The following is a 57,671-nucleotide window of genomic DNA, read 5'->3' as shown; positions in this document are numbered from 1 at the left end:
GATCCGCAACGTCGACGGGCATGACGCCGACGAGATCAAGACCGCCATCGACACCGCCCGCAAGAGCGACGCGCCGACCCTGATCTGCTGCAAGACCATCATCGGCTTCGGTTCGCCCAACAAGCAGGGCAAGGAAGAAAGCCATGGCGCCGCCCTGGGCGTTGACGAAGTGGCCGCCACCCGCGCCGCACTGGGCTGGAACCACGGCCCGTTCGAAATCCCGGCGGACATCTACGCCGAGTGGAGCGCCAAGGACAGGGGCGCCACCCGCGAAGCCGAGTGGAACAAGCGCTTCGCTGCCTACCAGGCCGCGCACCCGGAACTGGCCGCCGAGTTCGAGCGCCGTGTGGCCGGTGAGCTGCCCGCCGACTTCGCCGAGAAGGCTGCTGCCTACGTCGCCGACGTCGCCCTGAAGGGTGAGACCATCGCCAGCCGCAAGGCCAGCCAGAACGCCCTGAACGCCTTCGGCCCGCTGCTGCCGGAACTGCTGGGCGGCTCCGCCGACCTCGCCGGTTCCAACCTGACCCTGTGGAAGGGCTGCAAGGGTGTGAGCGCCGACGATGCCAACGGCAACTACCTGTTCTACGGCGTGCGCGAGTTCGGCATGAGCGCCATCATGAACGGCGTGGCCCTGCACGGCGGCTTCATCCCCTACGGCGCAACCTTCCTGATCTTCATGGAATACGCCCGCAACGCGGTGCGCATGTCCGCCCTGATGAAGCAGCGCGTGCTGTACGTGTTCACCCACGACTCCATCGGTCTGGGCGAAGACGGCCCGACCCACCAGCCGATCGAGCAACTGGCCAGCCTGCGCCTGACCCCGAACCTGGACACCTGGCGCCCGGCCGATGCCGTGGAATCCGCGGTGGCCTGGAAGTACGCCATCGAGCGCGCTGACGGCCCGTCCGCACTGATCTTCAGCCGCCAGAACCTGCCGCACCAGCCGCGCGACGCCGCCCAACTGGCCGATGTGGCCCGTGGCGCCTACGTGCTGAAAGACTGCGACGGCGAGCCGGAACTGATCCTGATCGCCACCGGCTCCGAAGTCGGCCTGGCCGTGCAGGCGTTCGACAAGCTCAGCGCCGAAGGCCGCAAGGTGCGCGTGGTCTCCATGCCGTCCACCAGCGTCTTCGACCAGCAGGACGCCGGCTACAAGCAGGCCGTGCTGCCGGTACAGGTCGGTGCGCGCATTGCCATCGAAGCGGCCCACGCCGACTATTGGTACAAGTATGTGGGCCTGGAAGGCCGCGTGATCGGCATGACCACCTTCGGTGAGTCGGCCCCGGCCCCGGCGCTGTTCGAACACTTCGGCTTCACCGTCGAGAACGTGCTGGAAGTCGCCGCCGAGCTGCTCGAAGCCTGACGAGCGCCTGAGCCTGCCGGGGTGCGTTACGCCCCGGCAGCGATCACCAAGGGATAACAATGTCCAAGCGCCCTTACCGAGTTGCCCTCAACGGCTACGGCCGTATTGGCCGCTGCGTGTTCCGTGCCCTGCACGAACGCGGCGCCAAGGCCGGTTTCTCCATCGTCGCGCTGAACGACCTGGCGGACCTGGCCAGCCTGGAATACCTGACCCGCTTCGACTCCACCCACGGCCGCTTCCCCGGCGAGGTGAGCGTGGCCGACGGCTGCCTGCATGTGGGCGGCGACTGCGTGAAGGTGTTCCGCGAAGCCGAACCCGAGGCGATCGACTGGCGCGCCCTGGACATCGACCTGGTGCTGGAATGCTCCGGCGTCTACAACACCCGCGCCGATGGTGAGCGCTTCCTCACCGCGGGTGCGCCGCGGGTGCTGTTCTCGCAGCCGATGGCCAGCGAGGCGGATATCGACGCCACCGTGGTCTTCGGTATCAACCAGCAAGAGCTCTCCGGCGCCGAGACGCTGGTGTCCAACGCCTCCTGCACCACCAACTGCAGCGTGCCGCTGCTCAAGCTGCTGAACGAGGCCGTGGGCATCGAGTACGTCTCGATCACCACCATCCACTCGGCGATGAACGACCAGCCGGTGATCGACGCCTACCACCACGAAGACCTGCGCCGCACGCGTTCGGCCTTCCAGTCGGTGATCCCGGTGTCCACGGGGCTGGCGCGCGGCATTGAGCGCCTGCTGCCGGAACTCGCCGGGCGAATCCAGGCCAAAGCCATTCGGGTGCCGACGGTGAACGTCTCGGCCCTGGACATCACCCTGCAGGTCTCCCGCGATACGTCCGCCGAGGAGATCAACCGCGTGCTGCGCCAGGCTGCCGCCGAAGGCCCGCTGAAAGGCCTGCTGGCGTACACCGAGCTGCCCCACGCCAGCTGCGATTTCAATCATGACCCGCACTCGGCCATCGTCGATGGCAGCCAGACTCGCGTTTCCGGCCCTCGCCTGGTGAACGTGCTGGCCTGGTTCGACAACGAGTGGGGGTTCGCCAACCGCATGCTCGACACCGCAGGGCACTTCCTGCACGTCGCCGCTACTGAACGTTAATCAAACAGCCCCTACAGGACTGACTGTCATGACCGTGTTGAAGATGACCGACCTCGACCTCCAAGGTAAGCGCGTACTGATCCGCGAAGACCTCAACGTTCCGGTGAAGGACGGTGTGGTCAAGAGCGACGCGCGTATCCTGGCCTCGCTGCCGACCATCAAGCTGGCCCTGGAGAAGGGCGCGGCGGTAATGGTCTGCTCGCACCTGGGCCGCCCGACCGAAGGTGAATTCTCCGAAGAGAACAGCCTGCAGCCGGTCGCCGACTACCTGTCCAAGGCCCTGGGCCGCACCGTGCCGCTGGTCAGGGATTACCTGGGCGGCGTCGAGGTGAAGCCGGGTGAAGTCGTGCTGTTCGAGAACGTGCGCTTCAACAAGGGCGAGAAGAAGAACGCCGACGAGCTGGCCCAGCAATACGCCGCCCTGTGCGACGTGTTCGTCATGGACGCCTTCGGCACCGCCCACCGCGCCGAGGGTTCCACCCACGGTGTAGCCAAGTTCGCCAAGGTCGCTGCCGCTGGCCCGCTGCTGGCCGCCGAACTGGAAGCCCTGGGCAAGGCGCTGGGTAATCCAGCGCGCCCGATGGCGGCCATCGTCGCCGGCTCCAAGGTGTCGACCAAGCTCGACGTGCTGAACAGCCTGGCGCAGATATGTGACCAACTGATCGTCGGTGGCGGTATCGCCAACACCTTCCTTGCCGCGGCAGGCCACAAGGTCGGCAAGTCCCTGTACGAGGCCGACCTGGTCGATACCGCCAAGGCCATTGCCGCCAAGGTCAGCGTACCGCTGCCGGTGGACGTGGTGGTTGCCAAGGAATTCGCCGAGACTGCCGTTGCTACCGTCAAGGACATTGCTGACGTGGCCGACGATGACATGATCCTGGATATCGGTCCGAAGACGGCGGCCCAGTTCGCCGAGTTGCTGAAGACTTCCAGGACCATCCTCTGGAACGGTCCGGTCGGCGTGTTCGAGTTCGACCAGTTCGGCGAAGGCACCAAGACCCTGGCCAAGGCCATCGCCGAAGGTTCCGCCTTCAGCATCGCCGGCGGTGGCGACACCCTGGCTGCCATCGACAAGTACGGCATCGGCGAGCAGATTTCCTACATTTCCACCGGTGGTGGCGCCTTCCTCGAGTTCGTCGAGGGCAAGGTCCTGCCGGCCGTCGAAGTGCTGGAACAGCGCGCCAAGGCCTGACCTGGGGCGTTGCCGGGCGACAGTAAAGCAAACCTCCGCGGCATCCTCGGGTCACAAGCCTTGTATGGATGCCAAGGAGAACGGTCATGCGAGCTGTCACCCCTTTGTTGTCGTTTTGCCTCGTGCTGGTGGGTTGCGCCGGAGGCGGCGGGACGCCCAGTACCTGTGAAGTGATGAGCCCGCCCTCGGTCATGGTGCCTTCGGACCAGAACCGCGAGCGGGTGGAAAGCCAGAGCAGCGGCGATCCGACCCCTGACCAGAAGCCGGTGAACTGCCCCTGAGGCCTCGTCCGGCGGTCGGGTTCACGAACTGGCAGTGCCGCCCGCGCCCTGGCGTAGGCGGCACTGGCGTTCCTGCGGCGGGACGGGCAATCTGGCGCATTGGATATCCGGCGGCGCGTCCGCCCGAAGGAGAGTCGCCCGATGCTGCGTTATATCGTCCCGGCCCTGGCCCTATTGCTGGTGGCGGGCTGCTCGAGCCATTCGTCCGGCGGCAAGGCGGCTTCGGGTAGTGGCTGGAACCACTGGGTCTGCGACAGCAAGGCCGAGGTGCAGTGGCGCTACGTCGATCCCAGCAAGTCGGTGGTCGACCTGAAGCTGGGTGAGGACGACGTGGTCCATCACCTGGAAGAGGAACCCGGCGGTTCCGGCGCTTTCTATAGCGACGGGCTGATCGGCTTGAGCATCAAAGGCGACCAGGGCCTGGTCTACTGGGTCGAGAGCAACGACCTGATCGGCCGTGGTTGCAAGGCGCCCTGAGCGCCGATTGTCCGGCGTGCGCCGGAAGGCTTGAACACGGCCTGTCCCTGCGGCAGGCTTCCAAACATGTAGTTAAGGGGCTCGTGTAACCGAGCCTGACTTCTGGGAGAAGCGAAGACCATGGCACTCATCAGCATGCGCCAAATGCTGGACCACGCCGCCGAGTTCGGCTACGGCGTTCCGGCTTTCAACGTCAACAACCTGGAGCAGATGCGCGCCATCATGGAAGCGGCCGACAAGACCGATTCCCCGGTGATCGTGCAGGCCTCCGCCGGTGCCCGCAAATACGCCGGTGCGCCTTTCCTGCGCCACCTGATTCTCGCGGCCATTGAAGAATTCCCGCACATCCCGGTGTGCATGCACCAGGACCACGGCACCAGCCCCGACGTCTGCCAGCGCTCCATCCAGCTGGGCTTCAGCTCGGTGATGATGGACGGCTCGCTGAAGGAAGACGGCAAGACCCCGGCCGACTACGAGTACAACGTCCGCGTGACCCAGCAGACCGTTGCCTTCGCCCATGCCTGCGGTGTGTCCGTGGAAGGTGAGCTGGGCTGCCTGGGCTCCCTGGAAACCGGCATGGCCGGCGAAGAAGACGGCGTTGGCGCCGAAGGCGTGCTGGATCACAGCCAGTTGCTGACCGACCCGGAAGAGGCTGCGGACTTCGTCAAGAAGACCCAGGTCGACGCCCTGGCCATCGCCATCGGCACCAGCCACGGCGCCTACAAGTTCACCAAGCCGCCGACCGGCGACGTGCTTTCCATCGAGCGCATCAAGGAAATCCACAAGCGCATCCCCAACACCCACCTGGTGATGCACGGCTCGTCCTCGGTGCCGCAAGAGTGGCTGAAGGTGATCAACGAGTTCGGCGGCGACATCAAGGAAACCTACGGGGTGCCGGTCGAGGAAATCGTCGAAGGTATCAAGCACGGTGTGCGCAAGGTCAACATCGACACCGACCTGCGCCTGGCTTCCACCGGCGCCATCCGCCGCATGATGGCCGAGCAGCCGAGCGAGTTCGACCCGCGCAAGTTCTTCGCCAAGACCATCGTCGCCATGCGTGATATCTGCATTGCTCGCTACGAAGCCTTCGGCACCGCCGGCCATGCCTCGAAGATCAAGCCGATCTCCCTGGAAGGCATGTTCCAGCGTTACGCCAAGGGTGAGCTGGTGTCGAAGGTCAACTGATCTCGAACCCGGTTCCCGCTCTCGCTCTGTTTCTGAAGAGTTGAAGAGTTGAAGAGCCCCGCCCTGCGGGGCTCTTTCGTATTCGCCAGAAGGAAATCGCCGATGTTGCGCGCCTTGTTTTCCGTCTTGCTGCTGGCGCTTCTCGCGGGTTGTTCGCTGTCCCCGGCACAGTCCCCCGCGCCAGCGCCCAAGCCGCCCGTGGATCTGCCCGTGGATGCGCAGAACTGCCTGACGCACCAGGAGTGCACGCTGAAGACCTCGCGCACCCTGCTGTTCGTCTTCGACTATGCCGAAGCGGGCGCCGCGCTGGTGGAAAATGAAAACCGCGTGCTCAGTACCCCGGAAAAGGCGCCGAAGAAGGGCTGGCCGGCGATCCGCATCCAGTTGGCCGATCCGGATGGCGGTCGCTTCGAGTTCTCCAGCGAATGCCGGCAGAAGCGCTGCCTTATCAAGGAATCGCGCCTGCTCAGCTGCTACCGTAGTTATCTGGACGGAAAAGCCTGCCGGTTCCGCTGAGCGCTGGTGCTCCGGCCGGACGGGCTCTGGAGGCACGATGACGGATGTACACGGCAGTGCGCGGGAGGGGTTCTCCCGCGAAGCTAAGACCTACGCCCACGGGCGTCCGGATTATCCCGACGAGCTGCTGGGCTGGCTCGGCGAAGAGCTGGAGATCGGCGCGGGCAGGAGCGTTGTCGATCTTGGTGCAGGCACCGGGAAGTTCACCACGCTACTGCTGCGCACGGGGGCGCAGGTCACTGCCATCGAGCCTGTGGCAGCGATGCGGGAGCAGCTCAGTGCGGCGCTGCCTGCCGTGAAGGCGCTGAATGGCACGGCACAGGCGATACCTCTGGCGGCAGAGAGCATCGATGCACTGACTTGCGCACAGGCCTTCCACTGGTTCGCCGACGCGCGGGCGCTGGAGGAAATCCATCGCGTCCTGCGGCCGGGCGGCCATCTTGGCCTGGTCTGGAACGTGCGCGACGAGCGGGTCGACTGGGTGGCCCAGGTGACGCGGATTCTCGAGCGCTACGAAGGCAGCACGCCGCGCTTCCACACCGGGCAATGGCGCCGCGCCTTTGCCGGGGCGCGTTTCGAGGAACTGCGGTTGCGCGAGTTCAGCTACCAGCACCTCGGCCCGCCGGAGCAGGTCATAGTCGCACGCACCCTCTCGGTGAGCTTCATCGCGGCGCTGCCTGACGAGCAGAAGCAGCGTGTCGCCGATCAGCTGCACGAGCTGATCGCCACGCACCCGGCGCTGAAAGGGCGCAGCGAAATTGCCTTCCCATACCGCACCGAGGCCTACAGCACCCGCGCGTTGGCCTGAACGGCGAATGCGGTAGACTGGCGGACGTTTTCTCCGCCAGTCGTTTCCCATGCAGCCGCTTCGCTATCTCCAGGCCTATCCGCCACAGCTCCAGGACCAGGTGCGCCAGCTCATCGAGCAGGACCGCCTCGGCGAGTATCTGGAGCGCCGCTACCCCGGTCGCCACGACGTGCAGAGCGACAAGGCGCTGTACAGCTATGCCATGGACCTCAAGCAGCAGTACATGCGCACTGCGCCCGCGGTGGACAAGGTGCTCTACGACAACAAGCTGGACGTGGTGCAGCGGGCGCTTGGCCTGAATACGGCGATCTCGCGTGTGCAGGGCGGCAAGCTCAAGGCGAAGAAGGAGATCCGTGTTGCCTCGTTGTTCAAGGAGGCAGCTCCCGAGTTCCTGCAGATGATCGTCGTCCACGAGTTGGCGCACCTGAAGGAGCGCGATCACAGCAAGTCCTTCTACCAGCTCTGCGAGCACATGCTGCCCGGTTATCACCAGCTGGAGTTCGACCTGCGCGTCTACCTGACCTGGCGCGACTTGCCTCAGTAGTAGAGGCGCCCGAGGTAGAACAGCCCCAGGCACCACGGCAGCAGCAGGGTGAGGCCCAGGTAACGCAGCGCTTTGCGCGGGCCGTGTTCGCCCTGGTTCAGCCAATGGATGCCCGCCAATATCAGTGCATAGACCGTCAGACCCGCGAGCAGCCACTCGTAGTGCTCCGTTGTGGGCGACACCGGGCCGAGATGGGTGTGGGTCAGGTGCCACGCGCAAAGGATGATGGCCGGCACGAGCAGTAGCAGTGCCACCAGAACTCGCCCTGCGAGGCGCAGCAGGAAGGCGATGAACAACCCGGCCAGGCCCGCGCTGGCAATCAGCACGGTAAACATTTGGTCCAGGTAGACGAGGTCAGGCGCCGGCTCGAGTGAGCGTGGCTGTGCGAGCAGGCGCAACAGGGGCGCGCCGAGCACAAGGACGATCAGGCAGAACAGCCAGCCAGTCAGAGGGCGCGGCATTCGAATCTCCTGATGAAGTTGCTGCGGGAAGCCCCTGACGTGCCGGATGGGGTCGGTCGCCTGGGGTTGTTCACCGCCGCAAAGCCCAGATTAATCAATGCTTTGGCTAAATGCCATGATTTTGTCGGGAATGATTCCCGAAAATGAGAAGGCCCCTCCTGGGAGGGGCCTTTCTGTCAGAACAGGTCTATCGGTGCTTCTTCATCCGCCGGCATACCGCTTTGGGGGGCGCTCCCTCCCGGAGCCAGCTCTCTCGTTGATGGCGGGGTATCCTCGTTCTTGAATAGCTCGAAGTACGCTCCTGGTGTGCCCGGTGGTGCCGCGCGTCCGGTGTAAGGGTCGATGCGCAGGCTGACCATGCCGGGCGGCTCGGGCAGCAGATGCGAAGGCTTGTCCTTGAGCGCCGCGCCCATGTAGCGCATCCAGATCGGCAGGGCCACGTTACCGCCGTACTCGGCGCGGCCAAGGCTTTCCGGCTGATCGAAGCCCACCCACACGGTGGTCATGAAATCGGCGTTGAAGCCGGAGAACCAGGCATCCTTCGACTCGTTGGTGGTGCCGGTCTTGCCTGCCAGATCGTCGCGCTTGAGCGCCAGCGCGCGGCGGCCGGTGCCGCGCTTGATCACGTCCTGCAGCATGCTGGTCATGATGTACGCGGTACGGGCGTCGAGGACGCGTTCGGCTGCCGCCGGTTCGATCGTGGTCCTGGCTTGGCTCGGGTCGTCATTGCCGAAGGCGTCGGTAGCGGCCGGTTGCGGCTGTGCCTGTACCTGCTCCCCGTCGTGGGGAATGCTGGGTGGGTTGGCCTGGTAAAGCACCTGGCCGTCGCGGCTTTCGATGCGCTGGACGATATAGGGTGAAACCTTGAACCCGCCATTGGCGAAGACGGTCCAGGCGCTGGCGATCTCCATCGGGGTCAGGGTCGCGGTTCCCAGGGCCATGGACAGGTTGGGCGGCAGGTCATCCTTGTTCAGGCCGAACTTGCTGATGCATTCGCGCGCGCGATTGACGCCCAGGGCTTGGAGAATGCGGATCGAGACCATGTTGCGCGACTTGTAGAGCGCTTCACGCATGGGAATCGGGCCGAGGAAGGTATTGGTGTCGTTCTTCGGGCGCCAGACCTTGTCCAGATACTCGTCGTAGAACACCACCGGTGCATCGTTGATCAGCGAGGCGGCAGTGAAGCCGTTGTCCAGTGCGCAGCTATAGATGAACGGCTTGAAGCTAGAGCCGGGCTGGCGACGGGCCTGGGTGGCGCGGTTGTAGTTGCTCTGTTCGAAGGAGAAGCCACCGACCAGCGCCATGATCGCGCCGTCCTGCGGGTTCAGCGACACCAGGGCGCTCTGAGCGGCAGGCACCTGGGTCAGGCGCAGCGAGCCGTCGTCCTTGCGTTGCACGCGAATCACATCGCCGGCTTGCACCACATCGCTGGGCTGGCTGGGGATGCGGCCCATGCTGTTGTTGCTCAGGTACGGGCGGGCCCACTTCATGCCGTCCCAGCTCAGGGCCTCTTCCTTGCCGTCGCGGGTCATGACCATGGCACCGCTTTTCTCGACCTGGACGACGATGGCTGGTTCCAGGCCGCCCAGCGGGCGCTGCTGTGCGATAGCCTGGCGCCAGGCGTCGCGGGTCTTGCCAGGCAGGCGGGTTTCGGGGCCGCGGTAGCCGTGGCGCTGGTCGTAATCCTGCAGGCCTTCGCGCAGGGCGGTATTGGCGTCTTCCTGCAGATCGCTGCGTACGGTGGTGTAGACGCGATAGCCTTCGGTGTAGGCGTCGCCGCCAAAGCGACCGACCAGCTCGGCGCGGGCCATCTCGGCGATGTAGGGGGCAGCCAGTTCCGGAGTCTGGACGTGGTAGGAAGCGCCGACCGGTTCCTGGATGGCTGCCTGGTAGCGTTGCTGGTCGATGAAGCCGAGCTTGAGCATGCGCTCGAGGATCCAATTTCGACGTTCCAGGCTGCGCGCGGCATTCGCCAGTGGGTTGTAGCGCGAAGGCGCCTTGGGCAGGCCGGCGATCATCGCCATCTGGGCCAGGCTCAAGTCCTTGATGGACTTGCCGTAGTAGACCTGTGCCGCGGCCTCGACGCCGTAGGCGCGGTTGCCCAGGTAGATCTTGTTCACGTAGAGCTCGAGGATCTCGTCCTTGGTGAGCGAACGTTCGATCTGCAGGGCGAGCAATATCTCGTTGATCTTGCGGGAGAAGCTGCGCTCGTTGGTGAGGAAGTAGTTCTTCGCGACCTGCATGGTGATGGTGCTGCCGCCGGTCTGGATGTGCCCAGTCTTCAATAATTGCGCGGCAGCACGCATCAGGCTTTTGACGTCCACGCCATAATGGTTGGCGAAATTGTCATCTTCAGCCGATAACAGTGCGTGGGTGAAATCCGGGGGGATTTCAGCAAATCGAATCGGCGTTCGGCGCATCTCGCCAAACTCTGCTATCAATTTGTTATCAGCACTGTACACCCGCAGCGGCATCTGCAATCGCACGTTGCGCAAGGCCTCCACGGAAGGGAGGTTCGGGCTGAGGTACAGATAGGCGCCGCTGAAACTGAGCAGCACTCCACAAATAATGGTGACGCAAGTCCACCACAGAAACTTCAGCAGGCGCATCGGAAGGTCTTGGATTTCCAGAGAAAAGAAAGAGTTAAGCGGATGGTGCGGTAAAAAGGGAAAAGCTGATCACATTATAAGCAGTTTTTTTGCTGGCGAGCCATTTGCGAAGCTGTCAAGTCTGGTATCTAATGTGGAAAAACATAAATCGTCCGTAAGTCTCGGATGCTGATAGGAAATCAGTCGTGCTAGGGCTCTTCAATAAGAAAGCGAACACGCTGCTGGGGATAGACATCAGTTCGACTTCGGTCAAACTTCTCGAATTGAGCCGCTCTGGAGGCCGCTACAAGGTAGAGGCCTACGCTGTCGAGCCGCTCCCGCCCAATGCAGTGGTAGAAAAGAACATCGCTGAGCTGGAGGGTGTCGGCCAGGCGTTGTCACGTGTGGTCGCCAAGGCGCGGACCGCTGTGAAAACGTCTGCGGTCGCGGTTGCCGGCTCGGCGGTCATCACCAAAACCATCGAGATGGACGGCGGACTCTCGGACGACGAGCTGGAAAATCAGCTGAAGATCGAGGCCGACCAGTACATCCCCTATCCCCTCGAAGAGGTTGCCATCGACTTCGAGGTGCAAGGCACGTCCGCGCGCAACGCAGAGCGCGTCGATGTTCTTCTTGCCGCTTGCCGCAAGGAAAACGTCGAGGTGCGCGAAGCTGCGCTGGCGCTCGCGGGTCTGACAGCCAAGGTCGTCGACGTCGAAGCCTATGCGCTGGAGCGAGCATTCAGTCTGCTGGGAGACCAGTTGGGCGGCAATGCCGACGAGCTCACAGTTGCGGTGGTCGATATCGGCGCCACCATGACCACGCTGAGCGTCCTGCACCACGGACGCACCATCTATACGCGCGAACAGCTCTTCGGTGGGCGTCAGTTGACCGAGGAAATCCAGCGTCGCTATGGCCTGTCGGTCGAAGAAGCTGGCCTTGCCAAGAAGCAGGGCGGTCTTCCGGATGACTACGACAGCGAAGTGCTGCAACCGTTCAAGGATGCCGTGGTCCAGCAGGTGTCCCGTTCCTTGCAGTTCTTTTTCGCCGCCGGTCAGTTCAACGATGTGGATTACATCCTGCTGGCGGGTGGCACTGCGTCCATCCCTGACCTGGATCGCCTGATCCAGCAGAAGATCGGTACTCCGACCCTGGTGGCCAACCCGTTCGCCGACATGGTGCTGAGCGGCAAGGTCAACGCCGGTGCGCTGGCCAGCGATGCGCCGGCGCTGATGATTGCCTGCGGTCTGGCGATGAGGAGTTTCGACTGATGGCACGCATCAACTTATTGCCCTGGCGAGAGCAACTGCGCGAGGAACGCAAGCAACGCTTCCTGGTGATCCTCGGTGCTGTGCTGCTGGCCTCCGGGGCCCTGATTTTCCTGGGGGACCAGTACTTCAATTCGGCCATCGAGAACCAGAGTGCGCGCAACGACTTCCTGCGCAAGGAAATCGCCGTGCTGGATGCCCGGATCAAGGAGATCAGCGAGCTGAAGACCCGTCGCCAGCAGTTGCTGGAAAGGATGAAGATCATCCAGGACCTGCAGGGCAACCGTCCGATCATCGGCCGGGTCTTCGATCAGCTGGTTCGCACCTTGCCCGATGGCGTGTTCTTCACCGAGCTGAAGATGTCCGGGAAGTCGATTTCCATTGCGGGGGCGGCCGAATCCAACAATCGCGTCTCCAACCTGATGCGCAACCTGGATGCGTCGGAGTGGCTGACGTCGCCGAACCTCACCGAGGTGAAGGCCGTTACCCAGGGCGCACTGGATCAGGCGAACGTCTTCCAGCTGACCGTGCAGCAGACGCAGCCCGGCGGCGAGGAACAGAACAAGACCAGCGCCGCGCAAGGAGCCAAGAAATGAGTCTGGCCAGTTCTCTGGAGAGCTTGCGCAAGATCGACTTCAACGATCTTGACCTGAACAACCTCGGCTCCTGGCCGGCAGCGGTCAAGTTCATCGCCTGCGTACTGGTGATGGCTGTGGTACTGGTGCTCGGGTACAACTTCCACCTGAAGGATCTGCAGGATCAGCTGGACCGCAATCGCGACGAGGAGCAGACCCTCAAGCAGCAGTTCTCGACCAAGGCCTTCCAGGCGGCAAACCTGGACGCCTACAAGGTACAGATGAAGGAAATGGAAGAGTCCTTCGGTGCCTTGCTGCGTCAACTGCCGAGCGATACCGAGGTGCCTGGGCTGCTGGAAGACATCACCCGCACCGGTCTGGGCAGTGGCCTGGAGTTCGAAGAGATCAAGCTGCTGCCGGAAGTTACCCAGCAATTCTACATCGAGCTGCCGATCCAGATCAGCGTTGTAGGGGGGTATCACGACCTGGCTACCTTCGTCAGCGGTGTGGCCAGCCTGCCACGCATCGTGACGCTGCATGATTTCGACATCAAGCCGGCCAGCCCGGACAGCACCTCGAAGCTGCGCATGAGCATTCTGGCGAAGACCTATCGGTACAACGACAAGGGCGTGAAAGCTACTGTCCCGGCTGCAGGAGCGAAGAAGAAATGAGGGGGCGCCTGATCATTTGCAGTTTCCTGCTCCTGACCCTTAACGGCTGCGGCTCGGGAAGCGACTTTGCCGACTTGCAGAGTTTCATGGATGAAGTGCGTGCTCGCCCGAAAGGTGCCATCGAGCCGCTGCCGAAGTTCCAGGCATACGAGGCCTTCACCTACAGTGCTGCGTCCTTGCGCAGTCCTTTCCAGCCACCAGTGAAGATCGATCTGGCGGTCAAGCAGAAGGGCAACAAGGTCATCAAGCCTGACGAGACCCGGGTCAAGCAGTTCCTCGAGGGTTTCAATATCGAGACCTTCGAAATGGTCGGTACGCTGGGCAAGGACAGTCAGGTGTTTGCGCTCGTCAAAGGTGCAGGAGGGGTGCATCGAGTGCGGGTGGGTGACTACCTTGGGCGTAACGACGGCAAGATCGTTGCGATCAGCGAAGCCAAGATCGACGTGATTGAAATCGTTCCTGATGGTGAGGGTGGCTGGCTAGAGCGTCCGCGCAGCCTGACTCTCAAGGAACGCTCCTAAGGGCGGGGATGAACATGGATAACAAACAGCAGTCTGCACGACGGATTCAGACGATGAATAAAACGCTTTCCCGCTTGGGCATTTCCGTGCTCGCGGCCGTATTCGCACCGACCCTGCTGGCTGCAAATCTGCAGAGTGTCGACGTGGCGGCCCTGCCGGGCGACCGCGTGGAGCTCAAGCTCGGCTTCGACGAGCCGGTGGCCGCACCGCGTGGCTATACCATCGAACAGCCCGCGCGTATCGCACTGGATCTGCCGGGCGTGCAGAACAAGCTGGGCAGCAAGAACCGTGAGCTGGGCGTGGGCAACGCTCGCAGCCTGACTGTGGTCGAGGCCAAGGACCGTACGCGCCTCATCGTCAACCTGGCTACCCTGGTGCCTTACTCCACTCGTGCGGAAGGTTCGAATCTGTACGTTGTGGTGGGTGCTGGCGCCGCGCCGTCGAGTTCCTATGCCTCTGCTGCGCCAACTGCAGCCGCCAAGCCCGCCCAGCCCAAGCCTTACATTCCGGCAGGCAAGGCGATCCGCAACATCGATTTCCAGCGTGGCGAACAGGGCGAAGGTAATGTCGTGATCGATCTGTCCGATCCGACTGTCAGCCCCGACATTCAGGAGCAGGGTGGCAAGATCCGTCTCGACTTCCCGCGCACTCAGCTGCCGGACAACCTGCGCGTCCGCCTGGATGTGAAGGACTTCGCCACGCCGGTGCAGCTCGTCAACGCTTCCGCTGTCGGCGACAAGGCCAGCATCACTATCGAGCCGACCGGGCTGTACGACTACCTCGTCTACCAGACCGACAATCGCATGACCGTCAGCATCAAGCCGCTGACCCAGGACGATGCCGAGAAGCGCAAGAAGGACGCCTTCGCCTACACCGGTGAAAAGCTTTCGCTGAACTTCCAGGACATTGATGTGCGCTCGGTGCTGCAGCTGATCGCCGACTTCACCGACCTGAACCTGGTGGCCTCGGACACCGTGCAGGGCAACATCACCCTGCGCCTGCAGAACGTACCGTGGGATCAGGCGCTGGACCTGGTGCTCAAGACCAAGGGCCTGGACAAGCGCAAAGTGGGCAACGTGCTGCTGGTTGCGCCGGCTGATGAAATCGCCGCTCGCGAGCGTCAGGAGTTGGAGGCGCAGAAGCAGATTGCCGAGCTCGCCCCCCTGCGTCGTGAACTGATCCAGGTGAACTACGCCAAGGCGGCGGATATCGCCAAGCTGTTCAGCTCCGTCACTGGCGGCGCTGCTGCCCCGGGTGTCGCTGCCGCGGCTCAAGGTGAAAATCGCGGCTCGATCACCGTCGACGACCGTACCAACAGCATCATTGCCTACCAGACCCAGGATCGCCTGGACGAGCTGCGCCGTATCGTCGCACAGCTGGACATCCCGGTTCGCCAGGTGATGATCGAGGCGCGGATTGTCGAGGCCAACGTCGATTACACCAAGGAGCTGGGTGTGAACTGGAGCGGTTCGTTGTCCGGTCACGGCAACTTCGATGTTTCGGGCGGCACCAACAGCACAGGCAATACCTTCGTCGATCTGGGAACCTCGAATGTCACGCCGACCTCGGGTATCAGCATCGGCTTCACCACCAACAACACCATCCTGGATCTCCAGTTGAACGCCATGGAGAAAACCGGCAACGGTGAAGTGGTCTCGCAGCCGAAGGTTGTCACCTCTGACAAGGAAACGGCGAAGATCCTCAAGGGCTCGGAGATTCCTTACCAGGAAGCCAGCTCCAGCGGCGCGACCTCGGTGTCCTTCAAGGAGGCTGCGCTGTCCCTGGAAGTAACCCCGCAGATCACGCCGGACAACCGCATCATCATGGAAGTGAAGGTCAACAAGGACGAGCCGGACTACGCCAACGCCCTGAACGGCGTACCGCCGATCAAGAAGAACGAGGTGAACGCGAAGGTGCTGGTCAACGATGGCGAAACCATCGTGATCGGTGGTGTGTTCTCCAACACCCAGACCAAATCGACGGCTAAGGTACCGTTCCTGGGCGACGTGCCGATGATTGGCCGCCTGTTCAAGAACGATTACGTAACCGACAGCAAGAACGAGCTACTGGTTTTCCTTACCCCGCGGATCATGAATAATCAGGCCATTGCAGTCGGCCGTTGATCAATGTCGTGTCCAATTTGATTCTGGTAGGCCCGATGGGGGCTGGTAAAAGCACCATCGGGCGTCTTCTCGCCAAAGAGCTTCACCTCGTCTTCAAAGATTCGGATAAAGAGATCGAGCAGCGCTGCGGAGCCAACATCCCCTGGATATTCGATGTCGAGGGCGAGGCGGGCTTCCGTGAGCGTGAGCAGGCGATGCTGGCCGAGTTGTGCGATGAAGGGGGCATGGTCATTGCCACCGGTGGCGGCGCGGTGATGCGCGACGCCAATCGGCTCATCCTCAAGGCCGGCGGCAAGGTGATCTACCTGCACGCCTCGGTCGAGCAGCAGATTTCCCGCACGGCGCGCGACAAGAATCGCCCGCTGCTGCAGAAGCCCAATCCGGACCAGATCCTTCGTGATCTCATGCAGATGCGCGACCCGCTCTATCGCGAAATCGCCGACGTGATCATCGAAACCGACGAGCGGCCTCCACGCCTGGTCGTACTGGAGATTCTGGAGCGGTTGCGTGAGCTTGAGCGCCATTAACGGCGCTGCAATCTGCGGTATCCTAGTCCCCTTTCTTGCCTGGGGGTTTCATGCGCACACTCAACGTCGATCTGGCCGATCGCAGCTACCCGATCTACATCGGTGAAGGGCTGCTGGACGATCCGCGCTACTTCGAGCCGCATATTCGCGGCCGCCAGGTAGCCATCGTCACCAACGAAACCATCGCGCCGCTGTACCTGGATCGACTGCAGAAGACCCTGGCCGGCTACAAGGTCACCACGGTCGTGCTCCCCGACGGAGAGGCCTACAAGCAGTGGGAAACCCTGCAACTGATCTTCGATGGCCTGCTGACCGCGCGCCATGACCGCAAGACCACCCTGATTGCACTGGGCGGTGGCGTCATCGGCGACATGACCGGTTTCGCGGCGGCCTGTTACCAGCGTGGTGTCGACTTTATCCAGGTGCCGACCACCCTGCTGTCCCAGGTGGACTCCTCGGTCGGCGGCAAGACCGGCATCAACCACCCGCTGGGCAAGAACATGGTCGGGGCCTTCTACCAGCCCCAGGCCGTGGTCATCGATACCGCGACCCTGAAGACCCTGCCGCCGCGCGAGCTGTCGGCGGGCTTGGCGGAAGTGGTCAAGTACGGCTTCATCTGCGACGAGCCCTTCCTCACCTGGCTGGAAGCGCACATGGATGACCTCCTGGCGTTGGAGCCCACCGCGCTGACCGAGGCCATCGAGCGCTCCTGCGCCGCCAAGGCGCGAGTGGTCGGCGCCGACGAGAAGGAAACCGGCGTCCGCGCCACGCTCAATCTGGGCCACACCTTCGGCCACGCCATCGAGACCCACATGGGGTATGGCGTCTGGTTGCACGGTGAGGCGGTGGGGGCGGGAACCGTGATGGCACTTGAGATGTCGCATCGGCTGGGATGGCTGACAAAGGCCGAACTCGACCGCGGTATCCGCCTGCTTGCTGCGGCGAAACTGCCGGTGGTCCCGCCGCAGGAAATGAACGCCGAGCATTTTCTCGAGCACATGGCTGTCGACAAGAAAGTGCTCGATGGCCGTTTGCGTCTGGTATTGCTCCAAGGGCTGGGGGGCGCGGTCGTGACCGCCGAATTCCCCCGTGAGATTCTGGAAGAAACACTGCGCGCTGACTACCAGGCACTGGTCGGTCAGGCAGGAGAACACTGAGGTCCCATGTCCAGCTTGCATGCCGATGAGGCCTTCCTGGCCCACTACCAGTTCAGCCACGATCCGTTCGCACCGCGGGTCCCGGGCTTCAAGTTCTTCCCGGCGCAGCGCAAGCCCGTACTGGGCCAGCTGCACCACCTGGCGCGCTACAGCCACCTGCTGCTGGCCGTCACCGGCCCGCTGGGCAGCGGCAAGACGCTGCTGCGCCAGGCGCTGGTGGCCAGCACCAACAAGGACGCCGTCTCCAGTGTGGTGATTTCCGGTCGCTCAGTGACCGACGAAGCCACCCTGCTGCGACAGCTCGCGCAAGGCCTGGGTATCACCCAGACCAGCATCGAGGCGATCCTCGCCAAGGTCGCCCAGTTGGCGATCACCGGGCAGGACGTTTATCTGCTGGTGGACGACGCCGAGCAACTGCGCGACGACGCCCTCGAAGTCCTGCTGCTGCTGGCTGCCGGCAACTCCGAAGCGCGCCTGCACGTCTTCCTGTTCGGCGAGCCCGAGTTGCTGTCGCGCCTGGAAGTGCTGTCCGAAGGCGAGGAGCGCTTCCATGCCATCGAACTGCAACCCTACAGCGAGGAAGAGACCCGCGAGTACCTCGCGCAGCGCCTGGAAGGCGCGGGGCAGGGCATCGAGCTGATCTCCGCCGACCTGCTGGCCGACATTCACGAACAATCCGGTGGTTGGCCGGGCACTATCAACCAGACCGCCCGCGACGCGATGATCGAGGCGATGCTGGCGGATCGGAGCGGCGAGCGCAAAGCGGCCGGTGCCGGCTTCAAGCTGCCGAAGAAACATCTGGCCATCCTGGGCGTGGTCGCGATTGGCGTCATCGCTGCCTGGTTCATGCAGGGCAAGACCACCAAGCCGGAGACAGCGAGCAGCACCGCTGCGCAGACTTCGTCGCAACTGCCGCTGAATGGCGCTGCACCGCAGCCGAACACTCAGCCGCAGCCTGATGCCCAGGGTAATGGCCCGTCGGTGGAGTTCGCCGGTTCCAACCAGCCGCTGCCGCTGCCGCTGGTAGGCGAAAGCCAGCCGGTGATCCGCGAGCCGATGGCCCAGGCCGGCGGCCAGGAGGATGCCGACGAAGGCGCCATGCCGTCCGCGGCCATTCCGCCGACCGTGACCACGACCGCGCCGCCGGTGACTCCGCTGGCCAACAACGGCCCTAAACCGCTGAACCCGGTTCCGCCGGCCCCCGCCCAACAGCAGGCCGCTATCCAGCCCACGCCGACTCCGGCGGCTACGCCGCGCCCGGAGCCGGTCAAGCCGGCCGCTACCGCACCGGCCAAGCCTGTCCAGACTGCCAAGCCGGCAGCGTCCAAACCTGCCACCACCGTTGCCAGCGCCAAGCCGGCGACCGCCGCCAGCAAGCCCGTCGCAGCCGTCGGCAGTGCCGGCGGCAGCAGCTGGTATCAGTCCCAGGCCGGGTCGCGCTACTCCGTGCAGGTGCTGGGCACCGGTTCCGAAGCCAGTGCCAAGGCCTTCATCAGCCAGCAGGGCGGCGGCGAGTACCGCTACTTCCGCAAGAACCTGCAGGGCAAGCCGTTCTATGTGGTGACCTACGGCAACTTCGCTGACCGTAATGCCGCCCAGGCTGCGATCAAGAAGCTGCCGGCGAAGATCCAGGCCTCCAAGCCCTGGGCCCGACCCTTCTCCAGCATCCAGCAGGACATCGCCGGGGCGCGCTGAAAGGTCGCACTGTCGCAATACTGAAAAAGCCGAGCCCCATACCCTGGGTCTCGGCTTTTTTATTGGCTTGTTTCTTTTGTCGCATTCTTATAAAAATGCGACATCGGGTGTCAGTAGTGCGTCAAAAAAATTAAGTGACGTCGCTTTCCCCGTGTGTACAATGACCTCCCTTTGCCTATCGGAAACTCGCCGCTTGAGCGGGTAGACAGGCGAAGTGCTTGAAGAGGGTCTGCTGACGTTTCGTCATGGCCAGGGCCGGAACCGCCGCCGCGTTGGGTAAGACGCGGCAACTCGCGCGGAACGGTCATTCCAGGTGAACCAGGGGCTACAACGGCGCTGCACGATAGAGGCGGCCCGAGCCTTTTAGGGTGCGCGGGAAACGAGCCTGCACGGCGAAACAGGGCGATGGCGAAACGTCAGCAGACCCTGGAATTTATAAAAGTTTTGCCGGTGAGAGTTCCCTATGAAAGCAGGTCTGTACCATCCTGAGACGTTCAAGGATAACTGCGGATTCGGTCTGATCGCCCATATGACGGGCGAGGCAAGCCACGAACTTCTGCAAACCGCCATCGAAGCACTGACCTGCATGACCCACCGAGGTGGGATCAACGCGGACGGAAAAACCGGGGACGGTTGTGGGCTGCTGATCCAGAAGCCCGACCAGTTCCTGCGCGCCGTGGCCAAGGAATCCTTCAACGCCGAGCTGCCCGCCCAGTACGCCGTGGGCATGGTCTTCTTCAACCAGGACCCGGTGAAAGCCGAAGCCGCCCGCGCGAACATGAATCGCGAGATCGAGCGTGCGGGCCTTACGCTGGTCGGCTGGCGCAAGGTGCCGATCGACACCCGCGTGCTGGGTCGCCTGGCGCTGGAGCGCCTGCCGCAGATCGAGCAGGTGTTCATCGGCGGCGAAGGCCTGTCCGACCAGGAATTCGCGGTCAAGCTGTTCAGCTCCCGTCGCCGTTCCTCCGTGGCCAACGCCGAGGACGCCGACCACTACGTCTGCAGCTTCTCGCACAAGACCATCATCTATAAGGGCCTGATGATGCCGGCGGACCTCGCCGCCTTCTATCCGGACCTCTCCGACGAGCGCCTGAAGACCGCCATCTGCGTCTTCCACCAGCGCTTCTCCACCAACACCCTGCCGAAATGGCCGCTGGCCCAGCCGTTCCGCCTGCTGGCGCACAACGGCGAGATCAACACCATCACCGGCAACCGCAACTGGGCCCAGGCCCGTCGTGCCAAGTTCGCCAACGAGTGGATGCCGGACCTGGACGAGCTCGGCCCGCTGGTCAACCGCGTGGGTTCGGACTCCTCCAGCATGGACAACATGCTCGAGCTGATGGTCACCGGGGGCATGGACATGTTCCGTGGCCTGCGCATGATCATTCCGCCGGCCTGGCAGAACGTCGAGACCATGGACGCCGACCTGCGCGCGTTCTACGAATTCAACTCGCTGCACATGGAGCCGTGGGACGGTCCCGCCGGCGTCGTGCTGACCGACGGCCGCTACGCCGTCTGCCTGCTCGACCGCAACGGCCTGCGCCCCTCGCGCTGGGTCACCACCAAGAACGGCTACATCACCCTCGCCTCGGAAATCGGCGTGTGGGACTACAAGCCCGAGGATGTCATCGCCAAGGGCCGTGTCGGCCCGGGGCAGATCCTCGCGGTGGACACCGAGACTGGCCAGCTGCTGCAGACCGAGGACATCGACAACCGCCTGAAGTCGCGCCACCCGTACAAGCAGTGGCTGCGCCAGAGCGCGCTACGCATCCAGGCCACCCTGGACGACGACCAGGGCGTGGCAAGCTACGACGGCGACCAGCTCAAGCAGTACATGAAAATGTTCCAGGTCACCTTCGAGGAGCGTGACCAGGTGCTGCGCCCGCTCGCCGAGCAGGGTCAGGAAGCGGTCGGCTCGATGGGCGATGACACGCCGATGGCGGTGCTGTCCAAGCGTATCCGTTCGCCCTACGACTACTTCCGCCAGGTCTTCGCGCAGGTCACCAACCCGCCGATCGACCCGCTGCGCGAAGCGATCGTGATGTCCCTGGAGACCTGTCTGGGCATCGAGCAGAACATCTTCGAAGAGTCCCCGCACCACGCCAACCAGGCGATCCTGACCACCCCGGTGATTTCCCCGGCCAAGTGGCGGACCCTGATGAATCTGGAGCGCCCGGGCTTCGACCTGCACCACATCGACCTGAACTACGACGAGTCCGTCGGCCTCGAAGCGGCCGTGCGCAACATCGCCGACCAGGCCGAGGAAGCCGTACGCGCCGGCAAGGTGCTGCTGGTGCTGTCCGACCGTCAGATCGCCCCCGGCAAGCTGCCGGTGCACGCGGCCCTGGCCGTCGGCGCCGTGCACCACCGTCTGGTGCAGACCGGCCTGCGCTGCGACTCCAACATCCTGGTGGAAACCGCCACCGCCCGTGACCCGCACCACTTCGCGGTGCTGGTGGGCTTCGGTGCGTCCGCGGTCTACCCGTACCTCGCCTACGAAGTGCTGGCCGACCTGATCCGCACCGGCGAAGTGCTGGGCGACCTCTACGAGGTGTTCAAGTACTACCGCAAGGGCATCTCCAAGGGGATGCTGAAGATCCTCTCGAAGATGGGCATCTCCACCATCGCCTCCTACCGTGGCGCCCAGCTGTTCGAAGCCATCGGCCTGGCCGACGAAGTCACCGGCCTGTGCTTCCCGGGTACCCCGAGCCGTATCCAGGGCGCGCGCTTCCTCGACATCGAGAACGAGCAGAAGCTGCTGGCCAATGAAGCCTGGAACAACCGCAAGGCGATCCAGCAGGGCGGCCTGCTGAAGTTCGTCTACGGCGGCGAGTACCACGCCTACAACCCGGACGTGGTGAACACCCTGCAGGCCGCCGTGCAGCAGGGCGACTACGCCAAATTCAAGGAATACACCGCGCTGGTGGACAGCCGCCCGGTGTCCATGCTGCGCGACCTGCTCAAGGTGAAACCTGCCGAGCAGCCGCTGAGCCTGGACGAGATCGAGCCGCTGGAAGCCATCTTCAAGCGCTTCGACGCCGCCGGCATTTCCCTCGGCGCGCTGTCGCCGGAGGCCCACGAGGCACTGGCCGAGGCGATGAACCGCCTGGGCGGCCGCTCCAACTCCGGTGAAGGCGGCGAGGACCCGGCGCGCTACGGCACGCTGAAGAGCTCGAAGATCAAGCAGGTGGCCACCGGCCGCTTTGGCGTGACCCCGGAATACCTGGTCAATGCTGAAGTCCTGCAGATCAAGGTGGCCCAGGGCGCCAAACCCGGCGAAGGCGGCCAACTGCCGGGCGGCAAGGTCAACGGTCTGATCGCCCGCCTGCGCTACGCAGTTCCCGGCGTGACCCTGATCTCGCCGCCGCCGCACCACGACATCTACTCCATCGAAGACCTCGCCCAACTGATCTTCGACCTCAAGCAGGTCAACCCGCAGGCGCTGGTGTCGGTGAAGCTGGTGTCCGAACCGGGCGTGGGCACCATTGCCGCCGGCGTGGCCAAGGCCTACGCCGACCTGATCACCATCTCCGGCTACGACGGCGGTACCGGCGCTTCGCCGATCACCTCCATCAAGTACGCCGGCTCGCCGTGGGAGCTGGGCCTCGCCGAGGCGCACCAGACTCTGCGCGGCAATGATCTGCGCGGCAAGGTCCGGGTGCAGACCGACGGCGGCCTGAAGACCGGCCTGGACGTCATCAAGGCGGCGATCCTCGGCGCCGAGAGCTTCGGCTTCGGTACCGCGCCGATGATCGCCCTGGGCTGCAAGTATCTGCGCATCTGCCACCTGAACAACTGCGCCACCGGCGTCGCCACCCAGAACGACAAGCTGCGCAAGGACCACTTCATCGGTACCGTGGACATGGTGGTGAACTTCTTCACCTTCATCGCCAGCGAGACCCGCGAGTGGCTGGCCAAGCTCGGCGTGCGCAGCCTGGAAGAGCTGATCGGCCGCACCGACCTGCTGGAAATCCTCCCGGGCGAGACGCCCAAGCAGGGCAACCTCGACCTCACGCCGCTGCTGGGCAGCGACCTGATCCCGGCCGAGAAGCCGCAGTTCTGCATCGTGGAGAAGAACCCGCCGTTCGACCAGGGCCTGCTGGCCGAGAAGATGGTCGACCTGGCCCGCGGCGCCATCGAAGGTGCCAAGGGCGGCGAGTACGAACTGGATATCTGCAACTGCGACCGTTCCATCGGCGCGCGGATTTCCGGCGAGATCGCCAAGGTCCATGGCAACCAGGGCATGGCCAAGGCGCCGATCACCTTCCGCTTCAAGGGCACCGCCGGCCAGAGCTTCGGCGTGTGGAACGCCGGCGGCCTGCACCTGTACCTGGAAGGTGACGCCAACGACTACGTGGGCAAGGGCATGACCGGCGGCAAGCTGGTCGTCACCCCGCCCAAGGGCAGCCCGTTCAAGTCGCAGGAGTCGGCCATCGTCGGCAACACCTGCCTGTACGGCGCCACTGGCGGCAAGCTGTTCGCCGCCGGTACCGCGGGCGAGCGTTTCGGCGTGCGTAACTCCGGCGCCCATGCCGTCGTGGAAGGCACCGGTGACCACTGCTGCGAGTACATGACCGGCGGTTTCATCTGTGTTCTGGGCAAGACCGGCTACAACTTCGGCTCCGGTATGACCGGTGGCTTTGCTTATGTCCTCGACCTGGACAACACCTTCGTTGACCGCGTGAACCATGAGCTGGTGGAAATCCAGCGGATCAGCGGCGAGGCGATGGAAGCCCAGCGCAGCCACCTGCGCAAGGTGCTGGTCGAGTACGTGGCGGAAACCGCGAGCGAGTGGGGCGCGCATCTGCTGGAGAACCTCGACGACTACCTGCGTCGGTTCTGGCTGGTGAAACCGAAGGCCGCCAGCCTCGGTTCCCTGCTGACCAGCACCCGTGCCAACCCGCAATAAGCGCCTGAAGTTTGATGAGGTCTCTAAATGTCTGAACGTCTGAGTTCTGATCGCCTGAATAACGACTTCCAGTTCATCGAAGTCGGGCGCAAGGATCCGAAGAAGAAGCTTCTTCGCCAGCGCAAGCGCGAGTTCGTGGAAATCTACGACCTGTTCAAGCCGCAACAGGCGGCTGACCAGGCCCACCGTTGCCTGGGCTGCGGCAACCCCTACTGCGAGTGGAAGTGCCCGGTGCACAACTTCATCCCCAACTGGTTGAAGCTGGTCTCCGAAGGCAACATCCTCGCCGCCGCCGAACTGTCCCATCAGACCAACACCCTGCCGGAAGTCTGCGGCCGGGTGTGCCCGCAGGATCGCCTGTGCGAAGGCGCCTGCACCCTGAACGACGGCTTCGGCGCGGTCACTATCGGCTCGGTGGAGAAGTACATCACCGACACCGCCTTCGCCATGGGCTGGCGCCCGGACATGTCCAAGGTCAAGCCCACCGGCAAGCGCGTCGCCGTGATCGGTGCGGGCCCGGCCGGCCTGGGCTGCGCCGACGTGTTGGTGCGTAACGGCGTGACTCCGGTGGTGTTCGACAAGAACCCGGAAATCGGCGGCCTGCTGACCTTCGGCATCCCCGAGTTCAAGCTGGAGAAGCAGGTGCTCTCGCGCCGTCGCGAAGTCTTTACCGGCATGGGCATCGAGTTCCGCCTGAACACCGAGATCGGCAAGGACATCACCCTGTCGCAACTGCTCGATGAGTACGATGCCGTGTTCATGGGCATGGGCACCTACACCTACATGAAAGGCGGCTTCCCCGGCGAGGACCTGCCCGGCGTGCACGACGCGCTGGACTTCCTGATCGCCAACGTGAACCGCAACCTGGGCTTCGAGAAGTCGCCGGAAGACTTCGTCGACATGAAGGGCAAGCGCGTCGTGGTACTGGGCGGTGGCGACACCGCGATGGACTGCAACCGCACCTCGATCCGCCAGGGCGCGAAGAGCGTGACCTGCGCCTACCGTCGTGACGAAGAGAACATGCCCGGCTCGCGCAAAGAGGTGAAGAACGCCAAGGAAGAAGGCGTGAAGTTCCTCTTCAACCGCCAGCCCATCGCCATCGTCGGCGAGGACAAGGTGGAAGGCGTGAAGGTGGTCGAGACCCGTCTCGGCGAACCGGACGCCCGTGGTCGTCGCAGCCCCGAGCCGATCCCGGGCTCCGAGGAAATCATCCCGGCCGAAGCCGTGCTGATCGCCTTCGGCTTCCGCCCGAGCCCGGCGCCGTGGTTCGACCAGCACCAGGTGGAAATCGACAGCCAGGGCCGTGTCATCGCCCCGGCCGCCGCGCAGTTCAAGCACCAGACCAGCAACCCGAAGATCTTCGCCGGTGGCGACATGGTCCGTGGTTCCGACCTGGTGGTGACGGCGATATTCGAAGGCCGCACGGCAGCCGAAGGTATCCTCGACTACCTGGGCGTCTGAGTGCGTTCCCTGTAGGGCGAATAAGGCAGAATGCCTTATCCGCCGCGGCGGATAACGCCTGTGGCGTTATGCGCCCTACGAGAATGGCGCAGCGACAAACTGTCGCGATGGACGAAAGGCACGGCACCCGCCGTGCCTTTTCGTTTGGGCTTTGCGAAAATGCCCGCACTTTTTTTCCGGATGCCGTTATGACTGCCCTGAAGAACGATCGCTTCCTCCGCGCCCTGCTCAAGCAGCCCGTCGATGTCACTCCCGTCTGGATGATGCGCCAGGCCGGCCGCTACCTGCCGGAGTACCGCGCCACTCGCGCGAAGGCCGGTGACTTCATGAGCCTGTGCATGAACCCGCAGATGGCCTGCGAAGTGACCCTGCAGCCGCTGGATCGCTACCCGCAGCTGGACGCCGCGATCCTCTTCTCCGACATCCTCACCATTCCCGACGCCATGGGCCAGGGTTTGTACTTCGAGACCGGCGAAGGCCCGCGCTTCAAGAAAGTCGTCAGCACCCAGGCCGACATCGACGCCCTGCCGATCCCCGATCCGGAGAAGGACCTGGGCTACGTGATGGACGCCGTGCGCACCATCCGCCGCGAGCTGAATGGCCGCGTCCCGCTGATCGGCTTCTCCGGCAGCCCCTGGACCCTGGCCACCTACATGGTCGAAGGCGGCTCCAGTCGTGACTTCCGCAAGACCAAGGCGATGCTCTACGACAACCCGCAGGCCCTGCACGCGCTGTTGGACAAGCTGGCCCAGTCGGTCACCAGCTACCTCAACGGCCAGATCCTTGCCGGCGCACAGGCGGTGCAGATCTTCGATTCCTGGGGTGGTGCGCTGTCGGCGGCGGCCTATCAGGAGTTCTCCCTGGCCTACATGCAGAAGATCGTCGACGGTCTGATCCGCGAACACGAAGGGCGCCGTGTGCCGGTGATCCTCTTCACCAAGGGCGGCGGCCTCTGGCTGGAGTCCATGGCCAATACCGGCGCCGAAGCCCTGGGTCTGGACTGGACCTGCGATATCGGCAGCGCCCGCGCCCGCGTCGGCGACAAGGTTGCCCTGCAGGGCAACATGGACCCGGCAGTGCTTTACGCCAAGCCGGACGCCATTCGCACTGAAGTCGCACGCATCCTCGGTGCCTTTGGTAACGGCAATGGCCACGTGTTCAACCTCGGCCACGGCGTCACCCCGGAAGTCGACCCGGCCCATGCCGGTGCTTTCTTCGAGGCCGTGCACGAGCTGTCGGCACAGTACCACTGAGCCTGATGCCGAACTGAAAAGCCCCGCGGATGCGGGGCTTTTTCGTTTCTGGCTCCGGGGTTCGCGACCCGGCACCGGGCCTTCCGGCGTATCGCGAACCAACCTCGCACCGACAAAAGCCAATCCGCGCGTGGGAGCGGACTCCGTCCGTGATCGGCCCGAACAGCAGAGGCTTTCCCCGAAAACAAAAAAGCCCCGCTTCACAGCGGGGCTTTTCGTTCCCTCATGGAGCATCAGGCCCCATCAGAGCGCGTCACGCGGCATCGCCCACCAGGCCGGCGGCGCGCTGGGCCTTGCGGCGGTTGGACACCAGCAGGCCGGAGCAGACCACTACGACGGTCAGCAGGGTAGTGGCGACCACTTCCATGCGGTGATCCGGACGGATCAGCATGATCACCAGGGCGCCGACGATGAACAGAATCACCGCCCAGGTCAGCCAGGGGAACAGCCACATCTTCAGCTTCAGCTGGTGGCCCTGGGCGAGCAGCTTCTTGCGCATGCGCAGCTGCGACAGGGCGATCACCAGGTACACCAGCAGGGCGATGGCGCCGGAGCTGGCCAGCAGGAAGTTGAACACTTCGGCCGGGGCGAGGTAGTTGGCGAAGGTGCAGAGGAAGGCCATGGCGGTGGACAGCAGCACGGCATACACCGGAGTACGGCTGACGCTGGTTACCTGGGCGATCTTCGGTGCATCGCCGCGCTTGCTCAGCGAGTACATCATGCGCGAAGCGGTGTAGAGCGCCGAGTTCAGGCAGCTGGTTACCGAGACGAGGACGATGATGTCGACGATCAGCTTGGCGTACGGGATGTGCAGGTGTTCCAGCACGGTCTGGTAGGAACCCATGCTCACCAGGCGCGGGTCGTTCCACGGCACCAGGCAGACCACGATCAGGATCGACAGCAGGTAGAACAGCGCGATACGCCAGATTACCGAGTTGGTGGCACGGGTGATCTGCTGCTCCGGGTCCTTGGACTCGGTGGCGGCGATGGTGACGATTTCCGAGCCCATGAAGGAGAACATGGTGGTCAGCAGCGCCGCGAGCACGGCGCCCCAGCCCTTGGGCAGGAAGCCTTCGCTGGTCAGGTGGCCGATGCCGGAGACTTCGCTGTTGGGCGAGAAGCCGAAGATGGCCGCGCAGCCCAGCACCAGGAAGGCGATGATCGAGACGACCTTGATCAGCGCCAGCCAGAACTCGAACTCACCGTAGTTCTTCACGCTGAACAGGTTGGTCACGGTCAGCGCGGAGGTGATCAGGAAGGCCAGCACCCAGATCGGCGCGCCGGGGAACCAGGCGTGGATGATGGCCGCGGCGGCGTTGGCCTCCAGTGGGATCACCAGGACCCAGAACCACCAGTACAACCAGCCGATGGTGAAGCCGGCCCAGTGCCCGATGGCACGGTCGGCGTAGGTGGAGAAGGAGCCGCTGTCCGGCTGCGCGACGGCCATTTCGGCCAGCATGCGCATCACCAGGACCACCAGCAGGCCGGCGACCAGATAGGAAATCATGACGGCCGGGCCGGCTTCGGCGATGGCGTGGCCGGAGCCTACGAACAGGCCTGCGCCGATGGCGCCGGCGATCGAAAGCATCGTGACGTGACGATTTTGCAGGCCCTGGGAGAGCCCGGAGGTTGGGGTGCTGCTCATGCTTTACCTACAACTACGGAGGGAATTGCGTACTGCGGGAGTCGAGGTCCGTTTCAGGATTCCAACAAGTCGTTCGACATTGTGAACGCAAGGATCGCGCCACACTTTGTTACGACTTAAGTCGTAGGTTGGGAATTTATCCTACAACGCCCGCCTGGCAGGCGTTATCTGATCTGAGATTAATGTCTTTGTACGACCGTTCCATGTCGTTTTCAGGCATGCATGATGTGGTGTGTGTAGAAACTACCCAGCCTTGTTGAGTGCAGGAAGGTCGCGCGGTAACACTGGCAGGCGTGCCAGGTGCAGGGCCACCAGCAGGCCGATGCCCAGCAGGCTGGCGATGAACAGGCCCACGCCGTTCCAACCGTACTGGTGCCAGAACAGCCCGCCAGCGGTGCCGGCGACGCTGGAGCCGACGTAGTAGCTGAACAGGTACAGAGAGGAGGCCTGGCCTTTGGCCTTCAGAGCGCGGCGGCCGATCCAGCTGCTGGCCACCGAATGCGCGCCGAAGAAGCCGAAGGTGAAGATCAGCAGACCGACCAGGACCACGGCCAGCGGTTGCAGCAGGGTGATCAGCACGCCGCCGAGCATCAGCGCGATCATCGCCCAGAGCACCTTGCGCCGGCCCAGCTTGTCGGCCAGCGACCCGACCCACGCCGAGCTGTAGATGCCCGAGAGGTAGACCAGCGAGAGCACGCCGACGATGGCCTGGCTCAGGTGATAAGGCTCAGCCAGCAGGCGATAGCCGATGTAGTTGAACAGGGTGACGAAGGCACCCATCAGCAGGAAGGCTTCGAGAAACAGCCAGGGCAGGCCGGCATCGCGGAAATGTCCGGTGAATCCCTCGATGAGCCGGCGTGGCTTGAGCGGTGCCGGACGGAAGTTCTTCGATTCGGGAAGGATGCGCCAGAACAGCAGCGCCGCGGCCAGGGCGAGCACACCCGGGGTGGCTAGCGCCACGTGCCAGTTCACGTAGTCCACCAGCACGCCGCTGATCAAGCGGCCGCTCATGCCGCCGATGGCGTTGCCGCCGATGTACAGCCCCATGGACAGCCCGATGTGTTGCGGGTGGATTTCCTCGGAAAGGTAGGTCATGCCCACCGCCGCCAGGCCGCTGAGGGACAGGCCGAGCAGCGCGCGCATGGCCAGCACGCCGTGCCAGGTCGGCATCAGCGAGCTGCCAATGGTAAACAGGGCGGCGAGGACCAGCGAAGCAACCATGATCGGCTTGCGTCCGATGGCGTCGGAGATCGGCCCGGTGACGAGCAGGCCGAAGGCCATGGTGACGGTGGAGATCGACAGTACCAGGCTGCTCTGCGCGGCGGTCAGGCCAAAGGCCTTGGACAGCACCGGCATCATCGGCTGCACGCAGTAGAGCAGGGCGAAGGTGGCGAAGCCACCGGAGAACAGCGCCAGCGAAGTGCGCATGAAGGCCGGGGTGCCTTTCTCTATGTAGGTTTCGATTTCCTCGACGACGCGCGCCACGTCGCCGTTGGCTTCACGCGCGCTCTCGCGCAGATTCGCCAGCACCTCCGCCGGATCGTTGGCGGCTACCGGTTCTTGTACGACGGTCGGTTCGGCCGCCATGGGATGTTCTTCCCGCAAAGCCCGCAGGGCAGGTTGACTCACGACACACCTCAAGTAGATGACAGCAGAGGGCCTGGAATGGCGGCAGGGTTCCGCGCGGCCAGGCAGGGAGCAGGTTGGTAGTCGTTATTGGGCTTGTGTGGAAAGGATAAGGAGCGGGATTTATTATTTCCAATATATTAATCGACACGTTTGATTCGTTTTACGAATCACTTATGCGGAGGCGGAATGGAACTGCGACACCTGCGTTATTTCATCGCCGTGGCGGAAGAGCTGCACTTCGGCCGCGCGGCCGAGCAACTGGGGATTTCCCAGCCGCCGCTGAGTCAGCAGATCCAGGCGCTGGAGGAAGAGATCGGCGCGCGCCTGCTGGAGCGCACCAACCGCCGTGTGGCGCTCACCGAGGCCGGCAAGCTGTTTCTCGACGAGGCGCGGCAGGTACTGCAGCAGGTGGACCGCGCCGTGCTGCTGGCCCGGCGCGCGCATCAGGGCGAGATCGGTGAACTGAAGGTCGGCTTCACCGCGTCGGCGCCGTTCACCTCCAGCATCCCGCGCGCGATTCTGGCGTTCCGCCAGGCCTATCCGGACGTGCATCTGGACCTGCAGGAGCTGAGCAGCGGGCAGGCGGTGCAGGCATTGCTGGAGGAGCGCGTACAGGTGGGACTGATTCGTCCGATCCCGCTGCCGGAAACCCTGGAGGCCGTGGAGCTGTTCAGCGAACCGCTGGTGGCTGTGCTGCGCGCCGATCATCCGCTGGCGCAGGCCAGCCAGGAGGGCCTGGAGTTCGCCGAACTGGCAGACGAGCCTTTCGTATTCTTCCCGCGCAGCTATGGCACGGGGCTCTACAGCCAACTGATGGCGCTCTCACGACAGGCCGGCTTCAGCCCGCGCATCGCCCAGGAAGCGGGAGAGGCGATGACCATCATCGGTCTGGTGGCGGCGGGGCTGGGGGTGTCGATGTTGCCGGCGTCGTTCCGCCGTACGCGGGTGGACGGCGTGGTCTATCGCACCCTGAGCGATCCGGGCGCTACCAGCTCGGTATGGCTGGTGCGGCGGCGCAACGAGACGTCACGCCTGGCGCAGTCGTTCTTCGACCTGGTGACCGAGGAAGTGAAGGCTCAGCACGGCGCGCGCTGAGCAGGGGCAAATATACCGGGCTGCTGCGCTCGCCCTTGTCATGGGCTTTGCATAGAATCCACCGGCACTCGATTGGTTCCTGGAGGGACGGCTCATGCGGCGTGTGGTGTTCAATCAGAAGGGCGGGGTCGGCAAGTCCAGCATCGCCTGCAACCTGGCGGCAGTGAGCGCAGCGGAGGGCCACCGCACCTTGCTGGTGGACCTCGATGCCCAGGCCAACTCCACCCACTACCTCACCGGTCTGACCGGCGAAGATCTCCCGGTGGGCATCGCCGATTTCTTCAAGCAGACGCTTTCGTCCGGACCTTTCAGCCGCAAAGGCAAGGTCGACATCTATGAGACGCCGTTCGATAACCTGCATATCGTCACCGCCAGTCCCGAGCTGGCCGACCTGCAGCCCAAGCTCGAGCAGAAGCACAAGATCAACAAGCTGCGCAAACTGCTGGACGAGCTCGGCGAAGACTACGACAGGATCTACCTGGATACTCCGCCGGCGCTGAACTTCTACACGGTTTCTGCACTGATCGCCGCCGATCGCTGCCTGATTCCCTTCGATTGCGATAGCTTCTCCCGCCAGGCGCTGTATGGCCTGCTGCAGGAGATCGAAGAGCTGAAGGAGGACCACAACGAAGACCTGGAAGTCGAAGGCATCGTGGTCAACCAGTTCCAGCCGCGCGCCACGCTGCCGCAGCAACTGCTGGATGAGCTGGTGGAAGAGGAGCTGCCGGTGCTGCCGGTCTACCTGATGAGTTCGGTGAAAATGCGCGAGTCGCACCAGGCGTGCACCCCGCTGATCTTCCTCGAGCCCCGGCACAAGCTGACCCAGCAGTTCGTCGAACTGCACAACCTGCTGGAAGCCTGAGCGGTTACTGGCTGATCAGCACATCGCAGGGTGGCCGGCGCAGGAAGTAACGCGTCGAGCTGCCCAGCATGGCTTGCTCGATGGCGCCGCGGCTGCGGCTGCCGAGTATCAGCAGGTCGGGCGACCACTCCCGCAGCGCCGTTTCCAGCGCCTGCTGGGCTGTGCCCTGTTGCACCGCGCAGAGTAGCTGCGGCCCCATGCTCGGTACGTGCTTGCGCTCATCCTGCAGCGCCTGGCGCAGCAGTTCGCGCTGCGTCTCCAGGTGGCTGTCGGCGCGGCCGGCCTTCTTGCCCGGCTGGTAGGCGTTGAGCGCCAGCAGCTCGGCGGCGGGTTCCAGCAGGCGGTAGCCGGCGCGCCAGGCCTGGCAGGAGCAGTGCGACAGGTCCAGCCCAGCCAAGGCCTTGGTGTAAGGCGCGGCGGACTCTTCCACGGCGAGCAGGATCGGCGCGCGGCAATGCCGGGCGATGCGCTCCAGTGTGGTGCCGTCGAAACGCTCGAGCAGTTGCTGATGGTGCGCACCGATCACCAGCAGGTCGGCGCCCAGCTCCTGCACCGCCTGGGTGACGGTATTGGCGGCGCGTCCCTGGCGTATCACCAGTTGGTAGTCGGCGATGTCACTGGCGCGGGCTGCATCGCGCAATGCCACTTCAGCCGCTTCGCGGACGGTATCCATCATGCGGTCGGGGAAGAATTCCTCGATGACGTGCAGCAGCGTGACGCTGGCCCCGTGCTGGCGCGCCAGTTTTGCAGCGCGCCGCACCGCGATGTCCGCCTCGACACTGAGGTCATGGGCGACGAGCAGGTTCCTGTACATGGTGGGTTCCCTCTATGGCGCTTCCACTGTCGCGCCACATAGGAAATTTCACCTTGATGCAGGGCAATGGCTCGATTCAGCGACTGCGCAGCTGATAGATGGCATGGCTTTCGGCGACGACATTGCCTTCTTCGTCCTTCAACTGCAGGTCGAGGACGAACTCCGCCTTGCCTTGGTGCGTCGCCTCTTCGCCGATACGCTGGATTTCGGCTTCAGTGAGCTGCGCATCGACGGTCACGTCACTGGCGGCGGGGCGCAGGAAGCGCAGCCCGGCTTCCTTGACGATGGGGTAGAAGCGCCGCGCATCGAAGCTGGTGAGCATCAGCACGCCACCGGGCAATTCGGCCACGGTGAACAGCGCGCCGGCGTACATGTTCTGGATGTGGTTCTCGTTGCCCTTGAGCGGCATGCGCAGGCGCACGTGGCCCGGCTCCAGCACTTCGGCCTTGAGGCCGGTGCGCTTGACGAAGGCGATGTGCTCTTCGGTGAGCTGGCGGATGAAGTCTTCGGGGTAGGAAGGCATGGGCGTGCTCCGTTTTTTTGCCCAAGCCTAGCCCGCGTGTGCGGTCTGGCAATGACCGCACCGATTGACCAAAACGCTCGCCCTCAGATGCCCAGGCGGGACAGCCAGTCGAGCAACTGCGGCAACGGCATCGCACCGCTCTGGCGCGCTACTTCCTGGCCATTGCGCAGCAGGATCAGGCTGGGAATCGAGCGAATCCCCAGGCGCGCGGAGAGGTTCGGGTTGGCGTCGCTGTCCAGCTTGGCCAGACGCACCTTGCCCGACAAGCGCGCCGCCGCTTGTTCGAACACCGGCGCAAAGCCCTTGCACGGCCCGCACCAGTCGGCCCACACGTCCATCAGCAACGGCAGATCGCCCTTGGCCTGGGCGGTGAAACCGGCTTCATCAAGGTCGAACGGCGTATCCAGCACGATCGGCGACTGGCAGCGCCCGCAGCTGGGCGAGTCAGCCAGGCGCGCGGCGGGCACGCGATTGAGGCCGTTGCAGTTCGGGCAGGGGATGATCAGGGAATCGGACATGGTGGGGCTCCAGAGGCTGTGGGGAGCTAGGTGGTGGCGGAGGGAGGGATTATCAAGCGGCGCCAATTCATAACATCAAGTAGCATCGAGCAGCGAGTGGTTTTAAAGTAATCCCTTCATTACGCGCTTCGATATCAACAATAAAAGGTTTGTGAATGATAAAAACTATCCCCATGTGGAAGATGTTGCTGGCAACCAAGGGCAAGATGGCGGGGCTTGCAGTTCTCGCATTCCTGCCTGTCTTGATTGTTGGCGCTGCATGGATGTTTCTTGAGGGGCTGCAAACCGGGCAAAAGCGGCAAGCTGTAATGGGGGTTGTTAGTCTGGTTTTTTTTGCTGCATGTGCGCTGGGGTTGGCGCCTTCCAAGCAATATATTCCCGGAAAAACTTTTTTGGCTTATAGAAATAAAAAGCTCAGTATGCAGAAGGCCATAAACTACGGCTACGGCGTCATGGCTTTTGCTGTTTTGGCTTTTGTGATTCTTTCGCCGGCGGATACGATAAGGGCAATACTCTTTGCGTTGGTAGGAGTCTTTGCTCTTTATGTTCTGTCAAAAAGTTTTAAATTCCATGCGGATGTTGATTTCTCGACAAATGAATACCTGGCAAGCGCCTTGGGGGTCTCTGTAGGCGAGAAGGTTCTGCTCAGTTATCAGAATTTCAATACCAACGAGGTTGAGCAAGGGAGTAATGCCTTTGCCACAACGGCAACAACGTTGATTGTGGCGGTATTTGATGGGGGCTCCTGGAGAAAGATGAGGCGAGATCTTAACCAGATTTCGCACATTGGTATCATTGGCAGTGAAGAGCAGAATTACTGTGTCAAATTGAATTTCAGTGATGGCCTCCATGTTTTGTTGTGCATTGGTCTGTATGACAAGCTCACATCAAATCCAATTCTGGTAATCAGAAGGCTGCTGGAGGTAATTGATGCAAGTCTGCTTGGCGGTAGTGATGCGCCGCTGGCAGCGCAGAGGCGTCGTGTAGTGGTCAATGCCGGCGCTCCAGTCTCGACGCCAGCCGCTTCTGCGCCCGAAGCCATGCCTGCATCCGCGGCACCGATACGCAACATCGAGCTGAATTCTGAGGTGTTAATGGCAATCCAGGGCGCCGAAGAAGTCGTTCCTGGACGAAGGCTGGAGCTTTGATATGTCGCATTGCACAAGGTTTGAATTTTCTTATGTCAATGAGGACGCCATTGCTAAAGCGTTCGGCAAGATGGGGATCAACCCGGAGACAGATATAGTTTTCCTGTATCCCAGCGAATTCAGTAAGAAGGTATTGAGCAAAGTCGGCTATATGGGCAGTCAGCAATTCAGAGCGGTGTGTGGTCGAGCCGCTGATGGATTCAACCTGTTTGTTTGCCAGATTGAGGAGAACTCCTACAGGCTCCTTATCGAACGCGACACTGTTTCGGACGGAGACGAGGCGATCAAGGCCGATTTGGCGTTGAGCTTTCAGAAAGCCTACATCAGCGTAGCCATCGATGAAACCATCAGGCGCATAGAAGCTTCAGGTGTTCCCGCCAGAACGAAAGAAACTCTTCAAGGGTTCGAGATTGAGTTTGGACCGCAGTACGAATACAGCATCCATGTGACCTTTACGGGCGACGAAGTAATGGAGGAGGTGCGTGGTGTGAAAGGCGATATTTGCACAAAGCTTACCGAGGAGCTTGAAGCGCTACTCTCCAGTCCTACTGCGGAGCTGGTGACCGAGTGGAAGCCGGAATATACCGTCGTTCACGAGGAGCAAACCCTTCAAATTCTCAGTGCGAATCTCTAAATGCATATCAACGTACACCACATGGAGTTGAGTTGCGTTAATGGTCCTGGGTTGCGCTTGACATTATGGGTGCAGGGTTGTGCATTGAATTGTAAAGGGTGTTTCAATCAGCGGACCCATGCTCGCGAAGCGGCTACGCTGATGTCTGTCGAGGCATTGGCGCAGAAGATAAATGCACAGGACATCGCCGGGGTTACCCTCTCCGGAGGGGAGCCGCTGGATCAGGCGGCAGCCCTGGAGCAATTGATCCATGCCGTCAATGGCGAGAAAAACTGGATACTCTATACAGGCTATACACCAAAAGAAATATTCCAGAATGAAGCCATGATTCGTGTCGTTAAAGCCGTAGACGTGACGCTGGCTGGCCGGTATCGGCATAACGCGGAACATCCCTATCAGTACAAGCGGATCATCAAGGCCAGTGACAGAGTCGATCTTGATTTTTTCCGTACTAGAAGAGTTGTCGAATTTGTTGTTTCAAATTCCAGTGTGACCAAGACCGGTCTTCCGATGCATATATAACTCAGTTCAGGCACAGGGATATTAGGCATGAACCGCACCAAGCAGATAACTGATTACCTAAAGGCTCGCTATGCGATTCTGGTCATCGAGTCGTTCGAGGAAGAGCGCGCACTCAGTGAGATTTCTGAGATCGCCAAGGCGCTTGGCCATCGTTTATTCGTGTGGAACTCGACCCAAGGCGTGCAGATAAATGGCTCCGTGGCTGGGGAAAAAACCTTCGATTTGAAGGTGGCCTTGGATTTTTGCGAAGAAAGAGCAAAAGAAGAAAACAGCAAGAGTATCTTTGTTTTTTGTGATGCCCATAATTATCTTACCCCCAGTTCGAACCCCGTCTATCGTCGTCGACTTCGAGATTTTGCCATCAATATTCGCTCGCGCGGATATCGAAGCAATTGCATTATCGTGGCGCCTAGCTTTGAAATTGCCACTGACCTTCAAAAGGAAATCACGCTGGTTGATTTTCCTTTGCCGTCACGCGACGAAATCACGGGTCGGGTCAGCAAGTTCATAAGCTCCTGGCAAGGCAATGAAAATATCAAGATTGATCTGCCGAGCGATGCCAAGGAAAAACTCATCGATGCCGCGTTGGGCCTCACGGAATTGGAGATTGACAATAGCCTGTCCCGTTCATTGGTATCGAGCCTGAGTGTCAATGAAAACACCGTTAAAGACCTGCTTTCCGAGAAGAAACAAATTATACGGAAGACAGGTATCCTGGAGTACATTGACTCAAAGGTGAATCTTGACGACGTCGGAGGCTTGGCAACCCTCAAGAAGTGGCTCCATCTGCGCAGTCAGTGTTTCGGTCAGGCTGCCCAGGAATTTGGTGTCGGAACCCCGAAGGGATTGCTCTTGACCGGGGTTCCCGGTTGCGGCAAGTCGCTTACGGCGAAGTGCGTTTCGTCGTCCTGGAACATGCCGTTATTGCGCCTGGATATGGGGAAAATCTTCCAGGGACTGGTTGGCTCTTCAGAGTCCAACATTCGTTCCGCGCTACGCACCGCCGAAGCGATTTCGCCCTGCATCTTATGGATCGATGAAATTGAAAAGGGGCTTTCCGGTTCTTCCGGCGGTGCGTCCGATGGGGGGGTGGCGTCGCGTGTATTCGGCACGCTATTGACCTGGATGCAAGAGAAAACGGCGCCGGTCTTTGTATTTGCTACCGCTAACAATATTGGCAGCTTGCCTCCGGAACTATTGAGGAAGGGCCGGTTCGATGAAATATTCTTCGTTGACTTCCCGTCAACATTGGAAAGAAAGAAGATTCTTGAAATACACCTGAAGAAATTGAAACGTGACCCGGCGAAGTTTGACTTGGACCTGTTGTCTGCTCTGGGGGGCGAATCGAATTTTGGTAAGGATGTTGTGCTATCGGGGGCTGAAATCGAAGCTTGGGTTGGGGAATCGCTGATCGAGGCGTTCTCACGGCGAATGAGCGGTTCTGGCGATGCCAGCGACCTGACGATGGCTGATTTTGAAACCACTATTTCCCGCCTGGTCCCCATGAGCAAAATGCGCAAGGAGGAATTTGCGAAGCTTCGTGAATGGGCGAATCAAAATGCGATTAGCGCCTCGGCTATGGTGGCCGGCCAGAATGGTGCCGAAACTCAAGTCGGCGGCAGGCAAATCGACTTTTGAACGACGATGATTCATCAGTGCGTCAGCGTTGTTGCGCCAATCGCGGCGGAGGGTTCGGCCGGTAGAGTGACAGTGTGAGCATTCCTGCTGCTTCACCCGTTGGTTTGTCTCTAAGCCGGATCGGCCTCGGTGCGCTGCGGGGGTGCGACGGTGATCCTGACGACGCGCTGGCCGAGGTTGTTGTCGCTGGAGTGCACAGCAAAGCGTAAAGCTTGCAGCGCGGACCGATGGCCGCTGGGGATCCAGCGGCCATGGGCGTCAGACGCGGAAGTGGCTGACCAGGGTTTGCAGTTGCCCACCCAGGCGCGCGAGTTCGACGCTGGAGGCGGCGACTTCTTCGTTGGCCGAGGCAGTCTGCTCGGAGACGTCGCGCACATTCACCACGCTGCGGCTGATTTCCTCGGCCACGGCGCTCTGTTCCTCGGCAGCGGTGGCGATCTGCTGGTTCATCGCCTGGATGTTCGACACGGTGCGGGTGATCTCGCCCAGTGACTCGCCGGCCTGGCGGCTGAGGGCGACGCTGCTGGCGGTGAGTTCGCGGCTGCCGAGCATGACGCTGGAGACCTGGCGGGTGCCGCTCTGCAGGCCGGCGACCAGGGCTTCGATTTCTTCGGTGGATTGCTGGGTGCGCTGGGCCAGCCCGCGTACTTCGTCGGCGACCACGGCGAAACCACGACCGGCTTCGCCCGCGCGGGCGGCCTCGATGGCGGCGTTGAGGGCCAGCAGGTTGGTCTGCTCGGCCACCGACTTGATCACGTCCATGACCTTGCCGATCTTCTCGCTCTCCTGTTCCAGGCGCTGCATGGCCTCGGCGGAGCGTTCGACTTCCTCGGCGAGACGCTCGATCTGCTCCACGGCCTTGTTCACCACGCGGTCGCCGTCCTGGGCCTGGTGGTCGGCGGCGGAGGCGGCCTGGGAGGCCTGCTCGGCGTTGCGCGCTACCTCCTGCACGGTGGCGGACATCTCGTGCATGGCGGTGGCGACCTGGTCGGTCTCGACCTTCTGGGTGTTCGCGCCGGCGCTGGTCTGCTCGGTGACGGCGGAGAGTTCTTCGGCGGCGCTGGCGATCTGGGTGACGCCGTCGCGGATGCCACCGATCAGCTCGCGCAGGCTCTGGCTCATGCGCTGCATGCTTTGCTGCAGGCGGCCGAGCTCGTCGCGGCGGGTGACCTGGACGGTCTGCGACAGGTCGCCGGCGGCGATGCGGTCGACCACAGCCATGGTTTCCTGCAGCGGGCGGGTGATCTGGCGGGTGATGATCAGCGCGGCGATTCCGCCCAGCAGCAGCGCGAGCAGGGTGAACAGAGCTTGCAGGCTACGTGCGCTGGCGCTTTCGGCGTCGCGGCGATCGAGCTGGAGTTGGTAGAGATTCTCGCTGATCTTGACGATGTCCTGGCCCTGGCTGGTCATTTCCTTGCGGGCCTGGACGATGGCGGCCATGTTGCCGCGCAGGGTGGTGACGGCATCGCGATAGGCGCGCAGGGCAGTGTCCAGTTGCTGGACGTACTGCGCTTCGGCGACGCCGAGGACGCTTTCCAGGGCCGGCAGGCCGGCGATGCTTTCGTCCAGGCCGCGGGTCACGCCGTCACCGTTGCTGGTGAGGGCCGTGGCCAGGTAATCGCGCACGTCGTAGCGGGCCTGCAGCAGGTCTTCACGGGTACCGGTAATGGCCTGGAAGCGGGTGGTGCGCTCTTCGTCCGCGGGGGCCTTGAGTACGTCCTGCTGGATGGTGGCCGTGAGTTCGGCGGCACGCGTGGCGTTGTCCTGCAGGGCGCCTCGGGTGATGCCGGCGCTCTGGTAGCCGGCGCGCATGGCGGCCAGGGATTTCTCGTAGTCGGCGATGACGCCGCCGAGTTGGTCGAGCAGGCGCACGTTCTCGGGGCTGACGAAGGAGGCGCGCAGTTTCTGCTGCTGCGCCTTGAAGTCGGCCAGGGTGGACATGACGTTGGCGGCTTCCTGCTCGGCGCCGTCGGCGATCATGTACTGCAGGCGGGTGATGCGCAGCTTGGTCAGGCGCGAGTTCAGCTCGGTGATATCGCTCATCCAGTTGCTGCGGTCGATCAGCGAGCCGAGGCCGACCCAACTGACGATGGCGAGGATGGCGGTGAAGGCGAGGACCAGGCCGAAGCCCAGGGCCAACTTGAGATTCACGCTCAGGTTGGAAATCCAGGTGTTCATTGACGATCTCCAGGAAAGGTTGTGTGAAGTCAGGCCGTTCGGAGATTGTTCTTGTTGGGGGCCAGGGTGGCGAACCACGTCCAAGCCCTATCGGCAGGATCGGGCGGAACCGTATGGTCACGGGCGAAAAAAGTTATCCGCCGGCCGGCGCCTGGAAGGCGGGTCGGAGAGGAATGGGCGGGGAAAGGCGGACGAAATCCCTGTTCGCTGGCGTGTCGCTGGGTGCGGTCGCGCTCTGGCTTGCGGCGCTGCGCGGCATTCTACGGAAAGGCCGGTGGGCTCGTCTGCAAAATGATGGCAAAGAGATATTGCAGGGGCCGCTGACCCGCGAATGAGGCGCCGGCCTGGCGCCTCATTCGGTTCCCACGGGATCAGGCCTTGGCGGCGTCAAGCGCCTGGGCGAGGTCGGCGAGGATGTCGTCGATGTGCTCGATGCCGATGGACAGGCGCACCATGTCGCGCGGTACGCCGGCCTTCTGCAGTTCTTCGTCGTTGAGCTGGCGGTGGGTGGTCGATGCCGGGTGGCAGGCCAGGGACTTGGCGTCGCCGATGTTGACCAGGCGCACCACCAGGTTCAGCGCATCGATGAAGCGCGCGCCGGCTTCCTGCCCGCCCTTGATGCCGAACGAGAGGATCGACGCGGGCTTGCCGCCCATGTAGCGCAGCGCCAGTTCCTGCTCGGGGTGGTCGGCGAGACCCGCATACTTCACCCAGCTGACCTGCGGGTGGTCCTGCAGGTATTGCGCGACTTTCACGGCGTTCTCGCAGTGGCGCTCCATGCGCAGGGCGAGGGTTTCCAGGCCTTGCAGGATGAGGAAGGCGTTGAACGGCGAGAGCGCGGCACCGGTGTTGCGCAGCGGCACGACACGGCAGCGGCCGATGAAGGCGGCGGGGCCGAAGGCTTCGGTGTAGGTCACGCCGTGATAGGACGGGTCGGGCGTGTTGAGCAGCGGGAAGCGTTCCTTGTTCTCGGCCCAGGGGAATTTGCCGGAGTCGACGACGATGCCGCCGATGCTGGTGCCGTGGCCGCCGATGTACTTGGTGAGCGAGTGCACGACGATGTCCGCGCCGTGTTCGAACGGGCGGCAGAGGATCGGCGTGGCGACGGTGTTGTCGACGATCAGCGGTACACCGTGGCGGTGCGCGGCGTCGGCCAGGGCCTGCAGGTCGACGATGTTGCCGGCCGGGTTGCCGATGGATTCGCAGAACACCGCCTTGGTGCGTTCGTCGATCAGCGCTTCGAGGGCGGCGATGTCGTCATGCGGCGCGAAGCGGGTCTGGATGCCGAAGCGCGGCAGGGTGTGGGCGAGCAGGTTGTAGGTGCCGCCGTAGAGCTTGGCCACCGAGACGATGTTGTCGCCGGCTTCGGCGACGGTCTGGATGGCGTAGGTGATGGCGGCCATGCCGGAGGCCACGGCCAGCGCTGCCACGCCGCCTTCCAGCGCGGCCACGCGCTCCTCCAGCACCGCGTTGGTGGGGTTCATGATTCGCGTGTAGATGTTGCCGGCGACTTTCAGGTCGAACAGATCGGCGCCGTGCTGGGTGTCGTCGAAGGCGTAGGAGCTGGTCTGGTAGATCGGCACGGCCACGGCCTTGGTGGTCGGGTCGGGGCTGTAGCCGGCGTGGATGGCCAGGGTTTCCGGTTTCATTGTTCGAGCGTCCTTGTGGCAGAAAGCCCCGAGGATGCGAGCGGCGCCCGGTCCCGGTCAATGACCGGGAGCAATCTGGCCAGGGCGTCGCTAGATCGCTTTTGGCTGAGCTTATAACCGGCTCAGGAGGAGCAACTGATCTCCAGATGCTTGCCCCAGTCCGGCGGACGGCGGGTGAAGGCTTCGGCGTGGGGCTGCTCTTCGAAGGGCCGGCTGAGCACTTCATGCAGGCGGCGCACGACGCTGAAGTCGCCCTGCTCGGCGGCTGTGATGGCTTCCTGGGCGAGGTAGTTGCGCAGGACGTAAAGCGGGTTGACGGCGTGCATGCGCGCGCGGCGTTCGTCCTGGCTGCCGCCTTCGCGCTCGACGCGAGCGCGGTAGTCGGCGGCCCAGGCGTCGAAGCCGGCCAGGTCGACGAAGTCGTCACGCACCACGGCCAGCGCCTGCTCCGGCGCCTGCTCGCCGAGGCGGCGGAAGAACAGCGAGTAGTCCACCGCGCCTTTCTGCATGCTCTGCAGCAGGCGCTGTACCAGCTCCAGGTCGCCATCCTCGGCAGTGGTGAAGCCCAGGCGCCGGCGCATCAGGTCCAGGTAGTGGGCCTGGTACAGTGGCAGGAACAGGTCCAGCGTGGCGCGCAGGTCATCGACTTCGACGAAGTGCACCAGCGTCTGGCCCAGCGCGGCGAGGTTCCAGTGGGCGATGGGCACCTGGTTGCTGAAGGAGTAGCGGCCGGTGTCGTCGGAGTGGTTGCAGATGTGGTTGGCGTCGAAGTCGTCGAGGAAGGCGTAAGGGCCGTAGTCGAAGGTGATGCCGAGGATCGACATGTTGTCGGTGTTCATCACGCCGTGGCAGAAACCGTAGGCCTGCCAGCAGGCGATCATCTGCGCGTTGCGCTCGACCACTTCGCGGAAGAATGCCAGGTAGGGCTTCTCGTCCTTCAGGCTGTCGGGGAAATACTCGCGCAGGACGAACTCGCCGAGCGTCTTCAACTGCTCTTCCTGCTGGGTGTAGTAGAAGTACTCGAAGTGGCCGAAGCGCACGTGGCTGGGCGCCATGCGCAGCAGCATGGCGCCGGTTTCCCGGGTCTCGCGCCACACCGTGGTACTGGATCCTGTGACGCACAGGGCGCGGCTGCTGGGGATGCCGAGGGCGTTGAGGTATTCGCTGGCGAGGAACTCGCGGATCGACGAGCGCAGCACGGCGCGGCCGTCGCCCATGCGCGAGTAGGGGGTCTGCCCGGCGCCCTTGAGGTGCAGGTCCCAGTGCTCGCCTGCAGCATTGACCACTTCGCCCAGCAGCAGCCCGCGGCCGTCGCCCAGGCGTGGGTTGTAGGAGCCGAACTGGTGCCCGGAATAGACCATGGCGCGCGGCTCGGCTTCTTCCCAGAGCTTGTGACCGGCGAAGATTTCCGCGAACACCGGGGTATCCGCCTCGCTCGGGTCGAGATCGAGCAGGGCCATGGCCGAGCGGCTGGCGACGACCAGGCGCGGGTCGGCGATGGGATCGGGCAGGACTTCGGTGGAAAACACGTCGCCCAGGCGGGCGAAGCGGTTATCGAAGGCGAGTTCGTCGAGCTTTTTCACAGGCTAACTCCGGACATGTCCGAGTATTGTGCTCGGATATGTCCGGAGGCGTCCAGCCTCAGGCCTTGTCGCCGTTGGGCTTGTCCTGGCTGATCTTCACGGGCGTGGCGGTGGGCTGCTGCTGGCCGACGATGACCTGGGCTTCCTGGCCCTGGAAGTTCTTCAGGAACACGTCGACCTGGTTGAAGGCCATGTCGATGCCGGCCTCGCGGAAGGCCAGGGCGATGCGAGTCAGGGTCTCGTCCACCGCCGGATTGCGGTCGCCCAGTTCGCGCACGTGGAAGCGCAGTTCGTAGTCGAAGGTGCTGGCGCTGATGGTGGTGAAGTACAGCACCGGTTCCGGGTCGCGCAGGATGCGCGGGTTGGCGTGGGCCGCGTCGAGCATGATCTTGCGCGCCAGCGGCAGGTCGCTCTCGTAGGCCAGACCGATCTTGATGGTCACCCGCGTCACGGTATCGCTCAGCGACCAGTTCACCAGTTGCCCGGTGATGAAGGTCTGGTTGGGGACGATGATTTCCTTGCGGTCGAAGTCGGTGATAGTGGTGGCGCGGATACGAATCCGGCTGACGGTGCCGGACAGCGTGCCGATGGTCACCACGTCGCCGATCCGCACCGGGCGCTCGAAGAGGATGATCAGGCCGGAGACGAAGTTGGAGAAGATCGCCTGCAGGCCGAAGCCCAGGCCTACCGACAGGGCGGCCACCAGCCATTGCAGCTTGTCCCAGCTCACCCCGAGGGTGGACAGCGCGCTGACGAAGCCGATGCCGCTGATGGTGTAGGACAGCAGGGTGGTGATGGCGTAGGCGCTGCCCTGGGCCAGGGTCAGGCGTTGCAGTACGAGCACTTCCAGCAGGCCGGGCAGGTTGCGCGCCAGGGCCACGGTGACAGCCGCGATGACCATGGCCATGAGGAAGTCGCTGAGGCTGATCGGCGTGGTGGAGGCCGCGTCGCCTGTGCCGCTGGTGTATTGGTAGAGGGTCACGTTGTCGAGGTACGAGACCACGCTGATCAGGTCGGCCCAGACCCAGTACAGGGTGACCACGAAGCCGATCAGCAGGCCCAGGCGGATCAGGCGCATGGACTGCTCGTTGATCTGCTCGATGCCCAGGGTGGGCTCTTCCACGACGACCTCGCTGCCCTCGATGCCTTCCTTGGGTGCGTTCTGCCGCTTCGCCAGGGCGCGCTGGTAGGCCAGGCGGCGCGCGGCGACGCCCATGCCGCGGACGAAGGTGGCTTCCACCACCATCCAGAACATCAGCAGGAACAAGGTGTCGATCAGCCGGTCGGTCAGCTTTAGCGCGGTGTAGTAGTAGCCGAAGCCCACGGCGAGGAACAATGCCACTGGCAGGGCAGTGAAGCCCAGGCCGACGACCATCTTGATCATCGACGGACGCTCGCTGGACGGGCTGTTGAACAGCAGCTGGGCGAGCAGCCAGGTCATGGCGCCATAGCCGAACAACACCACGGCGATGCCAATCACGTCATCGGCGAGGGACGCCGGTGAGTGCTCGGCGACGGTCACCACCGCGACCAGCGACATCACCACCAGGCCCAGTCGGCGCATCAGCTTGCCGAGGAACTGCACCTGCGACTGGCTCCAGTGGAAGTGTCGCTCGGCGATGCCGCCGGGGCGCAGGATACGGTGTGCGGTGTAGAACACCAGCCAGACCTGCGCCATCTCCAGCAGCGCACTGCCCAGGGTGGCGTTCTGCCCACGGGCGTCGAGCAGCAGGGCGAGGCCGGCGATGGCCAGGGCCAGCGTTCCGGGCAGCGCCAGCAGCACCGCGAGCAGTAGGGCCAGCGGGGTGTGCGCCTGGCTGTCACGCTTGAAGTGGCCGATGTCGTCGTTCAGCGATTCCAGCTTGTCGTAGAGGAACTTGCGCTTCCACAGCAGCCCGGCGACCAGCAGGAGCAGCGGCAGGAACAGGAAAGGCCGGTCGATCAGGCCTTCGAACAGCTCCTGCACACCCGATCCCCAGGGCACTTCGGCGAGCTGGTGGTGTAGCAGAGTCGGGGTCATCTTGAACCACGACAGGTCCAGCGGGCGGTTGCTGGGGATCCAGAACATCTGCTCGTCGAGGGTGGCGCGCAGGCTGTCGCTGGTTTCCTTGAGCTGCTTCTGGTTGAGCTGCAGCGTAATGGCTTCGTTGAGCAGCGCGTTGAGTTCGTGGTTGAGGCGCTCCATCAGCTCCAGGCGGGTATTCACCAGCTCGTTGAGGTCGTGGCGCAGTTGCGGTGTGACGCTTTCCTGGGCCTGCTGGGCAAGCAGGTTGTCGATGTAGAGCTGGGTGTTGTTGATTTCGTCGCGCTTCTGGTTCAACTCGAACTGGTAGAGACGCAGGTCGGCGATTTCGTCGGCGAGGTCCTGGTCGGTCTTGATCACCGGCAGCGATTGTTTCTGCTGGTAGAGGATCTTCGACAGCAGCAGGCTGCCGCGCAGCACGTTGATCTGCTCGTCCAGCGCCTGCTCGCCCTGGGTCAGGTTGTCCAGTTGCTGCTTGGCCTCCAGGTTGCGCCGGGTGAGCGTGTTAAGGCGGTCGGTGGTGCGCAGCAGGTAGTCGGAGAGCTTGAGGTTGGTGGCGCTCTGCTGGCTCAGCAGGCTGTCGGTGCCGGCAGCCTGGTCGGTGTCCTTGGACAGTTTGGCGACAGTCTGTTCGGATTGCTCGCGGCGCTTGTCGCTGATCATCGTCTGCAGTTCGAGGGTCTCGCGCTCCTCGCGGCCAATGCGTTCGGCGAGCAGGTCGCGCTGGCTGGAAGCGAGGTCGAGCAGCAGGTTGTTGCCGGCCAGTTGCTTGCGCAACAGCGGGTTCTGGGCAGTGAGCAGGGCCTGTTCGGCAAGCAGTTCGTTGCGATGCTCTTCGCTGAGCGTCTTGCTACCGTCCTTGCCGGCCTTGAGGATGCCGGCGATCTCCAGCAGGCGTGTCTGGTTCTTGCTCAGATCGGCCTGGGCGCGCTCGGGACGGGTCTGCGCAGTGAGGATGTCGCTCTTGGCGTCCACCAGTTCTTTCTGCCACGCGGCCAGTTGGGTGGACTGCTCGTTGAGGGTCATTTCCAGCTGGGTAGCGTTGAAACCGGCGTAGCGTTGGCTGGCGGGCTTGTCGCTGCTGCCCTTGAGGCGGCTGAGCGCCTTCTGGTTTTCATTGATCAGCTTGGGTGCGTCGGCCAGCTTGCCGTTCAGCTCCTGCAATTGCTGCTCGGCATCGGTCTTGGCGGCGAGCAGCTTGAGCGTGTTTTCCAGGGTGGCCTTGAGCGCTTTGGCGTCCGCCTCGGGCAGCTTGCGGTCGGCCAGACCGTCGAGGCTCTGTTGCACCTTTTCGGCGCTGGGCACGGTGGTATCGGCGGCCTGCGCGGGCAGGCCGGTGAACGCGCCGCACAGGAGGACGGCAGTCAGAAAGGTACGCAGCAGGAATGACATGGTCGCGATCAGCGGCTCGTGCAAAAAGTGGAGTGAGGGTAGTGCTGGCGGGCCGGCACCCGCAAGCGGGCACCGGTAGGCGGTCAGAGGAAGAGCCCGGGACCGGGACGGCCTTCCGGGAATTTGACCCCGACCTTGCGGATCTTGTTCCCGTCCAGGGCGGCAACGGTCCAGGTCAGGCCGTTCCATTCCACCTGGTCGCCGATGATCGCCTGGCCGCCGATTTCCTGGGCGATGAAGCGGCCCAGGTTCTGCTCGCCATCCACGCCTTCGAGCTTCAGGCCGTAAAGCGAGGCCACGGCGGAGAGCTGGGCGTCGCCCTCGAGGACGAAATCGCCGAAGAAGCGCGCGCTCAGGCCGCGGTCCGGCGCCTGACTGAACAGCTTGCCCAGCGGCGAGAGGTCATGCTCGTGGCCGATCACGCAGAGGATGTCGTCGGCTTCGAGGATGGTACTGCCCGAGGGGTGCAGCAACTGGGTGCCACGGAACAGCGCGGCGATTCGGGTGCCTTCGGGCATCTTCAGCTCGCGCAGGGCGGCGCCGATGCACCACTTTTCCTTGCTCAGGTGATAGACGAACAGCTCCCACTCGCTGGTGGGGTGGACTTCCAGGCCGGCGCGGGAGATCGGCGCCGGATCCGGTGGTACCACCACGCGCAACAGCTTGGCGGCCCAGGGCAGGCTGGTGCCCTGCACCAGCAGCGAGACCAGCACGATGAAGAAGGCGACGTTGAAGAACAGCTGGGCGTTGGGCAGCCCGGCCATCAGCGGGAACACCGCGAGGATGATCGGCACCGCGCCACGCAGGCCGACCCAGGCGATGAAGGCCTTCTCGCGACCATGGAAGGCGCGGAACGGCGCAAGGCCCACCAGCACCGACAGCGGACGGGCAAAGAGGATCATCCACAGCGCCAGGCCGAGAGCGGGCAGGGCGATGGGCCAGAGGTCGTGTGGCGTGACCAGCAGGCCGAGGACCAGGAACATGCCGATCTGCGCCAGCCAGGCCATGCCGTCGAGCATGTGCATGATGCCGTGGCGCGAGCGGATCGGCTGGTTGCCCAGCACCAGGCCACACAGGTAGATGGCCAGGATGCCGCTGCCGTGCACCGCGTTGGCCACGGCGAAGATCAGCAGGCCGCCGCTGATGGCCAGCAGCGGGTACAAGCCGTTGGCCAGGTGGATGCGATTGATCACCTGCAGCAGCAGCCAGCCGCCACCCAGGCCCAGTACCGAGCCGATGCCGAACTCGCGCAGGAAGTGCCAGAGGAAGCTCCAGGACAGGCCGCTCTCGCCGTGGGCAAGCATGTCGATCAGGGTAACGGTGAGGAATACCGCCATGGGGTCGTTGCTGCCCGACTCGATTTCCAGGGTCGCGGTGACCCGCTCGTTCAGGCCCTTGCCGCCCAGCAGCGAGAACACCGCCGCAGCGTCGGTGGAGCCGACGATGGCGCCGATCAGCAGGCCTTCCATCCAGCTCAGCTTGAACAGCCAGGCCGCGGCGATGCCGGTCAGCCCTGCGGTGATCAGCACCCCGGCAGTGGCCAGCGACAGCGCGGGCCAGAGCGCCACACGGAAACTCGACACCCGCGTGCGCAAGCCGCCGTCCAGCAGTATCACCGCCAGCGCCAGGTTGCCCACCAGGTAGGCCATGGGATAGTTCGAGAAACCGATGCCGCCGGGGCCGTCGGTGCCCGCGATCATGCCCACGGCGAGAAAGATGACCAGGATCGGGATGCCCAGGCGCGAGGACAGCGAGCTGACCAGGATGCTCATGCCGATCAGCACGGCAGCGATCAGGAAATAGCTGTTGATGGCCACGGCATCCAATATGTCGACCTCCTGGGGGATAGGGGAGTGGCGACGCTACTCGAGGATCAGGATGCAGGCCGCATGCCAATCGATTCTAACCTGCGGATTTACAAGGCTGTCAAAGGTTTGTTGAGGACCGTTCGACGGTGCTTTCAAGCCAGCCTGCGCTGCCTTGCCAGGTGGGCACCAGATTGAGCCCGGAGAGTGCGGTGGGCGCCCATTTCAGTGCCTCTTCCAGAGGCAGTCTGACGGCGTCCAGGCAGGATTGCCTGTCTCGTTGCAGGATGGCGCGGGCATTGGCGACCTCGCCGGCGATGCTGTGCCCGGCATCGGCGCTCAGGGCGCGAATCTGCGTGTGCCAGAGGTGGCGCGCCGAGCTGCCGGTGACGCCGCAACTGCCCAGCGGGTCGTAATAGGACGAGCCGAACTGCGCATAGCCGGCATTGACCAGTGCGTTGAAGTAGCGGCTCTGCGAGGTGATGGATTTGCTGTCTCCACCGCGCAGAACGGCAAGCCCGTCGCTCATGGCCTTGTCGATGTCCTTCAGGTAGTCGTCAGCGTGCTCGAAGGCTTCTGTGCTGGGTGCGCTGTAGATCGGCGAGGTGCTTGGCGAAAGGGCGGTGTCTCGCTGTTTGCCGTCGTCGGTCGACCCGGTGTTGAACAGGACGAGCGTGCAGCCCAGTGCTGCAGCGATAGCGAGCAGAGGCAGGAAGTTCTGGTAGTGGCGCTGGAGTGACGGGAGAGTGACGGTCTGCATGGCCATGGTCGAGAGGGATGGAGAATGCGCGGTCGCTATTCAATTGCATCTACCTCAGGCCTTGCTGTCGGTCGGTTCGGTGCTTCTTGTGGGAAGTATCCTCCAATTCTTTAGGCTGTCTTCTGTCAGCTTGTGGGGCGCTTCCGCGGTCGGCGATGCGGCCTTCATCCGGGCATAAAAAAGCCCCGGACGTGACCGGGGCATAAGGGACATACGAGACGCTTAGAACCAGGCGTCCTGCATGGTGGAACAGGTGTCGTCGCGGGCTTCGAGCAGCGCCAGGTCATGGTGGCAGGACGGCACTTCCCAGGTCAGGAAGTAGCGCGCGGCCTGTAGCTTGCCGCGGTAGAAGTCGGTGTCCGAAGCATCGCCTCGTGCAAGGCCCTCTTCGGCGCGGATGGCCTGCTCCAGCCAGCGCCAGCCGATCACGGCGTGGCCGAAGACCTTCAGGTACAGCGCGGAGTTGGCCAGGCCCTGGGCTACGCGGCCTTGCATCAGGTCGCCGAGCAGGCTCAGGGTGGTGGCCGACAGGCGCGCCATCAGTTGTTCCAGCGGCTCGCGCAGCTTGTCCAGCGACGGGTGCGCGCTGGCGCGCTCGCAGCACTGGTTGATCAGGCGGGTCAGCTGTTTCAGGCCGGCGCCGTTGTTCTGCGCCAGCTTGCGGCCGAGCAGGTCCAGCGACTGGATGCCGTGGGTGCCTTCGTGGATCGGGTTCAGGCGGTTGTCGCGGTAGTACTGCTCCACCGGGTATTCGCGGGTGTAGCCGTGGCCGCCGAGGATCTGGATAGCCAGTTCGTTGGCCTTCAGGCAGAACTCCGAGGGCCAGGACTTGACGATCGGAGTGAGCAGGTCGAGCAGTTCGTGGGCCTGCGTGCGCTCTTCCTCGGTGGGCAGGGTTTCGCAGTCGTCCACCAGGCGCGAGGCGTACAGGCCTAGGTCGAAGGCGCCCTCGACATAGGCCTTCTGGGTCAGCAGCATGCGCTTGACGTCGGTGTGCTGGATGATCGAGACGGGCGCCGAGGTCGGGTCCTTGGCATCCACCGGGCGGCCCTGCGGGCGCTCGCGGGCGTATTCCAGGGAGTACAGGTAGCCGGCGTAGCCGAGCATGATCGCGCCCATGCCGACGCCGATGCGCGCCTCGTTCATCATCTGGAACATGTAGGCCAGGCCGTGGTGCGGCTTGCCGACGAGGTAGCCAACGCACTCGCCCTTGTCGCCGAAGTTCAGCGCGGTGGAGGTGGTGCCGCGCCAGCCCATCTTGTGGAACAGGCCGGCCAGGGTCACGTCGTTGCGTGCGCCGAGGGAGCCGTCGTCGTTGACCAGGAACTTCGGCACGATGAACAGGCTGATGCCTTTCACGCCGGGCGGGGCGTCCGGCAGCTTGGCCAGGACCATGTGCACGATGTTCTCCGAGAGCGGGTGGTCGCCGCCGGAAATGAAGATCTTGTTGCCCTTGATCCGGTAGCTGCCGTCGGCGGCCGGTTCGGCGCGGGTGCGGATATCCGCCAGCGACGAGCCGGCGTGGGGCTCGGTCAGCGCCATGGTGCCGAAGAAGCGCGCGTCGATCATCGGCTGCAGGAACAGGCGTTTCTGTTCTTCGCTGCCGAAGGTCTCGATCAGGTGGCTGGCGCCCATGCTCAGCATCGGATAGGACGAGGTGGCGATGTTGGCCGACTGGAAGTGCGCGAAGCAGGCGCGCGACAGCAGATGCGGCAACTGCATGCCGCCCTGTTCGAAGCTGCGCGAGGCGTTCTGGAAACCGGCTTCGTTGAACGCATCCACTGCCGGCTTCACTTCCGGAATCAGCACCGCGCCGCCGTCGACGTACTGCGGTTCGTTCTCGTCGTTCTTGCGGTTGTGCGGGGCGAACAGCTCTTCGGCGATGCCGCGCGCGGTGGACAGGGCCGCATCGAAGGTCTCGCGGTTGTGGTCGGCGAAGCGTTCGCGCTGGGTCAGGGCCTCGGCGTCGAGCACTTCGTAGAGTTCGAAAGCGAGGTTGCGGGAGCTGAGCAGGGTCTCGGACATGGATCGACCTCCGTGGGAATCGGCGCAGTCTAGTCAGGTGAATGAAGCGCGCACAGAATCATCCATGAGCGTGATAAAGGGCTAAAACACTCGGCTCCCGGCAGGCCCCCGGCGACGGCGGACTCGCACCGCACCCGCCGCAGGACCTAAACTGCGCGCCTTGAGGAGTCCGCTATCCATGAACTACCGCCATGCCTACCACGCCGGCAACCACGCCGACGTGCTGAAACACATCGTCCTTGCCCGCATCTTCGCGCTGATGGCGCGCAAGGACACGCCCTTCGCCTATCTCGACAGCCATTCCGGCATCGGCCTGTACGACCTGCTGGGTAACGAAGCCAGCCGTACCGGTGAATGGGAGTCGGGCATCGGTCGCCTGTGGGAGCGCGATGACCTGCCGGAGCTGCTGCAGGACTACCTGGAGGTAGTCCGCGCGCTGAATCCCGATGGCGGGCTGGAGTTCTACCCCGGTTCGCCTGAGCTGGCGCGGCGCCTGACCCGCCCGCAGGACCGGGTGATGCTCAACGAGCTGCACCCGGAAGACGGCCGCCTGCTCAAGGCCAACATGGCTGGCGAGCGCCGCATCTCGGTGCATCAGGGCGATGGCTGGTTGCTGCCGCGGGCTTTCCTGCCGGTTTCCGAGAAGCGCGGGGTGCTGTTGATCGACCCGCCCTTCGAGCAGCCCGATGACCTGGAGCGCTGCGTAACCGCACTGGACGAAGCCATCGGCCGCATGCGCCAGACCGTGGTTGCCATCTGGTACCCGATCAAGGATCGCCGCCAGCTCAAGCGTTTCTACCAGCGCCTGGAAAAGAGCTCGGCGCCGAAGATGCTCCGCGTGGAGCTGTGCGTACATCCGGCCGACGCGGCCGACCGCCTGAATGGCTCCGGACTGGTCATTGCCAATCCACCGTGGCCGCTGGACGAGGAACTGCGCGGGCTGTTGCCCTGGCTGGCCCAGACGCTGGCGCAGAGTGAAGGCAGCAGCCAGGTGGACTGGCTGATCGCGGAATGAAAAAAGCCCTGGCAGTGCCGGGGCTTTTTCGTCATACGGGCTCGATCCCGATGATCTGGCGCAGGCGCCGTGCTGATCGCGGACGGAGCCCGTTCCTGCAGATATGGCTTACGCCGGCAGGCAGACGCCCGTGCCGCCCAGGCCACAGTAGCCGTTGGGGTTCTTCGCCAGGTACTGCTGGTGGTAGGCCTCGGCATAGTAGAACGGCGGCACCTCGCGGATTTCCGTAGTGATCTCGCCGTAGCCCTTGGCGCTCAGCTCCTTCTGGAAAGCCGCGCGGCTGGCGTCGATGGCAGCCTTCTGCGCCTGGTCGAACCAGTAGATCACCGAGCGGTACTGGGTGCCGGTGTCGTTGCCCTGGCGCATGCCTTGGGTCGGGTCGTGGGATTCCCAGAACACCTTGAGCAGCGCCTCGATGCTGGTTTCGCGCGGGTCGTACGCCACCAGCACCACTTCGCTGTGGCCGGTCAGGCCGGAACAGACTTCGTCGTAGGTCGGGTTCGGCGTGAAGCCGCCGGCATAACCCACCGCGGTCACCCAGACGCCCGGCTGCTGCCAGAAGCGCCGCTCGGCGCCCCAGAAGCAGCCCAGGCCGACAACGATCTGCTGCACGCCGGCGGGGAAGGGTGCAGTCAGCGGGTGGCCATTGACGTAATGCGCTTCGGGCACCGGCATCGGGCTCTCGCGCCCCGGCAGGGCCTGGGCGGAGCTGGGCAGTTCCAGTTTGTGGGCAAGTATCTGCGAGCGCAGGGTCATGGCATTCGTCTCCTGTCGAATAGGGGCGGCAATAGACTCGGGTACTCGCCGAAGATTACAGCGTTTGTTTTGCTTTGCGGGAGGTTTGAGACAGCTCGTGCGAATGGCTGCGGGCACGCCGCGCCAGAGTCGTTCAATGCGGGCGGCAGGGGTAGCGCTGCAGGCTGGAGGAGAGGTCGTGGCTGGGGATGGGCTTGTCGAACAGGTAGCCCTGGCCGATGTCGCAGCGGTTGCGCCGCAGGAAGGCCAGCTGGGCGGCGGTCTCGACGCCTTCGGCAACCACCTGCAGCTTGAGGTTGTGCGCCATGGCGATCACCGCCGAGGTGATCTCCATGTCGTCCTGGTTGTCCGGGATGTCCTTGATGAAGCTGCGATCGATCTTGATCACGTCGATGGGGAATTTCTTCAGGTAGCTCAGCGACGAGTAACCGGTGCCGAAGTCGTCCATGGCCAGGGTCAGGCCGAGGTTCTTCAGGCGTTCCAGCTGCTGGCGGGTGTCGTCGGTGGCGTCAAGCAGCAGGCTTTCGGTCAACTCCAGTTCCAACTGCGAGGCCGGGATGCTTTCCTCGTGGAGGATCGCGGCGATGGAGCCGACCAGGTCCGGATCGCTGAACTGCTTGGGCGACAGGTTGATCGCCATGTGCAGCTCGCCCAGGCCTTTGGCGGCCAGTTCCCGCACCTGGCGGCAGGCCTGGCGGATCACCCACTTGCCGATGGGGATGATCAGGCCGGTTTCCTCGGCCACGCTGATGAATTGGTCCGGGCGGATCATGCCCTTCTCCGGGTGCTGCCAGCGCAGCAACGCTTCCAGGCCCAGCAGCGCACCGCTGCGCAGGCACAGCTTGGGCTGGTAGTGCACGGCCAGTTCGTCCTGCACCAGCGCGCGGCGCAGGTTGCTCTCGACGAACAGCTTGTAGCTGGCCTCGGCGGTCATCGCCTCGGTGAAGGTCTGCACCTGGTGCTTGCCATTGGCCTTGGCCTTGTGCAGCGCAAGACCCGCGTGCTTCATCAGCGTCTGCGGATCCTGACCGTGTTGCGGCGCGTAGGCGATGCCCACGGAGCCGGTGATGCTGATCAGCTGGTTGTCGACGAACAGCGGCTTATCGAGCACAGAGAGAATCTGCGCTGCAATCTTCTCGCCACGGCCGGCCACGGACTCTTCCAGCAGTACGGCGAATTCGTTGCTGGCGAAGCGCGCCAGGGTGGCGCTGTCACTCAGGCTGCTGCGCAGGCGGCGGGCGAGGTTGGCCAGCAGTTTGTCGCCGGTCTGGTGGCCGAGGCTGTCGTTGATCCGCTTGAAATTGTCGATGTCCACCAGCAGCAGGCTCAGCGAGTGCTCGCTGCCCACCTGCAGGCGTTCTTCCAGGGCATTGATGAAGAAGTGCCGGTTGGCCAGGCCCGTGAGATTGTCGCGGTAGGCGAGCTTCTCGATGTGCTGCTGGGCCAGCTTGCTCTGGGTGATGTCTTCGTAGATGCCGATGTAGTGGGTCAGCTCGCCCTTGTCGTCGTAGACCTTGGACAGCGACAACTGGCCCCAGTAGGGCTCCAGATTCTTGCGCCGGCTGCGGAACTCGCCCTGCCAGCTGTTCTGCGTGACCAGGGTGGAGCGCGCATCGAACAGCAGTTCGCTGAGATTCGCCAGTGCCGGTAGCTCCGGCAGGCGGCGGCCGCGCACTTCGTCGGCGCCGTACTGGGTGATGGCGGTGAAGCTCGGGTTGACGTACTCCACCAGGCCCTCGCGGTCGATCAGCAGGAAGGCGCTGGCGCTCTGTTCGACGGCGCGCTGGAACAGGTGCAGGGCGCTGGAGACGTTGCGCCGCTCGTGGTTCATCAGCACCTGGGCGTACTGGTCGGCCAGCTCCCCGGCGAAGGCTATCTCGTCGCTCTGCCACATGCGCACTTCGCCGACATGCTCCAGGCAGAGCACGCCGACCACTTCGCCACCGACGCGGATGGTGGCGTCGAGCATGGCGCTGATGCCCTGCGGGCGCAGGTAGCGCATGGCCAGCTCCTGGGTGCGCGGGTCCTGCTGGGCGTTATGGGCGTCGATGGCGCGGCCGCTATGCACCGCGTCAAGGTAATTGGGGAAGTGGCTGGCGTCGATATCCTGCGGCTTTTCGTACTGGTCGGTATCGCGGCGGTAGATGGTCACCGCTTCCAGGCGATGGTCCGGGTGCAGGCGCCAGATGCCGGCGCGGGCGACATCGTAGGCCTCGCAGGCGGCCTGGGCGATCAGTTGCGCGGCTTCCAGCAGCGGGTCGCTGGACAGGTAGCGGTGCCGCGCCAGACGCACGATGAGGTTCTGCTGGGTACGCGAGCGCACCAGGTGCTGCAGGTGTTCGTCCTGGGAGCGCTGGTACATCTCCAGGGACATCTTCAGGCGGATGTTCTGAGCCTCGAGGTCCAGCAGGCGCGGGTCCAGCTCGGTTTCGTGCTCGTCCGCCTCGGTCTGTAGCAGGTAGCCGTGGAGCAGTTGGCGGCCGTGCTGCTGGAAGGCTTCGCCGACCTCCAGCACGTTCAGCGTGCCGCGTGGCGAATGGAGCAGGTAGCGCACCCGGTAACGGCCGTCCCTGAGCAGTTGCTGCTGCACCTGCTCGTGCAGGCGATGACGCGCTTCGGGCTCCATCAGGCTGGCGTAGGGGGCGTCGAGGATGCCGCAGAGGTCCTGGGCCGGGACGCCGATCTGGCGTTCGCAGCCGGGGTCGAGGAACAGCAGGGTCCAGCTGGGCTCGTTCAGGCGCTCGAAGCGCAGCATCCCGAGCCTCGACGGGACGGGAAGCTGCGTGACAACCTCGGCCGCCTGACGGCTGGCGGCATCGGGATGACTCTTCATGCGCGGGAGATTTCCAGGGTGCTGGATGGGGTACTTCGCCCCACCCGACTTCTATGGGCGTTGGCAAGATTTGCATGAGGCACGGGGCCATGACAAGCCAAGACTGTATCGGCCGTCACAGTGGGAAGTTGAGTCAGCGGCGGGCGCTGGGCCTGACCGCCGGTCCGGCAAAAAGAAGCCCCGCCATCCGGCAGGGCTGGAGAGAACGAGCGTGGCGTGCTCGTCGAGAGGAAGGGCCGGGCGAACCGGCCCCTTGCAACACTTACAGCAGCCGCACTTACAGGAGCAGGGTGCGGATATCGCCCAGCAGGTCCGACAGGCGCTTGGTGTAGCGCGCGGCGGCTGCCCCGTTGATCACGCGGTGATCGTAGGACAGCGACAGCGGCAGCATCAGGCGCGGCTGGAAGGCCTTGCCATCCCACACCGGCTGCATGGTCGCCTTGCTGACACCCAGGATCGCCACTTCCGGCGCGTTGACGATCGGCGTGAAGCCGGTGCCGCCAATGTGGCCGAGGCTGGAGATGGTGAAGCAGGCGCCCTGCATGGCGTCGGCGGAGAGCTTCTTGGTGCGCGCTTTCTCGGCCAGTTCGGCGGCTTCGGCGGCGAGTTGCAGGAGGCTCTTCTGGTCGACGTTCTTGATCACCGGGACCAGCAGGCCGTCCGGTGTGTCCACGGCGAAGCCGATGTGCACGTACTTCTTGCGGATCAGCGCCTTGCCGCTGGGGGCCAGCGAGCTATTGAAGTCCGGCATTTCCTTGAGCAGGTGGGCACAGGCCTTGAGCAGGATCGGCAGCACGGTCAGCTTGACGCCGGCCTTCTCCGCGACGGCCTTCTGGGCCACGCGGAAGGCTTCCATCTCGGTGATGTCGGCCGAGTCGAACTGGGTCACGTGCGGCACGTTCAGCCAGCTGCGGTGCAGGTTGGCGGCGCCGACCTGCATCAGGCGGGTCATCGCCACTTCTTCCACTTCGCCGAACTTGCTGAAGTCGACTTCCGGGATCGGCGGGATGCCTGCGCCACCGGTAGCGCCGGCCGGAGCCGACTTGGCGCGCTGCAGTTGTTCCTTGACGAACAGCTGCACGTCTTCCTTGAGGATGCGGCCTTTCGGGCCGGTGCCTTTGACTTCGCTCAGCTCGACGCCGAACTCGCGGGCGACCATGCGCACCGCGGGGCCGGCGTGGACCTTGGCGCCGTCACGGCTGGGCGCGCCCACCGGAGCGGCTTCCGCAGCCTTGGCCGGCGCGGCAGCCGGTGTCTGGGCGGCGGCCGGAGCGGCAGCGGCGGGAGCCGGAGCAGCCGCCGGAGCTGGTTCAGCAGCAGCCGGGGCAGCAGCGCCCGCGACCTTCAGCTTGAGGATCAGGTCACCGGTGCCGACTTCGTCACCGACCTTGATCGACACGCTTTCCACCACGCCGGCAGCCGGCGAGGGGATTTCCATGCTGGCCTTGTCCGACTCCAGGGTGATCAGCGACTGGTCGGCCTCGACCGTGTCGCCGGCTTTCACCATGACTTCGATGACGTTGGCCTTGCCGGCCGAGCCGATGTCCGGGACGTGGATGTCCTGGACGCTGGCGCCAGCGGCAGGTGCGGCAGCCGGCGCCGGGGCAGCGGCCGGAGCCTCTGCCTTCGGAGCCTCGGCGGCCGGAGCCGGCGCTTCCGCCTTGGGCGCTTCGGCGGCAGCCGAACCCCCCTCGACTTCCAGCTCGAGGATCTCGTCGCCTTCCTTCAGGGTGTCGCCCACCTTGACCTTCAGGCTCTTCACCACGCCGGCTTTCGGCGAGGGGATTTCCATGCTGGCCTTGTCGGATTCCAGGGTCAGCAGGCTCTGGTCGGCCTCGACGGTGTCGCCGACCTTGACCAGCAGTTCGATCACTTCGCCCTGACCATTGCCGATGTCGGGTACACGAATCAGTTCGCTCATCGTGCCTCTCCTCAGCAGTCCA

The 57,671-nt window shown here is 63.6% G+C and carries 45 protein-coding genes (2 of these 45 cut by a window edge); 27 read left to right on the top strand and 18 right to left on the bottom strand.

The genetic code is table 11. From position 1 onward, the window contains the following. The 9 genes from tkt to GJV37_RS23600 form a co-directional block, all read left to right on the top strand. A protein-coding gene (tkt, locus tag GJV37_RS23640; RefSeq protein WP_170858829.1) for a transketolase crosses the window boundary here: on the top strand, positions 1–1,363 show its 3' portion. 635 nt of this gene lie to the left of the window's left edge; the window shows 1,363 of its 1,998 coding nt (coding positions 636–1,998); the start codon falls outside the window, past its left edge; it ends in the stop codon at positions 1,361–1,363. Positions 1,364–1,422: 59 nt separating this feature from the next. Continuing rightward, complete coding sequence (epd, locus tag GJV37_RS23635) at positions 1,423–2,469, top strand: erythrose-4-phosphate dehydrogenase (RefSeq protein WP_170858830.1); 1,047 nt, start codon at positions 1,423–1,425, stop codon at positions 2,467–2,469. 28 nt (positions 2,470–2,497) lie between these two features. Next, positions 2,498–3,661 carry a phosphoglycerate kinase gene (locus tag GJV37_RS23630; protein ID WP_169887128.1) on the top strand — a complete coding sequence of 388 codons (1,164 nt, stop codon included), beginning with the start codon at positions 2,498–2,500 and terminating at the stop codon, positions 3,659–3,661. An 86-nt stretch (positions 3,662–3,747) separates the two neighbouring features. After that, positions 3,748–3,942, top strand: coding sequence for a hypothetical protein (locus GJV37_RS23625; RefSeq protein WP_024764156.1), 195 nt, complete (start codon positions 3,748–3,750; stop codon positions 3,940–3,942). A 141-nt stretch (positions 3,943–4,083) separates the two neighbouring features. Next, on the top strand, positions 4,084–4,419 hold the full coding sequence (locus GJV37_RS23620; protein WP_065327929.1) for an MliC family protein: 336 nt from the start codon (positions 4,084–4,086) through the stop codon (positions 4,417–4,419). Positions 4,420–4,539: 120 nt separating this feature from the next. Further along, positions 4,540–5,604, top strand: a complete 1,065-nt coding sequence (gene fba, locus GJV37_RS23615) for a class II fructose-bisphosphate aldolase (protein WP_024764154.1) — start codon at positions 4,540–4,542, stop codon at positions 5,602–5,604. Between the two features lie 102 nt (positions 5,605–5,706). Next, on the top strand, positions 5,707–6,120 hold the full coding sequence (locus GJV37_RS23610; RefSeq protein WP_170858969.1) for a hypothetical protein: 414 nt from the start codon (positions 5,707–5,709) through the stop codon (positions 6,118–6,120). Positions 6,121–6,157: 37 nt separating this feature from the next. Further along, positions 6,158–6,928 carry a class I SAM-dependent methyltransferase gene (locus GJV37_RS23605; protein ID WP_024764152.1) on the top strand — a complete coding sequence of 257 codons (771 nt, stop codon included), beginning with the start codon at positions 6,158–6,160 and terminating at the stop codon, positions 6,926–6,928. 49 nt (positions 6,929–6,977) lie between these two features. Beyond that, positions 6,978–7,472, top strand: a complete 495-nt coding sequence (locus GJV37_RS23600; RefSeq protein WP_054911084.1) for a YgjP-like metallopeptidase domain-containing protein — start codon at positions 6,978–6,980, stop codon at positions 7,470–7,472. Here the strand turns inward: GJV37_RS23600 and GJV37_RS23595 are convergent. Together GJV37_RS23595 and GJV37_RS23590 are read right to left on the bottom strand one after the other, a co-directional pair. Continuing rightward, a complete protein-coding gene (locus tag GJV37_RS23595) occupies positions 7,466–7,933 on the bottom strand; it encodes a hypothetical protein (protein ID WP_193452982.1) in 468 nt (155 codons plus the stop codon). The two genes, GJV37_RS23600 and GJV37_RS23595, sit on opposite strands and share 7 nt — an antisense overlap. A gap of 176 nt (positions 7,934–8,109) precedes the next feature. After that, complete coding sequence (locus GJV37_RS23590) at positions 8,110–10,542, bottom strand: penicillin-binding protein 1A (RefSeq protein ID WP_170858832.1); 2,433 nt, start codon at positions 10,540–10,542, stop codon at positions 8,110–8,112. A 185-nt stretch (positions 10,543–10,727) separates the two neighbouring features. Here GJV37_RS23590 and GJV37_RS23585 point away from each other — a divergent pair, with 185 nt between their 5' ends. The 11 genes from GJV37_RS23585 to hemE all read left to right on the top strand — a co-directional run bounded on the left by GJV37_RS23585 (position 10,728) and on the right by hemE (position 26,681). Continuing rightward, positions 10,728–11,792: a pilus assembly protein PilM gene (locus tag GJV37_RS23585; protein WP_024764148.1), complete on the top strand. Its 1,065-nt coding sequence runs from the start codon at positions 10,728–10,730 to the stop codon at positions 11,790–11,792. Continuing rightward, positions 11,792–12,385 carry a type 4a pilus biogenesis protein PilN gene (gene pilN, locus GJV37_RS23580; RefSeq protein WP_169935941.1) on the top strand — a complete coding sequence of 198 codons (594 nt, stop codon included), beginning with the start codon at positions 11,792–11,794 and terminating at the stop codon, positions 12,383–12,385. Before GJV37_RS23585 ends, pilN begins: the two co-directional genes overlap by 1 nt. Further along, the gene (pilO, locus tag GJV37_RS23575) at positions 12,382–13,035 is read left to right on the top strand and encodes a type 4a pilus biogenesis protein PilO (protein WP_170858833.1); all 654 of its coding nucleotides are present in this window, start codon (positions 12,382–12,384) and stop codon (positions 13,033–13,035) included. The genes pilN and pilO overlap by 4 nt, the downstream gene beginning before the upstream one ends. Then, entirely contained in the window at positions 13,032–13,556 is a 525-nt protein-coding gene (gene pilP, locus GJV37_RS23570; protein ID WP_024764145.1) for a type 4a pilus biogenesis lipoprotein PilP, read from the top strand. The genes pilO and pilP overlap by 4 nt, the downstream gene beginning before the upstream one ends. Before the next feature lie 53 nt (positions 13,557–13,609). Beyond that, positions 13,610–15,679 carry a type IV pilus secretin PilQ gene (locus tag GJV37_RS23565; protein ID WP_170858834.1) on the top strand — a complete coding sequence of 690 codons (2,070 nt, stop codon included), beginning with the start codon at positions 13,610–13,612 and terminating at the stop codon, positions 15,677–15,679. An 8-nt stretch (positions 15,680–15,687) separates the two neighbouring features. Then, positions 15,688–16,206, top strand: coding sequence for a shikimate kinase AroK (gene aroK, locus GJV37_RS23560; RefSeq protein ID WP_024764144.1), 519 nt, complete (start codon positions 15,688–15,690; stop codon positions 16,204–16,206). A 50-nt stretch (positions 16,207–16,256) separates the two neighbouring features. Further along, complete coding sequence (gene aroB, locus GJV37_RS23555; protein ID WP_024764143.1) at positions 16,257–17,363, top strand: 3-dehydroquinate synthase; 1,107 nt, start codon at positions 16,257–16,259, stop codon at positions 17,361–17,363. Between the two features lie 6 nt (positions 17,364–17,369). Next, positions 17,370–19,058, top strand: coding sequence for an AAA family ATPase (locus tag GJV37_RS23550; protein WP_170858835.1), 1,689 nt, complete (start codon positions 17,370–17,372; stop codon positions 19,056–19,058). Between the two features lie 463 nt (positions 19,059–19,521). After that, positions 19,522–23,967 (top strand): glutamate synthase large subunit, encoded by a 4,446-nt coding sequence (gene gltB, locus GJV37_RS23545; RefSeq protein ID WP_170858836.1) that lies wholly within the window; start codon positions 19,522–19,524, stop codon positions 23,965–23,967. 27 nt (positions 23,968–23,994) lie between these two features. Then, on the top strand, positions 23,995–25,428 hold the full coding sequence (locus GJV37_RS23540) for an FAD-dependent oxidoreductase (protein ID WP_084358661.1): 1,434 nt from the start codon (positions 23,995–23,997) through the stop codon (positions 25,426–25,428). Positions 25,429–25,616: 188 nt separating this feature from the next. After that, a complete protein-coding gene (gene hemE / locus GJV37_RS23535) occupies positions 25,617–26,681 on the top strand; it encodes a uroporphyrinogen decarboxylase (RefSeq protein ID WP_170858837.1) in 1,065 nt (354 codons plus the stop codon). Positions 26,682–26,934: 253 nt separating this feature from the next. On the opposite strand, the gene gabP is transcribed toward hemE, so the two are convergent. Beyond that, entirely contained in the window at positions 26,935–28,326 is a 1,392-nt protein-coding gene (gene gabP / locus GJV37_RS23530) for a GABA permease (protein ID WP_038803337.1), read from the bottom strand. Between the two features lie 243 nt (positions 28,327–28,569). Continuing rightward, a complete protein-coding gene (locus GJV37_RS23525; RefSeq protein WP_246228421.1) occupies positions 28,570–29,913 on the bottom strand; it encodes an MFS transporter in 1,344 nt (447 codons plus the stop codon). Between the two features lie 228 nt (positions 29,914–30,141). Between GJV37_RS23525 and GJV37_RS23520 the strand changes: the two genes are divergently transcribed. Both GJV37_RS23520 and GJV37_RS23515 read left to right on the top strand, forming a co-directional pair. After that, positions 30,142–31,050: a LysR family transcriptional regulator gene (locus GJV37_RS23520; protein WP_024764137.1), complete on the top strand. Its 909-nt coding sequence runs from the start codon at positions 30,142–30,144 to the stop codon at positions 31,048–31,050. Between the two features lie 94 nt (positions 31,051–31,144). Continuing rightward, positions 31,145–31,912 (top strand): ParA family protein, encoded by a 768-nt coding sequence (locus GJV37_RS23515; protein ID WP_024764136.1) that lies wholly within the window; start codon positions 31,145–31,147, stop codon positions 31,910–31,912. A 4-nt stretch (positions 31,913–31,916) separates the two neighbouring features. On the opposite strand, the gene GJV37_RS23510 is transcribed toward GJV37_RS23515, so the two are convergent. From GJV37_RS23510 to trxC, 3 genes are all read right to left on the bottom strand, one after another. Then, positions 31,917–32,726 carry a universal stress protein gene (locus tag GJV37_RS23510; protein ID WP_170858838.1) on the bottom strand — a complete coding sequence of 270 codons (810 nt, stop codon included), beginning with the start codon at positions 32,724–32,726 and terminating at the stop codon, positions 31,917–31,919. 76 nt (positions 32,727–32,802) lie between these two features. Beyond that, on the bottom strand, positions 32,803–33,249 hold the full coding sequence (locus GJV37_RS23505; protein WP_024764134.1) for a YiiD C-terminal domain-containing protein: 447 nt from the start codon (positions 33,247–33,249) through the stop codon (positions 32,803–32,805). Positions 33,250–33,332: 83 nt separating this feature from the next. Then, entirely contained in the window at positions 33,333–33,767 is a 435-nt protein-coding gene (gene trxC, locus GJV37_RS23500; protein ID WP_170858840.1) for a thioredoxin TrxC, read from the bottom strand. A 173-nt stretch (positions 33,768–33,940) separates the two neighbouring features. Here trxC and GJV37_RS23495 point away from each other — a divergent pair, with 173 nt between their 5' ends. The 4 genes from GJV37_RS23495 to GJV37_RS23480 are packed head-to-tail and all read left to right on the top strand — an operon-like array spanning position 33,941 to position 37,709. Continuing rightward, positions 33,941–34,915, top strand: coding sequence for a hypothetical protein (locus tag GJV37_RS23495; protein ID WP_240967288.1), 975 nt, complete (start codon positions 33,941–33,943; stop codon positions 34,913–34,915). Between the two features lies 1 nt (position 34,916). Next, a complete protein-coding gene (locus GJV37_RS23490; RefSeq protein ID WP_170858842.1) occupies positions 34,917–35,549 on the top strand; it encodes a DUF2997 domain-containing protein in 633 nt (210 codons plus the stop codon). Next, positions 35,550–36,071, top strand: a complete 522-nt coding sequence (locus tag GJV37_RS23485; protein WP_170858843.1) for a 4Fe-4S single cluster domain-containing protein — start codon at positions 35,550–35,552, stop codon at positions 36,069–36,071. It abuts the gene before it with no gap. 27 nt (positions 36,072–36,098) lie between these two features. Then, a complete protein-coding gene (locus tag GJV37_RS23480; protein WP_193452981.1) occupies positions 36,099–37,709 on the top strand; it encodes an AAA family ATPase in 1,611 nt (536 codons plus the stop codon). Positions 37,710–37,967: 258 nt separating this feature from the next. Here the strand turns inward: GJV37_RS23480 and GJV37_RS23475 are convergent, their stop codons facing one another. From GJV37_RS23475 to GJV37_RS23445, 7 genes are all read right to left on the bottom strand, one after another. Further along, a complete protein-coding gene (locus GJV37_RS23475) occupies positions 37,968–39,752 on the bottom strand; it encodes a methyl-accepting chemotaxis protein (protein ID WP_425326844.1) in 1,785 nt (594 codons plus the stop codon). A 506-nt stretch (positions 39,753–40,258) separates the two neighbouring features. Then, positions 40,259–41,536, bottom strand: coding sequence for a bifunctional O-acetylhomoserine aminocarboxypropyltransferase/cysteine synthase (locus GJV37_RS23470; RefSeq protein WP_038803338.1), 1,278 nt, complete (start codon positions 41,534–41,536; stop codon positions 40,259–40,261). A 122-nt stretch (positions 41,537–41,658) separates the two neighbouring features. Then, the gene (gene selO / locus GJV37_RS23465; RefSeq protein ID WP_193452979.1) at positions 41,659–43,119 is read right to left on the bottom strand and encodes a protein adenylyltransferase SelO; all 1,461 of its coding nucleotides are present in this window, start codon (positions 43,117–43,119) and stop codon (positions 41,659–41,661) included. Positions 43,120–43,177: 58 nt separating this feature from the next. Next, positions 43,178–46,534 carry a mechanosensitive channel MscK gene (gene mscK / locus GJV37_RS23460; protein ID WP_084358656.1) on the bottom strand — a complete coding sequence of 1,119 codons (3,357 nt, stop codon included), beginning with the start codon at positions 46,532–46,534 and terminating at the stop codon, positions 43,178–43,180. 83 nt (positions 46,535–46,617) lie between these two features. Further along, the gene (locus GJV37_RS23455) at positions 46,618–48,360 is read right to left on the bottom strand and encodes a potassium/proton antiporter (RefSeq protein ID WP_024764128.1); all 1,743 of its coding nucleotides are present in this window, start codon (positions 48,358–48,360) and stop codon (positions 46,618–46,620) included. A 100-nt stretch (positions 48,361–48,460) separates the two neighbouring features. Next, positions 48,461–49,099 (bottom strand): hypothetical protein, encoded by a 639-nt coding sequence (locus GJV37_RS23450; protein ID WP_065327411.1) that lies wholly within the window; start codon positions 49,097–49,099, stop codon positions 48,461–48,463. A gap of 222 nt (positions 49,100–49,321) precedes the next feature. Continuing rightward, positions 49,322–51,124: an acyl-CoA dehydrogenase gene (locus GJV37_RS23445; protein WP_170858847.1), complete on the bottom strand. Its 1,803-nt coding sequence runs from the start codon at positions 51,122–51,124 to the stop codon at positions 49,322–49,324. A gap of 178 nt (positions 51,125–51,302) precedes the next feature. Between GJV37_RS23445 and GJV37_RS23440 the strand changes: the two genes are divergently transcribed. After that, positions 51,303–52,139, top strand: coding sequence for a 23S rRNA (adenine(2030)-N(6))-methyltransferase RlmJ (locus GJV37_RS23440; RefSeq protein WP_170858848.1), 837 nt, complete (start codon positions 51,303–51,305; stop codon positions 52,137–52,139). Between the two features lie 108 nt (positions 52,140–52,247). On the opposite strand, the gene msrA is transcribed toward GJV37_RS23440, so the two are convergent. From msrA to aceE, 4 genes are all read right to left on the bottom strand, one after another. Then, a complete protein-coding gene (gene msrA, locus GJV37_RS23435) occupies positions 52,248–52,895 on the bottom strand; it encodes a peptide-methionine (S)-S-oxide reductase MsrA (protein ID WP_024764124.1) in 648 nt (215 codons plus the stop codon). A 133-nt stretch (positions 52,896–53,028) separates the two neighbouring features. Beyond that, positions 53,029–55,728 carry a putative bifunctional diguanylate cyclase/phosphodiesterase gene (locus GJV37_RS23430; RefSeq protein ID WP_024764123.1) on the bottom strand — a complete coding sequence of 900 codons (2,700 nt, stop codon included), beginning with the start codon at positions 55,726–55,728 and terminating at the stop codon, positions 53,029–53,031. Positions 55,729–56,005: 277 nt separating this feature from the next. Then, complete coding sequence (aceF, locus tag GJV37_RS23425) at positions 56,006–57,649, bottom strand: dihydrolipoyllysine-residue acetyltransferase (RefSeq protein ID WP_084358653.1); 1,644 nt, start codon at positions 57,647–57,649, stop codon at positions 56,006–56,008. Between the two features lie 11 nt (positions 57,650–57,660). Next, positions 57,661–57,671, bottom strand: the end of a protein-coding gene (gene aceE / locus GJV37_RS23420) for a pyruvate dehydrogenase (acetyl-transferring), homodimeric type (RefSeq protein WP_024764268.1). The gene runs 2,638 nt beyond the window's last position; the window shows 11 of its 2,649 coding nt (coding positions 2,639–2,649); its start codon lies beyond the right edge, outside the window; the stop codon is at positions 57,661–57,663.

Source organism: Pseudomonas nitroreducens (assembly GCF_010994165.1).
Lineage (GTDB): Bacteria > Pseudomonadota > Gammaproteobacteria > Pseudomonadales > Pseudomonadaceae > Pseudomonas > Pseudomonas nitroreducens.
Note: the sequence above shows the minus strand (reverse complement) of the source record. Positions and strands in the feature narration are given on the sequence as shown.

Bases quoted from the DNA above. Each gene is read 5' to 3' on its own strand.
- epd (WP_170858830.1), top strand. From the start codon at position 1,423: ATGTCCAAGCGCCCTTACCGAGTTGCCCTCAACGGCTACGGCCGTATT.
- GJV37_RS23630 (WP_169887128.1), top strand. From the start codon at position 2,498: ATGACCGTGTTGAAGATGACCGACCTCGACCTCCAAGGTAAGCGCGTA.
- GJV37_RS23625 (WP_024764156.1), top strand. From the start codon at position 3,748: ATGCGAGCTGTCACCCCTTTGTTGTCGTTTTGCCTCGTGCTGGTGGGT.
- GJV37_RS23620 (WP_065327929.1), top strand. From the start codon at position 4,084: ATGCTGCGTTATATCGTCCCGGCCCTGGCCCTATTGCTGGTGGCGGGC.
- fba (WP_024764154.1), top strand. From the start codon at position 4,540: ATGGCACTCATCAGCATGCGCCAAATGCTGGACCACGCCGCCGAGTTC.
- GJV37_RS23610 (WP_170858969.1), top strand. From the start codon at position 5,707: ATGTTGCGCGCCTTGTTTTCCGTCTTGCTGCTGGCGCTTCTCGCGGGT.
- GJV37_RS23605 (WP_024764152.1), top strand. From the start codon at position 6,158: ATGACGGATGTACACGGCAGTGCGCGGGAGGGGTTCTCCCGCGAAGCT.
- GJV37_RS23600 (WP_054911084.1), top strand. From the start codon at position 6,978: ATGCAGCCGCTTCGCTATCTCCAGGCCTATCCGCCACAGCTCCAGGAC.
- GJV37_RS23595 (WP_193452982.1), bottom strand. From the start codon at position 7,933: ATGCCGCGCCCTCTGACTGGCTGGCTGTTCTGCCTGATCGTCCTTGTG.
- GJV37_RS23590 (WP_170858832.1), bottom strand. From the start codon at position 10,542: ATGCGCCTGCTGAAGTTTCTGTGGTGGACTTGCGTCACCATTATTTGT.
- pilN (WP_169935941.1), top strand. From the start codon at position 11,792: ATGGCACGCATCAACTTATTGCCCTGGCGAGAGCAACTGCGCGAGGAA.
- pilO (WP_170858833.1), top strand. From the start codon at position 12,382: ATGAGTCTGGCCAGTTCTCTGGAGAGCTTGCGCAAGATCGACTTCAAC.
- pilP (WP_024764145.1), top strand. From the start codon at position 13,032: ATGAGGGGGCGCCTGATCATTTGCAGTTTCCTGCTCCTGACCCTTAAC.
- GJV37_RS23565 (WP_170858834.1), top strand. From the start codon at position 13,610: ATGAATAAAACGCTTTCCCGCTTGGGCATTTCCGTGCTCGCGGCCGTA.
- aroB (WP_024764143.1), top strand. From the start codon at position 16,257: ATGCGCACACTCAACGTCGATCTGGCCGATCGCAGCTACCCGATCTAC.
- GJV37_RS23550 (WP_170858835.1), top strand. From the start codon at position 17,370: ATGTCCAGCTTGCATGCCGATGAGGCCTTCCTGGCCCACTACCAGTTC.
- gltB (WP_170858836.1), top strand. From the start codon at position 19,522: ATGAAAGCAGGTCTGTACCATCCTGAGACGTTCAAGGATAACTGCGGA.
- GJV37_RS23540 (WP_084358661.1), top strand. From the start codon at position 23,995: ATGTCTGAACGTCTGAGTTCTGATCGCCTGAATAACGACTTCCAGTTC.
- hemE (WP_170858837.1), top strand. From the start codon at position 25,617: ATGACTGCCCTGAAGAACGATCGCTTCCTCCGCGCCCTGCTCAAGCAG.
- gabP (WP_038803337.1), bottom strand. From the start codon at position 28,326: ATGAGCAGCACCCCAACCTCCGGGCTCTCCCAGGGCCTGCAAAATCGT.
- GJV37_RS23525 (WP_246228421.1), bottom strand. From the start codon at position 29,913: ATGGCGGCCGAACCGACCGTCGTACAAGAACCGGTAGCCGCCAACGAT.
- GJV37_RS23520 (WP_024764137.1), top strand. From the start codon at position 30,142: ATGGAACTGCGACACCTGCGTTATTTCATCGCCGTGGCGGAAGAGCTG.
- GJV37_RS23515 (WP_024764136.1), top strand. From the start codon at position 31,145: ATGCGGCGTGTGGTGTTCAATCAGAAGGGCGGGGTCGGCAAGTCCAGC.
- GJV37_RS23510 (WP_170858838.1), bottom strand. From the start codon at position 32,726: ATGTACAGGAACCTGCTCGTCGCCCATGACCTCAGTGTCGAGGCGGAC.
- GJV37_RS23505 (WP_024764134.1), bottom strand. From the start codon at position 33,249: ATGCCTTCCTACCCCGAAGACTTCATCCGCCAGCTCACCGAAGAGCAC.
- trxC (WP_170858840.1), bottom strand. From the start codon at position 33,767: ATGTCCGATTCCCTGATCATCCCCTGCCCGAACTGCAACGGCCTCAAT.
- GJV37_RS23495 (WP_240967288.1), top strand. From the start codon at position 33,941: ATGTGGAAGATGTTGCTGGCAACCAAGGGCAAGATGGCGGGGCTTGCA.
- GJV37_RS23490 (WP_170858842.1), top strand. From the start codon at position 34,917: ATGTCGCATTGCACAAGGTTTGAATTTTCTTATGTCAATGAGGACGCC.
- GJV37_RS23485 (WP_170858843.1), top strand. From the start codon at position 35,550: ATGCATATCAACGTACACCACATGGAGTTGAGTTGCGTTAATGGTCCT.
- GJV37_RS23480 (WP_193452981.1), top strand. From the start codon at position 36,099: ATGAACCGCACCAAGCAGATAACTGATTACCTAAAGGCTCGCTATGCG.
- GJV37_RS23475 (WP_425326844.1), bottom strand. From the start codon at position 39,752: ATGAGCGATATCACCGAGCTGAACTCGCGCCTGACCAAGCTGCGCATC.
- GJV37_RS23470 (WP_038803338.1), bottom strand. From the start codon at position 41,536: ATGAAACCGGAAACCCTGGCCATCCACGCCGGCTACAGCCCCGACCCG.
- mscK (WP_084358656.1), bottom strand. From the start codon at position 46,534: ATGTCATTCCTGCTGCGTACCTTTCTGACTGCCGTCCTCCTGTGCGGC.
- GJV37_RS23450 (WP_065327411.1), bottom strand. From the start codon at position 49,099: ATGCAGACCGTCACTCTCCCGTCACTCCAGCGCCACTACCAGAACTTC.
- GJV37_RS23445 (WP_170858847.1), bottom strand. From the start codon at position 51,124: ATGTCCGAGACCCTGCTCAGCTCCCGCAACCTCGCTTTCGAACTCTAC.
- GJV37_RS23440 (WP_170858848.1), top strand. From the start codon at position 51,303: ATGAACTACCGCCATGCCTACCACGCCGGCAACCACGCCGACGTGCTG.
- msrA (WP_024764124.1), bottom strand. From the start codon at position 52,895: ATGACCCTGCGCTCGCAGATACTTGCCCACAAACTGGAACTGCCCAGC.
- GJV37_RS23430 (WP_024764123.1), bottom strand. From the start codon at position 55,728: ATGAAGAGTCATCCCGATGCCGCCAGCCGTCAGGCGGCCGAGGTTGTC.
- aceF (WP_084358653.1), bottom strand. From the start codon at position 57,649: ATGAGCGAACTGATTCGTGTACCCGACATCGGCAATGGTCAGGGCGAA.